General features: G+C 72.7%; 41 protein-coding genes. 17 read left to right on the top strand and 24 right to left on the bottom strand.

Going from position 1 to position 48,156, the window contains the following annotated elements:
- Window positions 1-159: 159 nt before the first annotated feature.
- From ACZ37P_RS18025 to ACZ37P_RS18015, 3 genes are all read right to left on the bottom strand, one after another.
- Window positions 160-3,006, bottom strand: a complete 2,847-nt coding sequence (locus tag ACZ37P_RS18025) for a glycoside hydrolase family 3 C-terminal domain-containing protein (RefSeq protein WP_467347287.1) — start codon at window positions 3,004-3,006, stop codon at window positions 160-162.
- Window positions 3,007-3,340: 334 nt separating this feature from the next.
- Window positions 3,341-4,030, bottom strand: a complete 690-nt coding sequence (locus tag ACZ37P_RS18020; protein ID WP_467347285.1) for an excalibur calcium-binding domain-containing protein — start codon at window positions 4,028-4,030, stop codon at window positions 3,341-3,343.
- A gap of 88 nt (window positions 4,031-4,118) precedes the next feature.
- On the bottom strand, window positions 4,119-4,457 hold the full coding sequence (locus tag ACZ37P_RS18015; RefSeq protein WP_401722540.1) for a hypothetical protein: 339 nt from the start codon (window positions 4,455-4,457) through the stop codon (window positions 4,119-4,121).
- 118 nt (window positions 4,458-4,575) lie between these two features.
- Between ACZ37P_RS18015 and ykgO the strand changes: the two genes are divergently transcribed.
- Both ykgO and ACZ37P_RS18005 read left to right on the top strand, forming a co-directional pair.
- Window positions 4,576-4,698, top strand: coding sequence for a type B 50S ribosomal protein L36 (ykgO, locus tag ACZ37P_RS18010; protein WP_188285404.1), 123 nt, complete (start codon window positions 4,576-4,578; stop codon window positions 4,696-4,698).
- A gap of 267 nt (window positions 4,699-4,965) precedes the next feature.
- Entirely contained in the window at window positions 4,966-5,625 is a 660-nt protein-coding gene (locus ACZ37P_RS18005; RefSeq protein ID WP_355345949.1) for a zinc ribbon domain-containing protein, read from the top strand.
- A gap of 81 nt (window positions 5,626-5,706) precedes the next feature.
- Here the strand turns inward: ACZ37P_RS18005 and ACZ37P_RS18000 are convergent, their stop codons facing one another.
- A complete protein-coding gene (locus ACZ37P_RS18000; RefSeq protein WP_391045581.1) occupies window positions 5,707-6,357 on the bottom strand; it encodes a TetR/AcrR family transcriptional regulator in 651 nt (216 codons plus the stop codon).
- 40 nt (window positions 6,358-6,397) lie between these two features.
- The gene (locus tag ACZ37P_RS17995) at window positions 6,398-7,870 is read right to left on the bottom strand and encodes an MFS transporter (protein ID WP_355345956.1); all 1,473 of its coding nucleotides are present in this window, start codon (window positions 7,868-7,870) and stop codon (window positions 6,398-6,400) included.
- A gap of 258 nt (window positions 7,871-8,128) precedes the next feature.
- Between ACZ37P_RS17995 and ACZ37P_RS17990 the strand changes: the two genes are divergently transcribed.
- Window positions 8,129-8,863: a class I SAM-dependent methyltransferase gene (locus ACZ37P_RS17990; protein WP_467347281.1), complete on the top strand. Its 735-nt coding sequence runs from the start codon at window positions 8,129-8,131 to the stop codon at window positions 8,861-8,863.
- Window positions 8,864-8,915: 52 nt separating this feature from the next.
- Here ACZ37P_RS17990 and ACZ37P_RS17985 read toward each other — a convergent pair whose 3' ends face one another.
- Window positions 8,916-10,421 carry an extracellular catalytic domain type 1 short-chain-length polyhydroxyalkanoate depolymerase gene (locus tag ACZ37P_RS17985; protein WP_467347279.1) on the bottom strand — a complete coding sequence of 502 codons (1,506 nt, stop codon included), beginning with the start codon at window positions 10,419-10,421 and terminating at the stop codon, window positions 8,916-8,918.
- 368 nt (window positions 10,422-10,789) lie between these two features.
- Between ACZ37P_RS17985 and ACZ37P_RS17980 the strand changes: the two genes are divergently transcribed.
- On the top strand, window positions 10,790-11,617 hold the full coding sequence (locus ACZ37P_RS17980; protein ID WP_467347277.1) for a 3-hydroxybutyrate dehydrogenase: 828 nt from the start codon (window positions 10,790-10,792) through the stop codon (window positions 11,615-11,617).
- Between the two features lie 406 nt (window positions 11,618-12,023).
- Window positions 12,024-13,937, top strand: coding sequence for a helix-turn-helix domain-containing protein (locus ACZ37P_RS17975; RefSeq protein WP_391045659.1), 1,914 nt, complete (start codon window positions 12,024-12,026; stop codon window positions 13,935-13,937).
- A 47-nt stretch (window positions 13,938-13,984) separates the two neighbouring features.
- On the opposite strand, the gene ACZ37P_RS17970 is transcribed toward ACZ37P_RS17975, so the two are convergent.
- The 5 genes from ACZ37P_RS17970 to ACZ37P_RS17950 are packed head-to-tail and all read right to left on the bottom strand — an operon-like array spanning window position 13,985 to window position 18,880.
- Window positions 13,985-15,082 (bottom strand): branched-chain amino acid ABC transporter permease, encoded by a 1,098-nt coding sequence (locus ACZ37P_RS17970; RefSeq protein WP_467347276.1) that lies wholly within the window; start codon window positions 15,080-15,082, stop codon window positions 13,985-13,987.
- Entirely contained in the window at window positions 15,079-15,966 is an 888-nt protein-coding gene (locus ACZ37P_RS17965; protein ID WP_355345971.1) for a branched-chain amino acid ABC transporter permease, read from the bottom strand. The genes ACZ37P_RS17970 and ACZ37P_RS17965 overlap by 4 nt, the downstream gene beginning before the upstream one ends.
- A complete protein-coding gene (locus tag ACZ37P_RS17960) occupies window positions 15,966-16,817 on the bottom strand; it encodes an ABC transporter ATP-binding protein (RefSeq protein WP_401854177.1) in 852 nt (283 codons plus the stop codon). Before ACZ37P_RS17960 ends, ACZ37P_RS17965 begins: the two co-directional genes overlap by 1 nt.
- On the bottom strand, window positions 16,814-17,566 hold the full coding sequence (locus tag ACZ37P_RS17955; RefSeq protein WP_391162146.1) for an ABC transporter ATP-binding protein: 753 nt from the start codon (window positions 17,564-17,566) through the stop codon (window positions 16,814-16,816). Before ACZ37P_RS17955 ends, ACZ37P_RS17960 begins: the two co-directional genes overlap by 4 nt.
- A 3-nt stretch (window positions 17,567-17,569) precedes the next feature.
- Window positions 17,570-18,880 (bottom strand): substrate-binding domain-containing protein, encoded by a 1,311-nt coding sequence (locus tag ACZ37P_RS17950; protein WP_467347273.1) that lies wholly within the window; start codon window positions 18,878-18,880, stop codon window positions 17,570-17,572.
- Between the two features lie 248 nt (window positions 18,881-19,128).
- On the opposite strand from ACZ37P_RS17950, the gene ACZ37P_RS17945 reads away from it, so the two are divergent.
- Window positions 19,129-19,902 carry a CoA transferase subunit A gene (locus ACZ37P_RS17945; protein ID WP_391045555.1) on the top strand — a complete coding sequence of 258 codons (774 nt, stop codon included), beginning with the start codon at window positions 19,129-19,131 and terminating at the stop codon, window positions 19,900-19,902.
- 2 nt (window positions 19,903-19,904) lie between these two features.
- The gene (locus ACZ37P_RS17940; RefSeq protein ID WP_355345986.1) at window positions 19,905-20,555 is read left to right on the top strand and encodes a 3-oxoacid CoA-transferase subunit B; all 651 of its coding nucleotides are present in this window, start codon (window positions 19,905-19,907) and stop codon (window positions 20,553-20,555) included.
- A gap of 38 nt (window positions 20,556-20,593) precedes the next feature.
- Here the strand turns inward: ACZ37P_RS17940 and ACZ37P_RS17935 are convergent, their stop codons facing one another.
- The 4 genes from ACZ37P_RS17935 to ACZ37P_RS17920 all read right to left on the bottom strand — a co-directional run bounded on the left by ACZ37P_RS17935 (window position 20,594) and on the right by ACZ37P_RS17920 (window position 24,312).
- Window positions 20,594-21,496, bottom strand: a complete 903-nt coding sequence (locus ACZ37P_RS17935) for an alpha/beta hydrolase (protein ID WP_467347270.1) — start codon at window positions 21,494-21,496, stop codon at window positions 20,594-20,596.
- A 98-nt stretch (window positions 21,497-21,594) separates the two neighbouring features.
- The gene (locus tag ACZ37P_RS17930) at window positions 21,595-22,320 is read right to left on the bottom strand and encodes an FAD:protein FMN transferase (protein WP_401722755.1); all 726 of its coding nucleotides are present in this window, start codon (window positions 22,318-22,320) and stop codon (window positions 21,595-21,597) included.
- 44 nt (window positions 22,321-22,364) lie between these two features.
- Window positions 22,365-22,877 (bottom strand): FMN-binding protein, encoded by a 513-nt coding sequence (locus tag ACZ37P_RS17925; protein WP_467347268.1) that lies wholly within the window; start codon window positions 22,875-22,877, stop codon window positions 22,365-22,367.
- 67 nt (window positions 22,878-22,944) lie between these two features.
- Window positions 22,945-24,312: a ferredoxin reductase family protein gene (locus ACZ37P_RS17920; protein WP_355345995.1), complete on the bottom strand. Its 1,368-nt coding sequence runs from the start codon at window positions 24,310-24,312 to the stop codon at window positions 22,945-22,947.
- Between the two features lie 271 nt (window positions 24,313-24,583).
- Between ACZ37P_RS17920 and ACZ37P_RS17915 the strand changes: the two genes are divergently transcribed.
- A complete protein-coding gene (locus tag ACZ37P_RS17915) occupies window positions 24,584-25,327 on the top strand; it encodes a response regulator transcription factor (protein ID WP_355345998.1) in 744 nt (247 codons plus the stop codon).
- A gap of 101 nt (window positions 25,328-25,428) precedes the next feature.
- Window positions 25,429-26,868: a sensor histidine kinase gene (locus ACZ37P_RS17910; protein ID WP_467347693.1), complete on the top strand. Its 1,440-nt coding sequence runs from the start codon at window positions 25,429-25,431 to the stop codon at window positions 26,866-26,868.
- A gap of 69 nt (window positions 26,869-26,937) precedes the next feature.
- Here ACZ37P_RS17910 and ACZ37P_RS17905 read toward each other — a convergent pair whose 3' ends face one another.
- Complete coding sequence (locus tag ACZ37P_RS17905; RefSeq protein ID WP_467347265.1) at window positions 26,938-28,671, bottom strand: glycoside hydrolase family 9 protein; 1,734 nt, start codon at window positions 28,669-28,671, stop codon at window positions 26,938-26,940.
- Window positions 28,672-28,789: 118 nt separating this feature from the next.
- Window positions 28,790-30,415, bottom strand: a complete 1,626-nt coding sequence (locus tag ACZ37P_RS17900) for a purple acid phosphatase family protein (RefSeq protein ID WP_467347264.1) — start codon at window positions 30,413-30,415, stop codon at window positions 28,790-28,792.
- A 294-nt stretch (window positions 30,416-30,709) separates the two neighbouring features.
- Between ACZ37P_RS17900 and ACZ37P_RS17895 the strand changes: the two genes are divergently transcribed.
- Window positions 30,710-32,767, top strand: a complete 2,058-nt coding sequence (locus ACZ37P_RS17895; protein WP_467347262.1) for a phosphocholine-specific phospholipase C — start codon at window positions 30,710-30,712, stop codon at window positions 32,765-32,767.
- Between the two features lie 63 nt (window positions 32,768-32,830).
- Window positions 32,831-33,061 carry a cupin domain-containing protein gene (locus ACZ37P_RS17890; protein ID WP_391045651.1) on the top strand — a complete coding sequence of 77 codons (231 nt, stop codon included), beginning with the start codon at window positions 32,831-32,833 and terminating at the stop codon, window positions 33,059-33,061.
- Window positions 33,062-33,077: 16 nt separating this feature from the next.
- Here the strand turns inward: ACZ37P_RS17890 and ACZ37P_RS17885 are convergent, their stop codons facing one another.
- Window positions 33,078-33,968: a LysR family transcriptional regulator gene (locus tag ACZ37P_RS17885; RefSeq protein ID WP_355346010.1), complete on the bottom strand. Its 891-nt coding sequence runs from the start codon at window positions 33,966-33,968 to the stop codon at window positions 33,078-33,080.
- Between the two features lie 96 nt (window positions 33,969-34,064).
- Here ACZ37P_RS17885 and ACZ37P_RS17880 point away from each other — a divergent pair, with 96 nt between their 5' ends.
- From ACZ37P_RS17880 to ACZ37P_RS17870, 3 genes are read left to right on the top strand one after another with little or no spacing between them, the layout of a single operon-like run.
- Window positions 34,065-34,769, top strand: a complete 705-nt coding sequence (locus ACZ37P_RS17880) for a succinate dehydrogenase cytochrome b subunit (RefSeq protein WP_355346013.1) — start codon at window positions 34,065-34,067, stop codon at window positions 34,767-34,769.
- Window positions 34,770-34,774: 5 nt separating this feature from the next.
- On the top strand, window positions 34,775-36,814 hold the full coding sequence (locus ACZ37P_RS17875; protein WP_467347261.1) for a fumarate reductase/succinate dehydrogenase flavoprotein subunit: 2,040 nt from the start codon (window positions 34,775-34,777) through the stop codon (window positions 36,812-36,814).
- Window positions 36,811-37,560 carry a succinate dehydrogenase/fumarate reductase iron-sulfur subunit gene (locus ACZ37P_RS17870; protein ID WP_355346019.1) on the top strand — a complete coding sequence of 250 codons (750 nt, stop codon included), beginning with the start codon at window positions 36,811-36,813 and terminating at the stop codon, window positions 37,558-37,560. Before ACZ37P_RS17875 ends, ACZ37P_RS17870 begins: the two co-directional genes overlap by 4 nt.
- Before the next feature lie 31 nt (window positions 37,561-37,591).
- Here the strand turns inward: ACZ37P_RS17870 and ACZ37P_RS17865 are convergent, their stop codons facing one another.
- The gene (locus ACZ37P_RS17865) at window positions 37,592-37,813 is read right to left on the bottom strand and encodes a hypothetical protein (RefSeq protein WP_188282053.1); all 222 of its coding nucleotides are present in this window, start codon (window positions 37,811-37,813) and stop codon (window positions 37,592-37,594) included.
- A gap of 192 nt (window positions 37,814-38,005) precedes the next feature.
- Between ACZ37P_RS17865 and ACZ37P_RS17860 the strand changes: the two genes are divergently transcribed.
- Window positions 38,006-38,374 (top strand): DUF427 domain-containing protein, encoded by a 369-nt coding sequence (locus tag ACZ37P_RS17860; RefSeq protein ID WP_355346023.1) that lies wholly within the window; start codon window positions 38,006-38,008, stop codon window positions 38,372-38,374.
- 90 nt (window positions 38,375-38,464) lie between these two features.
- On the opposite strand, the gene ACZ37P_RS17855 is transcribed toward ACZ37P_RS17860, so the two are convergent.
- On the bottom strand, window positions 38,465-39,316 hold the full coding sequence (locus ACZ37P_RS17855; protein ID WP_355346026.1) for a hypothetical protein: 852 nt from the start codon (window positions 39,314-39,316) through the stop codon (window positions 38,465-38,467).
- Complete coding sequence (locus ACZ37P_RS17850) at window positions 39,316-40,596, bottom strand: VWA domain-containing protein (protein ID WP_401310811.1); 1,281 nt, start codon at window positions 40,594-40,596, stop codon at window positions 39,316-39,318. Before ACZ37P_RS17850 ends, ACZ37P_RS17855 begins: the two co-directional genes overlap by 1 nt.
- 204 nt (window positions 40,597-40,800) lie before the next feature.
- On the opposite strand from ACZ37P_RS17850, the gene ACZ37P_RS17845 reads away from it, so the two are divergent.
- The gene (locus ACZ37P_RS17845) at window positions 40,801-41,661 is read left to right on the top strand and encodes an SCO6745 family protein (RefSeq protein ID WP_402712051.1); all 861 of its coding nucleotides are present in this window, start codon (window positions 40,801-40,803) and stop codon (window positions 41,659-41,661) included.
- 55 nt (window positions 41,662-41,716) lie between these two features.
- Here the strand turns inward: ACZ37P_RS17845 and ACZ37P_RS17840 are convergent, their stop codons facing one another.
- Entirely contained in the window at window positions 41,717-42,739 is a 1,023-nt protein-coding gene (locus ACZ37P_RS17840; RefSeq protein WP_355346035.1) for a LacI family DNA-binding transcriptional regulator, read from the bottom strand.
- 173 nt (window positions 42,740-42,912) lie between these two features.
- On the opposite strand from ACZ37P_RS17840, the gene ACZ37P_RS17835 reads away from it, so the two are divergent.
- Window positions 42,913-44,883: a discoidin domain-containing protein gene (locus ACZ37P_RS17835; protein WP_467347258.1), complete on the top strand. Its 1,971-nt coding sequence runs from the start codon at window positions 42,913-42,915 to the stop codon at window positions 44,881-44,883.
- A gap of 74 nt (window positions 44,884-44,957) precedes the next feature.
- On the opposite strand, the gene ACZ37P_RS17830 is transcribed toward ACZ37P_RS17835, so the two are convergent.
- Window positions 44,958-46,247, bottom strand: coding sequence for a benzoate/H(+) symporter BenE family transporter (locus ACZ37P_RS17830; protein ID WP_467347256.1), 1,290 nt, complete (start codon window positions 46,245-46,247; stop codon window positions 44,958-44,960).
- Window positions 46,247-47,851: an amino acid adenylation domain-containing protein gene (locus ACZ37P_RS17825; RefSeq protein WP_467347254.1), complete on the bottom strand. Its 1,605-nt coding sequence runs from the start codon at window positions 47,849-47,851 to the stop codon at window positions 46,247-46,249. Before ACZ37P_RS17825 ends, ACZ37P_RS17830 begins: the two co-directional genes overlap by 1 nt.
- Between the last annotated feature and the right edge of the window lie 305 nt (window positions 47,852-48,156).

Raw genomic sequence — 48,156 nt, 5'->3', positions numbered from 1 at the left:
CCCGTCGTGGGGGGGTGTGGGTGGGTGGGGTGGTGTCCGACAAAGACGCCGCCGTGTCCGGGCGCCTGGCACTCGCCCGCGCCCCGCGCGCCCTCCCCCCCCCCCCCCCCCCCCCCCCCACCGCCGGATGCCCACCGGCGAGTCACTCGTACGCGTCGGCTACCCGTACGCGTTGAACTCCGCGATCGACCACCAGGACGTGGAGCTGCCGGTCTGGGTCACCCGGATGTAGCGGGCGGCCTGCGCGGGGAACGCCGCCGTGACCAGCGCGGCGGAACCCGTGCCGGTGGCCACCGGGGCGCTCCAGGTGGTGCCGTTGGCCGAGAGCGCGACCTGATAGCCGCGGGCGTAGTCGCTCGCGCTGCCCGCCGAGTCCATCGTGATCTGGTCGACGGTGTGCGACGCGCCCATGTCGACGGTCACCGTCTGGCCGTTGGCCATCGGCGTGCCGGTGCTCCAGCGCGTCGACGAGTCCCCGTCCAGCATCCGCGCGGCCACGTCACCGCCGCCGGTCGCCGAGGCGGACGCCGTCCACCCCGTACGCGACAGCAGGGAGTGACCGCCGCCGCCGTTGCCCGCGGGGATGGTGGTCTGGCCGGTGAGGCGGATGTCGCGGGACGACGAACCGACGTAGACGGCGTTGGTGCCGGCCGCGTTGGTCCAGGCGTTCGTCCAGTACTGGAAGCTGCGCGCGTCCAGGGTGACCGAGACGTGCTGGCTCTGGCCGGGGTTGAGGCTGACCCGCTGGAAGCCCCGCAGACTCTTGGGCGGTTCACCCGTCGTGGCGGGCTGTCCGACGTAGACCTGCGCGACCTCGGCGCCCGCTCGCGTACCGGTGTTGGTGACGTCGAAGCCGACCGCCACATTGCCGTTCGCGTCAGGAGCGCCGACCGTCAGACCCGAGTAGCCGAAGGTCGTGTACGACAGGCCGAAGCCGAACGGGTACGCGGGCGTCTTGTTCTGCGAGTCGTACCAGCGGTAGCCGACGTTCACGCCCTCGCTGTACTGCACCGTGTTGTTCTGGCCGGGCCACTGCGCGGTGGTGTGCGCCGGGACGTCGGCGATCGAGGCGGGGAAGGTCACCGGCAGCTTGCCGGAGAAATTCGTGTCGCCGTACAGCAGCCGGGCGATGGCCGTGCCGTCCTCCTGGCCCGGATACCAGTTCTCGACGATGCCCCGCACCGCGTTGGCCCACGGCATCGTCACCGCCGAACCGCTGTTGACGACCACGACCGTGTTGGGGTTGGCCGCCGCGACATCGGTGACGAGCTGACTCTGCGCGGAGGACAGGTCGATGGACGACAGGTCGCCGCCCTCGGACTCGAAGTTGCTCACGAAGACCACCGCGAGGTCCGAGGAGCGCGCCGTCGCGACCGCCTGGTCGTGCAGCGACAGGCCCGGAATCTGCCAGCCGAGCGTGGCGTTGCTGCCGCCGCCCGCCTGGTAGTAGTCCACCTCGATGCTCACCGGCTGATTGGCCGTCAGACTGATCGTGCCCGTCCGGGTGGTCGGACCCTGGTCGAACCAGTTGTTGATGATCTGCTGGCCGTTGACGAACAGCCTGCTGCCGTCGTCGCTGTTGAGCGAGAAGGTGTACGTGCCGGTGGTCGGCGGGGTCAGCGTGCCGGTCCACTTCGCCGACCAGTTGGTGGTGTTGACCCCGGGGGCCGGGGACTGGCCGCCCCACACGTTGTCGACGGTCGAGTCCACCCGGCTCGCCACCACCGCGCCCGACAGGTCCTTGCTGTTGTGGTACTCGCCGTACAGGCCGCTGCCGGTGCCCTGCGACGGCTTGAGATACGTACTGCCGACCGGCGACAGCGAACCGTTCGCCGACGCGACGCCCTGCGCGTACGTCACCGTGGTGCCGCTGCCCGCACGGGACTTGAGGCCCTGGTACGGCGTGATCACATGCGGCGCGTTCACGCCCGCGCTGCCGCCGCCCTGCGTCATCGCGCCGGTGCCCGCGTCGTCACCGATCACGGCCATGGACTTGACCGACGAGGCGACCGGCAGCACCGAGGAGCCGTTCTTCAGCAGGACGCTGCCCTCCTCGGCGACCTGCTGCGAGATCGCCGCGTGCGCGGGGGAGGTCACGACCGCGTTCGTGGAGCCGTTGTTGGGGTTGTCGAACAGGCCCTGGCGGAACATCGACAGCAGGATGCGGCGCACATGGTCGTCGATCGTGGCCTGCGAGACCTGGCCGTTGTTCACCGCGTTGGTCAGCGCGGTGCCGTAGTAGTCCTTGCCCGGCATCTCCATGTCCAGGCCGTTGTTGGCCGAGGCGACCGTGGAGTGGGTGCCGCCCCAGTCGGAGGTGATGAAGCCGGTGAAGCCGAGGTCGCCCTTGAGCAGGCCGTTCTGCAACGGGCCGTTCTCGCAGGCGAAGGGGCCGTTGATCGCCGAGTAGGAGCACATCACCGAGTCGGCCTGGCCCTGCTTGACCGACGTCTCGAACGCCGGGGTGTAGATCTCGCGGATGGCGCGGTCGGAGACGATCGCGTTGTCCGAGGCGTTGTTGCGGTTGGTCTCCTGGTTGTAGACCACATAGTGCTTGACCTGGGCCATCGGGCCCTGGCTCTGGATGCCCTGGATGTCGGCGGCGCCCAACTGGCCCGCCAGATACGGGTCTTCGCCCATCGACTCGAAGGCGCGGCCCCAGCGCGGGTCGCGCACGATGTTGATCGTCGGCGCCAGCACCACATTGGTGCCCTTGCCCCACTGCTCCGAACCCAGCACCTTGCCGTAGTTCTGCATCAGCGCGGGGTCCCAGCTCGCCGCGCCCGCGACCGGGGCGGCCATCTGCGTCACGTCGTTGAAGCCGTCACCCGCACCGACCGGGCCGTCCTGAAGGTGCAGCGGCGGAATGCCCAGGCGCGTGTTCCCGTCCACGCACCCGACGTACCCGCACGACGCCCCGCCGTGCAGCATCGTCAGCTTCTCCGCCTGCGTCATCGCCGCCAGCAGCTCGTCGGCCCGCTGCGCGGGCGTCTGCGCCGTGTTCATCCACGGCTGCGTGGCGGCCTGCGCGGGACTTCGGCTCGCGGAGACAGCGCTTGCTCCGGTCACAAGTAAGAGCGCTGCCGCTATGGGCAGCGCCGTTCGTATCCAAGGACGTGTTCGACGCATGGGGGGACTCCTGTATGCGGCTCGACAGCGCGTGGGAGAGCGACGGAACGCACAGCCCGCACGACGCGTGGGGGCGCCGACAGCGGACTGCGCAAGCGACGATCGTCTCCCGCAGACCCCGTGTCAAGACTGACAGAGAGCGCTCTCCCGCCGCCGGCGGACGGTTGCGTGACGAGCCGTGCGGGAAAGCGCGCCCGGCGGCCTGGCGAGGTCAGGGAGCGGCGCCCTCGGACGGCTCGCAGGCCAGGCCGTCGTGATCGCGGTCGAGCTTCGGCCGATAGCGCGGATCGCCGCTCGGAATGTCGCTCGCGCCGTGGTCGTGCGCGTCCGTGCAGTCCTTGTACGTGGTCGCGGGCGGACCGGTCGTCTCTGCTCCCGAGCCCGGCACCGCGTGGACACTGGCCCCGGTGATCCGCCCGCCGTCGACGGAGTACGTGCCCTCGAAGGACTTGACGGTGCCGTCGGTCTGGGTGGCGTCCAAGTGGACGGTGACAGTGGTGGGGGTGCTGGCGAGGACGGTCACGACGTCTTCGGAGGTGGACGAGAAGCCGTTGACGAAGGCCGAGTAGGAGGAGCTGACGTTCTTGCCGCCGAGAGCCCACGCCCGGCCGAAGTCGCGGGCGTTGATCGCGGCGAAGTAGTCGCTGACGACCGTCGTCGGGTCCGTGGCGGTGGTGGTGGCCGTCGCTGTGGTGGTCGTCGTCGGAGCGGTCGGGGTGGGCGTGGGTGTCGCAGGCGGCGGATTCGGCGTCGTCACGGTGGTCGTCACCGTCGCTCCGGGCGCGCTCGGAGCGACGGTGACGCCCGCCGACGAGTTGCCGTCCGTGCTGCCGCAGGCCGCGGCCGTGGCCGCCGTGACGGCGACCAGCAGCGTGGCGGGCAGGAGTCGTACACGGGCCATGGGACTCACCTCGCGGGTGGCTGTCCCCTTGTCCCAGAGTGCGCCGCCCCGGCCGGTACCGCTCGCCGATCAAGGACGGACGCGCGCCTCAGCGGGTGCGGTCCTCGTCGGGGGCCGGTGGGGTGTCGGGGGTGTCCTCGGCCATGGAGCCGGGGCTGGAGAAGTCGGGGCTGGAGAAGCCGTGGGGGGAGATGCCGACCTCCTGGGGGACGAGGTCGTCGGCGGAGTCGGCCTCGTAGTCGGGGCCCTCGAAGGGCGGGACGACGTAGTCGGGCGGGGTGTAGTCGTGGATCTCGGGCGCGTCGGGGCCCGTGAAGTCGGGACTGGAGAAGTCCGGACTGGAGAAACCGGGGCTGGAGAAGTCCGGCGCGTCCGCGTCCTTACCGCCCGCGTCGCCGCTTCCGCCGCCGTGCTGTTCGTCGCTCATCTCGGTCCCCTCACGGCGGTCCGCACCGCCTGTCCGCGGAACGGAATGAACCCGGCCGCATCACCGTTGCCATGCACACAACGAACAGTACGAGACTGTACGAGCAGGAAGGTGTCCCATGAAGGTCCGTAATTCGCTGCGCTCGCTCAAGAGCCGTCCGGGCGCCCAGATCGTCCGCCGGCGCGGCAAGGTCTATGTGATCAACCGCAAGGACCCCCGCTTCAAGGCCCGTCAGGGCTGACCCCCGCGACCGGGGCGGAATGCCGGGATCCGCCCCAACTCCCCTGTATCGGGCATGAGCCGGTTGAGCGTGTCGTGCACCGAACAGGGTGTGCGACAGTATCCCTTGCCCGGGATCGGGCGGCAGTACAGGGCGCGCCGAACAGGCCCGGTGAGAACCGGACGGCGCGTTCGGAAACCGGCGTGGGGTGCGGGGCGTCCGTGCTGGTGGGGGTACCGGCGGGTCAGGGGGCCCGACCGGAGGTGCGCGCGCGGTGGAGGCGTGGGAATGAGTTCCGAGATCTACTTCAGCAACAACTACCGGGATCTGTGCCAGGAGCACGGCACGGGAGCGGGCTTCCAGTTCGAGTTCTCGTGCCGGCGCTGCCAGGACACCTGGCGCTCGGCCTTCGAGCCGTACACCAGCGGGCGGGTCGCGGGCTGGCTCGGCAAGGGCGTCAGCGCGGCCTACGGCGTGCTCGGCCGTGGCGGCTACGGCATGTCCAGCGCCGCCGACGGCCTGGCGGGCGCGGGCTTCGGCAGCGCGCGCGACAAGTCCTTCCAGCGGGCGATCACCAACGCCGAGGGCCACTTCAACCGCTGCCCGCGCTGCACCGACTACGTCTGCAACCGCTGCTGGAACGCCGCTCAGGGCATCTGCCTGACCTGCGCCCCGGACACCGCCGCCGAGGCCCTCGCCGCCCAGCAGCGCGGCCTCAACGACATGGTCTCTGAGCGCGCCTACACCGTGGGCCAGCAGAGCGGCCAGGCGTTCGACGTGACCGCCGCGCGCCAGCTCGTCTGCCCGCAGTGCGGCACGGAGACGCGGGGCGCCGCCTTCTGCTCCGGCTGCGGCCACCGGCTCGCCCAGCCCGACAACTGCGCCTCGTGCAGCGCCCCGATCCCCGAGGGCGCCGCCTTCTGCCCGGGGTGCGGCACCCGCCGCTGACGACGCGCGCCGCCACCCCCTCGCGTCGGCCGACGCGTGAGGGGGAGCGGCGCCATCAGGTGAGGGCCGCGCCAGGGGCGCTTACGCGTCCCGCGCGCAGCTCGCGCGCCCCGCACCACTGCTGATGAGCGTCAACTGCTCGCGCGTGGCCGGGGCGTGGATCGCGGGCGTGCCGTGGGCGCGCAGCCCCGCGAGGTGGATGTCCAGATGCCGCTGCCACGCCTCCGGCGCGACCGGGCCCGCGGTCTCCACGATGCCGCGCAGCGCCCAGGAGATGGCCATGATGTCGCCGAGCACGATGTCGGGACCGATCCGCCCGAACTCCTGCGCCTGGGCCAGGAGTTCGGTGATCAGGTCGCGCAACTGCTCGACGCAGGCCGCCTTGGAGTGGCCGACCGCCTTGACCGCGTAGCCCCGGTGGGTGCTCAGCGACTGGCCCATGGCCCGCAGATAGACCTCGAGCCCGGTGCCGTCGCCGAGCGCGAGCGCACGGCGCGCCTCGGCGACCAGCTCGCTGAGCATCTGCCCGACGATCTCCTCGACCAGCGCCTCCTTGTTGGGGAAGCGCCGGTAGACCGTACCGACGCCCACCCCCGCGCGCGAGGCGATCAGCTCCACGCTCGCCTCCGTGCCGAATTCGGAGACGACCTCACGCGCGGCCTCGATGACCAACTGCTGGTTGCGTACGGCGTCCCGCCGCATCGGCCGGTCCTGTGTGTCGCGCGCTGTCATCCGTCACTCCCGGTGGGTGCGGCCGTTCGTACGCCGGAGCTCACTCCGGCTTGTCACCCACGACCGTACCGCCGGGTACCACCGCCAACTCCGGATGCGCGGGCTCGTCCGCGAAATCCACCAGCCTGGTCTGCTGCCGGGTGACCGGGATCAGCATCGCGGCGAAGGCCGCGATCAGCAGCGCGACACCGAGCATCGCGAAGCCGTTGGTGTACCCCGACTCGCGCGGCAGGCCGTCGGCGGCCGGGTTCGAGGTGACGACGCTGGCCATCAGCGCAGCGCCGATCGAGCCGCCGATGGTGCGGATGTTGGCGTTCATGCCGCTGGCCACGCCGGTCTGCTCCGGCGGCACCGCGGCGACGATCAGGCTCGACATGGCCGAGAAGGCCAGGCCGAAACCGACGCCCATCACGCCGGTGGCGATGTACAGCTCCCAGGTCGCGCCGTGCGCGAAGGCGATCATCGCCAGCGAGACGGTGCCGATCAGCGAGCCGAGCAGGACGACGATCTTGCCGCCGATCCGCTGGGCGAGACGGCTCGCGCCCAGGCCGACGGCGAACATGGTCACCGACATCGGCAGCAGGATCAGGCCGGACTCGGTGATGCTCGATCCGAAGCCGTACCCGGTGGACTTCGGGGTCTGCACGAATTCGGTGAGGAAGGCGAAGGTCGCGTACATACCGACACCGAAGAGCAGCGCGACCAGGTTGTTGGTCCACACCGCGGGCAGCCGCATCATCTTCATGTCGATCAGCGGTACGGCGGAGCGCAGTTCGACCTGCACCCATGCGACGGCCAGGACGACGGCGGCGATCAGCAGGCCGATCACCTTGCCGGAGGCCCAGCCCCACACCGACGCCTGGCTCAGCGCGACCAGCAGGGCGACCAGCCAGCCGGAGAGCAGCACGGCGGGCAGCCAACTGATGCGTCCCGGTGTGCGGATCGGGGACTCGGGGACGAAGAAGTGCGCGGCCACGGCCGCGAGGATCGTCATGATCATCGGCAGCCAGAACAGCCAGTGGTAGTCCAGCACGCTGACGATGGGTCCCGCGAGGACGATGCCGAGGCCGGAGCCGACCGCGATCAGCGAGGCGATGGCGCCGACCGCGCCGTTCAGCTTCTCGCGCGGGAACTCGTCGCGGATGATGCCGAAGGCCAGCGGCAGCACACCGCCGCCGATGCCCTGGATCACGCGGGCGATGATCATCACCTGCACGTTGGACGCGAGCGCGGCCAGCAGCGAGCCGACCGCGAGGGCGGACATCGTCGCCACGAAGACGCGTTCCTTGCCGATCATGTCGCCGACGCGGCCCATGATCGGGGTGAATATCGACGCCGACAGAAGGTAGGCGGTCAGCACCCAGGTGACGGTGTTCTGGTTGGTGTGCAGGCTCTCCTGGATCGTCGGCAGGACGGGGGTGACCAGGGACTGCAACAGCGCGTAGGCGGCGACACCCGCCGCCAGGACCGCGAACGTGACCTGGTGGTGCGGTCGCCGGGTCTCGGACGCCATGGAACTCCTCAAGCTTGAACCGGAACGAACATTCCGTTAAGCCAGCAGAATATCGCATCAGGAATGACGCTTCCGTTTCGTGGAGGTCAGGTGTAATGCACACCTCACTTCGTCCCCGCCGGGAATAAACGGCGGAAACGCTGCCCCGAGGGCCCGTCCGCGTCGGCCTGCCGTCGCCTCCCCGATCCACCCGGGCGGCGGGCCGGGCGTTCGCCGCGACCCGGCGTCGCGCGGCTTCGCACGGCCTAAGGTGGCCGGATGTTCTCCGATCAGGGGCCGAGCTTCCGCGAGTTGGCGGTGCAGGCGCTCTCCTCCGTCGACCGCGGCTACGACCTGCTCGCGCCGAAGTTCGACCACACACCGTTCCGCACGCCCGATGTCTTCCTCGACGCGGTGGCGGGCGCTCTCGCGCCGCTCGGGCCCTTCGACGCGGGACTCGACGTCTGCTGCGGTACGGGCGCGGGCGTCGGGACGCTGCGGCCGCTGTGCGGGAAACGCGTCACCGGCGTGGACTTCAGCGCGGGGATGCTGGCCGCCGCGCGCGCCGCGTACACCGGCCGGGACACCGCCGAAGGACCGGAGCCGGAGTGGGTACGCGCCGACGTCCGCGCGCTGCCCTTCGACGCGGAGTTCGACCTCGCCGTCAGCTTCGGCGCCTTCGGGCACTTCCTGCCCGCCGAACGCCCCCGGCTGTTCGCCGAGGTGCGCCGCGCGCTGCGCCCCGGCGGGCTCTTCGCCTTCCCGGTCACCGCGCCGCCGCCCGTCGACTCGGCCCTGTACTGGGCACTGTGGGGTTTCGACGCCGGGATGCGGGTGCGCAATCTGGTCTGGCGCCCGCAATTCGTCATGTACTACCGGACGTTCCCGCTGCGCGGGGTGCTCGACGACCTCGCGGGGGCCGGATTCACCGTGACCCACACGGCACTTGAGGAGTTCGGCCGCCGCCCGGACGGCAACCCGCGCTGTCGGCTGGTGCTGGCCCGCAGCACCTGACCGGTACGGGGTCCGTACCCGGTCGGTGCCGCGGGCCGGGGCGCGGCCGGGGTCAGGCCGAGCAGCCGCTGTCGGCGATCACGTAGTAACCGGCCGCGGTCTCCTTCAAGGTGTGCGTGACGAAGACATTCCACAGCCCCATGTTCTGGTTGGAGCCGTTGGCGTACGCGTATCCGCCGCTCTGATGCGCGCGGCCCGCCGCCACCTGGGCGTAGTTGGTGGCGGTGAAGCACTGCCCGGAACCGCCGCCGCCCGACCCGGTGGTGGTCGCCGTGACCGCGCCGGACGCGGCGCCGACCGTCCCGGCAGAGTCGACCGCGGCGACGGTGTAGGCGTACGAAGTCCCCGCCGTCAGACCGCTGTCGGTGTACGCGGCCGAGGTGCTGGTGCCGACCTTGGTCCCGGCGCGGTAGACGGTGTACGAGGCGGCCCCGGTCACCGCCGCCCAACTCAGGCTCGCCGTCGTGTCGGTGGTGCCGGTGACCTTCAGCCCGGTGGGCGCGGGCAGCGCGCCCGTGCCGCCGCCGGAACCGGAGTCCAGGCCCCAGAAACGGGCGGTGTAGTAGCTGGAGCAGATCGTGTCGAGGTAGTACGCGCCGGTCGCGCCGCACTGCTCGGTGCCCGAGCCGGGGTCGACGGCCAGGCCGTGTCCCATGCCGGCGATCGAGTACATCTGCACGGCGGGCTTGCCGGAAGCGTCGTTGTACGTGGTCAGCGTGGTGTTGCCGGGCAGGCTCTGGGTGCTCGACGGGGTCTGGCCGATGCCCCACACATTGGTCCACTGGTCGCGCAGCTCGGTGGCGTTGACCGGGTAGACCGTGTAGTCGGAGGCGCCCTGCCAGATCGCCACCCGCGGCCACGGCCCGGTGTAACCGGGGTGGGAGGCGCGGACCTTGTCGCCCCACTGCGCCGGGGTGAGATTGAGGCTGCCGTACTGGCAACCGGAGGCCGCCGTCTGACTGGTGGCGCACTGCGCGGGCAGCCCCGAGTCCACCGAGCCGCCCGCGAAGACGTCCGGGTAGTCCGCCAGCAGGTCGGCGGTCATGCCGCCGCCCGCCGACAGGCCGGTGACGTACACGCGACGGCTGTCCGAGCCGTACTGCGTGACGGCGTGGCCGACCATCGACACGACGGACGCCGCCTCGCCCTTGCCGCGGGTGTCCTTCGCGGGGTCGAACCAACTGAAGCAGGACAGCGAGTTGTTGGCCGAGCTGGTCTGCGGCAGCACGAGCGCGAAGCCCCACAGGTCGGCGTACTTCTGCCAGCCGGAGTTGGCGAAGTAGTCGCTCGCGCTCTGCCCGCAGCCGTGCAGCGCGACCACGACGGGCGCGTTCGCGGGCAGACCGGCGGGTGCGTACTCGTACATCGCCAGATTGCCGGGGTTGGAGCCGAAGGACGAGACCTGGGTGAGACCGGCCGCGGCGGCCGGACCGGCGGTGACGACCGCGCCGAGGCAGGCGGTGAGCAGGGCGAGGACACCGAGGAGCGCGGTGGTCGCGGCGCGGGCGGTACGGGGGAGGGGCGAACGGGCGCTGCCGGGCGGCGGGTTGGGGGGCATGCGGACTCCTCGGGACGGGGGGCGGCTCACGGTCGGCGGACACCGTCACGTCGGACGACAGCGGTAGGGGGCGTTCCTGATGTGACGGGGACCACGTGTCGGCTGGACGGTAGAACCGCCGCGGCGGCCCCAGACACGTGAAGGACCGCCACCCCTGCGCGGCGGAAGTGGGGGCCGCCGCCATTGCGTCCGCCGCGCCGCGGTGCGCCCGGCGGCGCGGCCGGCCGGCCGCCGCCCGCGCCGCGCGGCCGTACCGGCATGGGCCCTGGAGGGCCCGCGCGACATGGCTGCGGACGCCACCTCGGGACGGGGAAGTATGGTCACCGGCCACGTGTGCGGGCCCCCGCATCGTTTCTAGCGTGGCGGCCATGGAGAGCACTCAGAGCCCCGGCGCCGAGGGGCCGCCCGCTGCGCCGCCCGCCGCAGTCACCCCCGACGACCCGCCCGGCGCGCGGTTCCTGGCCGGGCGGACCGCCCTGGTCACCGGAGCCGCCAGCGGTATCGGACGGGCCTGCGCGGTGGCCCTCGCCGAGGCGGGCGCCGCCGTCTACGTGGTGGACATCGCGGCGGACGCGGCCAAGGAAGTGGCGGCGGAGATCGGCGGCACCTGCTGCGTCACCGACCTCGCCGACCCCGCCGCCGTGGACGCGCTGCCCGACGACGCCGACATCGTCGTCAACAACGCGGGCCTTCAGCACATCGCGCCCGTCCACGAATTCCCCCCGGAGCGCTTCGCGTTGATCCAGCGGGTGATGGTCGAGGCGCCGTTCCGGATCCTGCGCCGCACCCTGCCGCACATGTACGCGGGCGGCTGGGGCCGGGTGGTCAACATCTCGTCGGTGCACGGCCTGCGCGCCAGCCCGTACAAGTCCGCGTACGTCGTCGCCAAGCACGGGCTCGAAGGGCTCAGCAAGACCGTCGCGCTCGAAGCCGCGCCGCACGGCGTGACCAGCAACTGCATCAACCCCGGCTATGTCCGCACCCCGCTCGTCGAGGACCAGATCGCCACCCAGGCCGTCGCGCACGGCATACCCGAGGCGGAGGTGGTGACCCGGGTGATGCTGGAGCGCACCGCGATCAAGCGGCTGATCGAGCCGGTGGAGGTCGCGGCGGCGGCCCTGTGGTTCTGCTCCCCGCACACCGGCTACATCACCGGGGCCTCGCTGCCGCTGGACGGCGGGTGGACCGCCCACTGACCGGCGCGCACCGAGCCGACCGTCGGGCCAGCCACGGGCCAATCACGGGCCGACCGCGAGCCGGCCACCGGGCGGTCCACTGATCCAGCCGTCGATCCGGCTACTGATCCGGCCACTGACCTCGCCTTTTACGGCGGCCGGTCGATAGGGTCGGCGTCTGCGGCGGCCGTCGTCCCGTCCCGGCGGGGCGGCGAGCCCCACCGCGCGTCCGTCGCACCAGCCGTGCGGCGCGACGGTCCCGACCGCCGCGCCGCACGGACCGTTCTTCGTCCCTCCGGCACGGTGACCCCTGATGTCCGCAGAATCCGCAGAACCCGCAGCCGTACCGGCGCCCGAGTCCGTAGCGGCACCGGCACCGGCACCCGCCCTCGGGCCCGCGGCCGAGCCCGCGCCCATCGCCCGCCATATGCGTCGGCTGCTCGAAATGGTCGCGGCCGACGCGCCCGCGGAGGACTTCGGGGCGGTCGCCGCGCAGGCGAGGATCAACGGGGCGGGCGCGTCCGACCTGTCGGAGCTGGAACAGGCCACCGGGATCGCGCTGCGGGTCCGCCGGGTGCTGCGGCAGCACCGCCGCCGCGAGACCGAACTCGCCGCGCTCTTCGACACCGCGAGCGACCTGGCCGCGCTCCGCGACCTCGACGCCGTCCTCCAGTCCATCGTGCGCAGGGCCAGGATGCTGCTCGGCACGGACACCGCGTATCTGACGCTGCGTGACGAGGAGGCGGGCGACACGTACATGCGGGTCACCGACGGCTCGGTCTCACCGCTCTTCCAGAACCTCCGGCTGTCGTACGGCGACGGTCTCGGCGGTCTGGTCGCGCTGACCGCCCGCCCGTACGCGACCCCCGACTACCGCACCGACGAGCGCTTCCGGCACACCGGCTCGATCGACGAGGGCGTGCTGGACGAGGGCCTGGTCGGCATCCTGGGGGTGCCGCTGCTGCTCGGATCGCGCGGCGCGGGCGGTCACGCGGGCGGCGCCGTCGGCAGCGACGTGATCGGGGTGCTCTTCGCCGCCGACCGCACCCCGCGCCCCTTCTCGCCCGACGAGGTCGCGCTGCTGTGCTCGCTGGCCGCGCACGCCGCCATCGCCATCGACACCGCCAAGGCCATCACCGACCTCGCCGAGGCGGGCGCCGTGATCCGCGAGCACGCCGCCGCGATGCAGCGCGCCGAGGAGGCGCACGACCGGCTCACCGACCTGGTGCTGCGCGGCGGCGACCTGTCGGAAGTGGCCGCCGCCGTCGCGGGACTGCTGGACGGCGCCCTCACCATCCACGACCCGGAGGGCCGACGGCTGGCCGCCGTCGGGCGCGGCGGCGGCGACTTCGACGGTCTGCCCCCGCAGCCGGCGGCCCTGGTCAGGCACGCCGCCGACTCGCACGCCGCGGCCCGCGCGGTGTTCCGCGACGGCCGCTGGACCTGCGCCGTGCTCGCGGGACAGGAACTCCTCGGCAGCCTCGTGCTGTACGGGCGCGAACGGCTCGACGACTCCGACCGGCGGCTGTTCGAGCGCGCCGGGGTCGTCACCGCGCTCCTGCTGCTGCTCAGCCGCTCCGTCGCGGAGACCGAGAACCGGGTGCGCGGCGAGCTGATCACCGACCTGCTGACCGCGGCGGGGCGCGACCCGGCCGGTCTCGTCGTGCGCGGCCGCAGGCTCGGTGTCGACCTCGACCGGCCGTGCCTGCTGCTCGTCGCCGAGACCGTCACCGCCTGCCACGACAAACTGCCGGGCGCCGCCGTCCAGTACCTCTTCGGCGGCGACGGCATCAGCGCCGAGCAGTCCGGCACCGTCGTCCTGCTCCTCCCGTACGACGGCGCACCGCCCGGCGAGGCCGCCAGGGCCGCCGTCGCCCAGCTCGGCCACCTGGTGGGCGCGCCCGTCACGGTCGCCGCGGGCGGACCGGCCGCGGGACCGCGGGCCCTGGCCGACGCCCACGCCGAGGCGCTGCGCTGCCTGCGCGCCCTCCAGTCGCTCGGCCGCGTCGGCGACGGCGCGAGCGCCGACGAACTCGGCTTCCTCGGCGTGCTGTTGGGCAACGAACGGGACGTCGACTCCTACGTCACCGCGACGCTCGGCCCGCTCCTCGACTACGACGCGCGACGCGGCACGGAACTGGTCCGTACCCTCGGCGCCTACTTCGCCTGCGGCGGCACCCTCACCCGTACCAAGGACGAACTCCACCTGCACGTCAACACCGTCGTCCAGCGCCTCGACCGCGTCCAGGCCCTCCTCGGCCCCGACTGGAACGCCCCCGACCGGGCGCTGGAGCTCCAACTCGCCCTCCGTCTGCACCTGTTGTCCACACCTCGCGGCTAGGGGCGGCGCCCGGCCGGGACCGCCTCCCGGCCGCGACCGCCTCCCGGTCAGCTCCTCTTCCGCGCCGCCGCGCGCAGCCGTTGCGGCAGACGGGCCACGCCGCCGGGCAGCACGTAGACGACCACGACGAACACCGTGCCGAGCAGGAACAGGGGCTGGGAGAGCGGGACCCGCAGGACCGAGGGCAGACCGGCGACCGAGCCGGAGCCCGCGAGGTCGCCGAGCCGGTGGTCGGCCCAGGTGTAGAGGACCCCGCCGATCAGCGGGCCCCAGCGCGAGCCGGAGCCGCCGAGGACGACCATCACCAGCAGCGACAAGGTGAAGTCGGAGGTGGTGGTCTGCGGGGTGGCGCCGCCGGTCAGCAGCAGATGGACGATGCCGCCGACCGCGGCCAGCGCGCCCGCCAGCACGAAGGCCGTCAGCTTGAAACCGTACGGCCGCAGGCCCAGCACCTCCACCCGGCGCTCGTTCTCCTTGATGCCCTCCCAGACCCGCCCGGTGGGGGAGCGGACCGCCCAGTGCACGACGGCGACAGTCACCACGAGGTAGGCGAGCGCGATCCAGTAGAGATTGACGGTGTGCTCGATGCCGACGAGTGACGCGGGCAGCCTGTCCGCGGGCACCGCCCGGCCCTCCTCGCCGCCGGTCACCCCGCCCGGGTCGCGCTCCACCAGGATCGAACCGGCCTGCGCGAAGGCGAGTGTGACCATCGAGAAGGCGATCCCGCTCACCCGCAGCGACACCGAGCCCAGCAGCGCGGCCAGCGCGATCCCGAAGAGCAGCCCCAGCACGGCGGCGGCGGCGAACGGCAGCCCGGCCTCGATCATGATGACGTCGGTGGCGTACGAGCCCGCGGCGAAGTACAGCGCGTGGCCGAACGAGAGCAGGCCCGTACGGCCGAGCAGCAGGTCGTATCCGGTCGCGAGCGCGCCGAACACCAGGCACAGCGCGAGGAGTTGAAGGCTGCCCGCGCTGCCGATCGGCCCGTCGAGCAGGCCCGGCAGCGGCAGCGAGCTGTACGGGGCCGCGAGCAGCGCGGCCAGGGCGGCGGCGGGCCACCAGCGGGTGACCCGGCGCAGTTGTCCGGCCGGCGCGGGCGCCGCCTGGACGCGCGGCTCCTCGCGGGTCGGGGTGGCGGTGGTCATGCGAGCCTCCCGGTGGCGCCGTGCGGCCGGAGCAGCAGCAGCGCCGCGAGCAGGACGACGACCGCGAGATCGCCGAGCCCCGACGCGGTGTAGTAGTTGGCGAACTGCTGGACGAGGCCCACGCCGACGGCCGCGAGCGCGGCGCCCGACACCGACCCCATGCCGCCCATGACGACCACGACGAAGGCGAAGATCAGCAGCGAGGTGCCCTGGCCCGGGTCGACCGAGCCGTAGTACAGGCCGCCCAGCGCGCCGCCGAGCGCCGCCGCGGCCCCGCCGATCGCGAAGACCAGGGTGAAGGCGCGCCGGACGTCGATGCCGAGCGCGGTGACCATCGCCCGGTCCTCGACCCCGGCCCTGACGACGAGGCCGTGCCGGGTGCGGCCGAGGAACAGCCGCAGCGCCAGCAGGACGAGCACCGCGGCGCCGATCAGCACCAGCCGGTTGACGGGGACGCGCGCGCCGAACAGTCCGAAGGTGCCGGACAGGGCCGCGGGTCCGGGGAAGGTGCGCGCGTCGGCGCCCCAGATCGCCGACAGCAGCGCGGGCACCGCGAGCCCCACCCCGACGGTGGCGAGGACCTGCTCGCGCGGCCGTTCGTACAACGGGCGGATCAGGGCGAGTTCGAGCACCATCGCGGCGACGGTGCCCACAGCGGTGCCGAAGGCGACGGCGAGGACGAAGCCGAATCCGCCGGAGCCCGCGCCCGGCAGATGCCCGGAGGCGGCCCACCAGGTGCCGTACGCGCCGATGGACAGCAGCGCGCCGTGCGCGAAGTTCAGCACGTCCATCAGGCCGAAGATCAGGGAGAGGCCGGAGGCCACCAGGAAGTACAGGGCGCCGAGGCCGAGACCGGTGGCCGTGAGCAGCACGACGGTCGACATCAGGCGCCCGCCTCCCGTGCCGCGGACGGCGGTGGGTACGACCCGGCCGCGGCCTGGACGTGCGTCCCGGCGGCGTCGGTGGCGGATTCCCTGGCGGGATCGGATGACACGGCCTCTGCCTCTCTCACGTGCGCGTCCGCGCCCTTGCGTCCGACGCCCAGCAGCCTGCGGGTCGCCTCGGGATCGGCGAGCAGGTCGGCGGCGGGGCCGCGGTGCGCGGTCCTGCCGTCCGCCAGCACCACGCAGTGCTCGGCGAGCCGCCGTACCATCGCCAGATTCTGCTCGACCAGCAGCACCGGCACCGCCTGCGCGGCCCGCTCCAGCACCCGCGCCACCTCGGTGACGACCTTCGGCGCCAGGCCCTTGGTGGGCTCGTCGGCGATGATCAGCCGGTTGCCGTTGAGCAGGGTGCGGCCGATCGCGACCATCTGCTGCTGCCCGCCGGACAGCGTTCCCGCGCGCTGCGCCGCCCGCTGCCGCAGCTCGGGGAACAGCTCGTGCACCAGCGCGTAGGCGGGCTCGCCCGCGCCGCGCCGCTCGGCCAGCCGCAGGTTCTCCGCGACGGTCAGTGCCGCGAAGACCCCGCGGTCCTCCGGCGCGTAGCCGATCCCTCGCCGAACCAGGGCGTGCGTGGCGAGCCGTACCGTCTCCTGACCGGCGAAGCGCACGCTGCCGGTGCGCGGCACCAGGCCCAGCACGCCGCGCACCGTCGTGGTCTTGCCCGCGCCGTTGCGGCCGAGCAGCGCGGTCACCCCGCTCGCGGCGACATCGAGGTCCACGCCGTGCAGGATGTGACGGCCGCCGATGACGACCTTCAAGTCCCTTACGGCCAAAAGGGGTTCGACGGTCACAGCGCCTCCCCGAGATAGGCCCGCTGCACGGTGGCGTCGGCCGTGACGGCCTGCGGGGTGTCGAGCGCGAGCAGGGTGCCGTGGTGCATCACCGCGAGCCGGTCGGCCAGGCCGAGCAGCACGTCCATGTGGTGCTCGACCATCAGGACCGTGCGGCCCTCGTCGCGGTGCAGCGAGCGGATCAGCGCGGTCAGGGCCGGCACCTCCTCGGCGCTGACCCCGGCCATCGGCTCGTCGAGCAGCATCACGCGCGGCTCGCCGACCAGCAGCACCGCCAGCTCCAGCTTCCGTTTCTCGCCGTGCGACAGCGCGCTCGACAGCGCCTCGGCGCGGTGCCCGAGCCCCGTGCGCTCCAGCACCTGCCCGACCTGCCGCGCGTATCCCGCGGCGCGCCGCCAGATCCGGTACGAGCCGCCGCCCGCCGCCTGGGCGGCCAGCCGCACATGGTCGGCGACCGTCATGCCGGGCCACAGACTGGACGTCTGGAACGTCCGCCCCAGCCCGCGCCGCGCCCTGGCCGGGACGCTCTCGGCGGTGATGTCCGCGCCGTCGAGCCCGATGGACCCGCGACTGGCCGGTACGAGACCGCTGATCAGGTTGAACAGGGACGTCTTTCCCGCGCCGTTGGGACCGATGAAGGCCAGGAACTCGCCCTCGCGCACCTCGAAGGACACCTCGTCCACGATGGTCGCGCCGCCGACCGACCAGCCCACGTCACGCAGCCGGAGTACCGGGGCCGTGCTCGTCACCGGTCAGCCCGCCATCTGCTTCGAGGGCGGGTTCACCGCGTCCTTGGGCAGCCTGCTGATCAGCTCCGGCTTCGCGGCGGCGCCCGTGCCGTTCAGCTTCGCCGTGAACATCGGCTGGAGCAGCGCGTGGTCCACCGCCCTGATCTGCTCGTCGCCCTTGGGGCCTTCGAACGACCAGCCCTCCAGCACCTTCGCCATCGCGGTCGGGCTGTCCGCGCCGCCCGCCTCCACCGCGTGCACGATCATCTGCGCGGCGGTGAAGCCGTCCGGGCTGAACAGGTCGGGCGTGCCGCCCGCCTTGGTGATGCCGTCGAGCATCGCCGTCTCCACCACGTTGTGCGCGGCGCCGGGGAAGTAGTGCGCGAGGAAGGAGATCTTGGACCCGGCCGCGCCGAACAGCGGGTACGAGGCGGTGCCCGCCAGGCCCGTCACGACCTTGGTCGAGGTCACCACGCCCTGCTGGTCGAGCGCCGTCCACAGCGCGGGCGCGCTGGCCCCGGCCCAGGCGACGAAGACCAGATCCGGCTTCTTCGACTTGACCTGCTGCGCGAACGGCGTCAGATCGCCCGCGCTCGGCGGCGCCAGCACCGAGTCCACGGTCGCGCCCTGCCCGCCCAGCACCTCCTTCACGGCGGTGACATTCGCCTGCCCGAAGGCGGAGTTCTGGGTCAGCACGGTGACCCTCTTGCCCTTGGAGTCGCCCAGCAGCGACCCGGCGGTGAGGATGTCCTGGTACGACTGCCTGCCGGAGCGGAAGGTGTACGCGTTCACGCCGGTCAACGCGTCGGTGGCGGCGGGTCCCGCGATGTACAGCACCTTGTTCTGGGCGGCCAGCGGGGCCAGTTGGAGCGCCACGCCCGAGTCGGTGGTGCCCGCGATGATGTGCGTGCCCTTGCCGATCAGGGTCTTGGCCGCGGCGACGGCCTTCGCGGGGTCGCCCGCGTCGTCCTGCTCGACCACCTCGATCCGGTGGCCGCCCGCCGTGCCCTTGCCGTGAGTGGCGTACGCCAGACCGGCGTTGAAGCCGTCCAGATACTGCTTGCCGTAGGCGGCCAGCGGCCCGCTGCGCGAGTAGACCAGGCCCACCTTGACCGCCGAGTCGCTCGTGCCGTCGGAGGACTTGGCGCTGCCCGCCGTCCCCGCGGCGCTGCATCCGGCGAGCAGCACACCCGCGGTCAGCACGGCCAGCGCCGGTACGGTCCGCGTACGGAAGGCGCCCGGCCCGTTCGTCGGGCGCGGCCGACGGGACGCGGCCGGTTCGCTCGAACGGCTCGCTCGGCTCGATCTGTTGGTGCTCGATGTGCTGCGACGCATGGCGACCGGCTCCCGGGGAGGTGGATTGTTGCGCAAACCGTAGAAGCGCCCCGCCGAACCGGACATGTGGGCGGCACACGCTCCTTCCCCGCGTGCCATGTCGACAGGGACCATGGCGGCGCCGCGGCGCCGTCGCAAAGGTGACAGGGCGGGCGCCAGGGGCCGGATCACGCCCGGCACGGCGGCCCGGCGCACCCTCAACTGACGCTCGACACACCCTCGATGACCCCTGCGGGGAAGGCGGACGCATGGACAAGGTGGTGGCCTCGGCCGCCCGCGCGGTGGCGGACATCCCGGACGGCGCGACACTCGCCGTCGGCGGATTCGGCCTGTGCGGCATCCCGTCGGCGCTGATCGCGGCGCTCGCCGCGGCGGGCCCGACGGATCTGCGGGTCGTCTCCAACAACTGCGGAGTGGACGACTGGGGACTCGGCCTGCTGCTCGGACTCGGCCGGATCTCGCGGGCGACCTCCTCGTACGTCGGCGAGAACAAGGAGTTCGCCCGGCGCTATCTGACGGGCGAGCTGGAGGTGGAACTCACCCCGCAGGGCACCCTCGCGGAACGGCTGCGCGCGGGCGGCTGCGGCATCCCGGCCTTCTACACCCCGGCGGGCGCCGGCACCCAGGTCGAGGAGGGCGGCCTGCCCTGGCGGTACGCGGCGGACGGCACGGTCGCGGTCGCCTCGCCGCCCAAGGAGGTACGGGACTTCGGCGGCGTACGCCATCTGCTGGAGGAGGCCATCACCGCCGACTTCGCGCTGGTCCGGGCGGCCGTCGCCGACCGGCACGGCAACTGCGCCTTCCACGCCGCCGCCCGCAACTTCAACCCGCTGTGCGCGATGGCCGGCCGGATCACCCTGGTGGAGGCCGAACGCATCGTGGAACCGGGCGAGTTGCCGCCGGACGCCGTCCATCTGCCCGGTGTGTACGTCGACCGCGTCGTGGCCGCCGATCCGACCGACAAACGCGTCGAGCGACGCACCGTCCGTACCGCCCACGCCACCTCCGACCGGGAGAACTGACCGTGCCACTCGACCGCGACCGACTCGCCGCCCGCGCCGCCCGCGAACTGCGTGACGGCCAGTACGTGAACCTCGGCATCGGCCTGCCCACGCTCGTCCCCGGCCACCTGCCCGCCGGGACCCAGGTGGTGCTGCACTCGGAGAACGGCGTCCTGGGCGTCGGCCCCTACCCGTACGACGGCGACGAGCACCCCGACCTGATCAACGCGGGCAAGGAGACGGTCACCGTGGCACCCGGCGCCGCGTACTTCGACTCCGCCGCCTCCTTCGGCATGGTGCGCTCCGGCCGGATCGACGTGTCGGTGCTCGGCGCCATGCAGGTCTCCGCCCGCGGCGACCTGGCGAACTGGATGATTCCCGGCAAGATGGTCAAGGGCATGGGCGGGGCCATGGACCTCGTGCACGGCGCCCGCCGGATCGTGGTGGTCATGGAACACACCGCCAAGGACGGCTCCCCGAAGATCGTCGGGGAACTGACCCTGCCCGCCACCGGCCGCCGCGTCGTGCACCGCGTGATCACCGACCTCGCGGTCCTCGACGTCACCCCCGAAGGACTGCGGCTGGCCGAACTGGCCCCCGGCGTCGGCGTGGAGGAGGTACGGGCGGCGACCGGGGCGGACCTGCTGGTGCCGGACGCGGTGGCGCGGGGCTGACTGACCGCCCTGCGCCGTACGGGCCGCGGCCCGGAGGATCAGCTCCGGGCCGCTGCCGCCGTGCGCCGTACCGCGTCCGTCAGGTGCCCGGCCACCAGGCGGGCGCCGGGCTCGCCGAGCAGCACCGAGTAGTGGTTGACGCCCGGGACGAAGTGCAGGGCGATCCCCTCCGCCACCAGGCCGCTCGCCGCGATCACCTCGGGCGTGTACAGCCCGGTCGGCTCGTCCGACAGCCCCCGCTCGGCCCACAACAGCCGGGTGGGGACGGTGATTTCGTGGATCGCGGCGAAGACGTCCGGGTTGCGCAACTCGTCCGCCGCGTCCTCGCGGATCGCGTCCGCCCGGCAGGCCGACCTCAAGTGCGGTGCCTCGCCGGTGAGATCGCGGTCGAGATACGCGGCGAGCAGCGGCCCGCCGAGCGTGCTGAACGCCGGGTGCTCCGCCCAGAAGGCGTGGTAAGCGGCCCGGTCGGCGAACTCTATCTCCAGCTTGCGCATCGCGGGTCCGACCACGGCGTGCAGCACCGCGTCGATGTCCACGCCCGCGGGTACGGGGAAGCCCAAGCCGCCGTCGACCAGCACGAGTTCGCAATAGCGCCCCGGATCGCGGCGCGCGGCGACGCACGCCGCGTAGCCGCCCATGGAGTGCCCGGCCAGGACCGCCCGTTCGACGCCGAAGCGGTCGAGCACGGCGAGCATGTCGTCGGCGTGCCGGGCCATCGAACAGGCGCCCGCCACCTCCCGGCTGAGCCCGCGCCCGCGCAGGTCGGGCGCCAGGATCTCGACCCCGTCGAGCGCTTCGGCGACCTGCGCCCAGGCCAGGCCGTTGCTGGCGATCCCGTGCAGCGCCAGCACCACAGGGCCGCCCGCAGTGCCCGGCCAGCGCCGTACCGCCAGCCGTCCGCCCGGCACCTCGACGCCGACATCCTCGAATTCCCGCATGCGCGCTCCCGCGATCCGCTCGCGCCGTCCCGTACGGCCCGAGCAGGATAGGGGCCGATCCGGCGGCCGGGCATGGGCGCGGCCCACACAGCGGGGGTTCAGGGTGTGTGGGCGGCGGTGGTCACGCCGTAACCGGCGGTCTGCCATGTGGCGCCGTCCGCCGCGACCGCGAAGCCCTCGGTGTCGGGGAGGGATTCGAGCCAGCGGCGGGCGCGGGCGGGACCCATCGCGTAGCCGGCGGTGGCGCGGGCGTCCGCGTCGGTCAGGCCGCGGCAGACCACGGTGAGGGAGGCGAGCGCGGGGGCGGGCGGCTGATGGGTGAAGGGGTCCAGGATGTGGCAGCCGCGCTCGGCGGGACCCGAGGTGGCGACGGCCAGTTCGCCGTCGGTGTGCACCACGCGGACCAGCGCGCCCGGCCGCAGCGGGTCGGCGACACCGATCCGCCAGGGGCCGCCGTACACCTGTACGTCGCCCCCGCCGTTGAGGCACACCGCGTCGGCGCCCGCGGAGGCCAGCATGGCGACGGCCCGCTCCACCGCCCACCCCTTCACCAGCCCGGTCGGGTCGAAGCCGCCCGCGTACCCCGTACTGAACCAGCCGTGACTGAGCCGTCCGGCCGTCTCGCACAGCGCCAGCACCTCCCGCACGTCGGGGGAGCAGGCCGACATCGTGAGTGTGCCGGCGGCGAGCCGGCTGATCTGGCTGTCGGGGCGGTAGGTGGAGAAGACCTCGTCGACGTGGTGCAGCCAGGCCGCCGCCGCGTGCAGCGCCGCCGCCACGCGGTCGCCGCCGCCCCGCACGTCGAAGGAGAAGACCGTGCCCATCGTGTGTTCCACCCGGCGCGGCCGGGCCCGCGTGTCGGACACGGTCAGACCCCCGCCTTGTCCAACGCGCTCTGGAGCGACCGCACATACCCCTCGCTGGTGTACGTCGCCCCGGACACGGTGTCGATCTTCGCGCTCTGCGCGGCCAGCGTCTCCTGGGTGAGCTGCGGGATCGCGAAGCCGGAGATCTCACCGTCCCTGGGGTTGTCGTTGGGCAACTGGACGGCCTTCACCGCGGTGATCCTGCCGCCGGTGAGGGTGAGCCGGAGCTGGACGGGACCGTAGCGGGTCTGCGCGGTGTCGCCGTCGACCGTCCTGGTGCCCGAAGTCCCCTTCGAGGACGAGCCGTTGGACGGGCCGTTGGAGGAACCGCTGGACGAGCCGGACGTCCCCGACGTCGCGGACGGCGCCGGTGCGGGGGCCGCGGAGCCAGCGGCCACGTCACCCGCGCTGGCCGTCGTGTGCGGCTTGAGGGTCAGCAGCAGCACCACACCGGCGAGGGTGGCCAGGGTGCTCAACAGGACGCGCCGCAAAGGGCGGGCGGGAAAGGCGCTCATGGACGGCTCTCACCTCGGTTCACCATCTGGCTCACGGCATGGTTCACGACATGGCTCACGGCATGGCTCACAGTTCGAAGGACTCGTGATGGATGTGGCGGGCCGGGACACCCGCCGCGCGCAGCGCCTCGTACGACGCCCGCGCCATTCCGGGCGGCCCGCACAGGAACACGTCGTGCCGCGCGATGTCCGGCAGCGTGGCGCGCAGGGTGTCCGCGCTGAGGACGGGCCGCCGGCCGTCGGGCGCGTTGACCGCGAAGTGCAGACGGGCGCCGCGCACGGCGGCGATCCGCTCCAGTTCGCCGCGCAGCGCCAGATCGGCCTCGGTGCGCGCCCGGTAGACCAGCGTCAGGTCGCCGGGCCCCGCGGGCAGCGACTCGAACAGCGCCCGCAGCGGGGTCACCCCGACCCCGCCCGCGAGCAGCAGCACCTTCTGCCGGGTCCTGCGCTCTGCGGTCAGCGCGCCGTACGGTCCCTCGGCCCAGATCCGGGTGCCGGGCCGCAGTCCGGCCAGCGCCGTACTGTGCTCGCCCACCGCCTTCACGGTGATCCGCAGCAGGTCGGGACGCGGCGCGGCGGACAGCGAGTACGGGCTGGCCGTCCACCACAGGCCCGGCGTCAGGAACCGCCAGCGCAGGAACTGCCCCGGCCGCGCCGCCAGTTCGGGCAGCCGCCGGCCGCGTATGAGCACCGACACCACCCCCGGCGCCTCCCGTACCACCGACGCCACCCGCAGCCGGTGCCGCAGATTCAGCCGCTGCGGCACCAGCACCCGGTACCAGAGCGCCGCCGCCGCGACACCGAGGTACAGCGCGTACCAGAGCCCGCGCGCGACCGTGCCGCCCGCGAAGTCCGCGCCGAGCGCGAGCTGGTGCCAGAAGGCCAGGAAGATCGCCAGATACGTCAGCAGGTGCAGGTAGTACCAGGTCTCGTAGCGGACCTTGCGGCGTACCGCGCGTACCGACACCGCGCCGACGACCAGCAGGAGCAGACCGCCGATCGTGCCCTTGAGCATGTCCGGATAGGTGAACACCACCGTCCATGTCTCGCCGAGGACCGAGGCGTGCGCCTGCGCCGCGTAACCCCAAAGGATCAGCGTGATGTGCGCGATCAGCAGGCAGACGGTGTAGCGCCCGGCCATCGCGTGCCAGCGCGCCACCCGGTCGCTGCCCACCCCCTGCTCAAGGGCGGGAATCCGGGCCATCAGGCCGACCAGCAGCGCGCAGCAGTAGCCGGTCAGCAGCCCGGCGATCCGGCCCGCGCCGATCAGCCAGCCCGCGGGGCCGACGACCGACGACGTGTCCTGCCACCACAGCGCGATCACCGCCGCCGCGCCCGCCCAGCCCAGGGCCAGCACCACGACGGCCGGTGACCGCCTGCCGGGATACGTCACCGCGTGCCGCGCGGTGGTGCGGGGGCTGTGGGTGCCGCTCATGTCGTGCCGCTCACGGTGGTTCCCTTCCTGGTCGTACGCTTGCCACTGTGCGGGCGGAATCTCTGAGCCAGCTCTGAATCGGCGCCCCGGCCGCGGACTCACAGGTGATCCAGAGGCTCACGGCGGCCCGCGAGACCCGTGGTGACGGCGCCGCGCGGGCGGCTCGCTCACCGATCGGCGACAGGACCCACACGACCCACACGACTCACAGAGAACGCAGAGGCGCCCGCCCTCGCCGCGCGACCGCCCGCCGGGCGATGCTGGAAGGACCATGGACATCACAGACAGCGCGGCACCGCACCCCCTCGCCCACCCGGACGGCTCCCCGGTCCGGGTCCTCGTCGTGGACGACGAACCCGACCTCGCCGAAGTGCTGTCCGGTGTCCTCGCCTACGAGGGCTGGCAGGTGCGCACCGCCGGTGACGTCGCCTCCGCGGTCGCCGAGGCGCGGGCCTTCCGTCCCGACGCGGTCGTGCTCGACGTGATGCTTCCCGACGGCGACGGCCTGTCCGTACTGCGCCGGCTCCGCGCGAGCCAGCCCGAGGTGTGCGTGCTGTTCCTCACCGCGCGCGACTCCGTCGAGGACCGCATCGCGGGCATCACGGCGGGCGGCGACGACTACGTCACCAAGCCGTTCAGCCTGGAGGAACTGCTGGCCAGGCTGCGCGGACTGCTGCGCCGGGCGGGCATGACCAGGGCGCGCGGCGACGCGGCCGTCCTCACCGTCGGCGATCTCGTCATGGACGAGGACGCGCGGGAGGTGACGCGCGGCGGGGCGGTCGTCGAGCTGTCCCCGACCGAGTTCGAGCTGCTGCGGTACCTGATGCGCAATCCGCGCCGGGTACTGAGCAAGGCGCAGATCCTCGACCGCGTGTGGTCGTACGACTTCGGCGGCCAGGCGCATGTGGTCGAGCTGTACATCAGCTACCTGCGCCGCAAGATCGACAGCGGGCGCGAGCCGATGATCCACACGGTGCGCGGCGCGGGCTACCTGCTGAAGGCGCCGCCGTGGTGAGGCGGCCGTCGCCGCGCACCGGCCGTCGCTCCACGCCGCTCGCTTTCGCGTCGCGGGTCCTCGTACCGCGCACGCTGCGCGCCCGGCTCACCTGCGGCCTCGTGGTGCTGCTCGCGCTGAGCTGCGCCGCCGTGGGCATCGCGGCGGTCGTCGCACTGCGGTCCTTCCTCGGCGAACGGCTCGACCAGCAGCTCTCGGAGGCCGGGGGCGCGTTCCCCGCCAGCCTGGAACACGAACACGGCGCGGGGGAGCCGGACGCGGACAACGTCCATGTGGACACCCGCCGCCAGGCGCGCGGCACTTTCGGGGCGCGGCTGCTCAAAGGCCGGGTCACGGCCGCCGCCGTGGTCCGCGCGGGCACGGACACCACCGTACGGCTGACCCCCGACGACCGGACCGCGCTCGCGGCGGTCCCCGTCGACGGCCACTGCCACCGGGTCGATCTGTCCTCGCTCGGCGACTACCAGGTCAAAGCGGTGGCGGGCGACGACGGGGACGTCCTGATCACCGGGCTGCCCCGGCAGGGCATCGAGGACGCCGAGACGCGGCTGATCGCGGTGGAGGCGGCCGTCTTCGGCGGCGCGCTGGTCGTGGCGGGGGCCGCGGGCGCCTTCTGGGTGCGCTGGTCGCTGCGACCGCTGCGCCGGGTGGCCGCGACCGCCGCCTCGGTGACCGCGCTGCCGCTGGACAGCGGAGAGGTGGCGCTGCCCGACCGGGTGCCCGACACCGACCCAGGGACCGAGGTCGGGCAGGTCGGCGCGGCCTTCAACCGCATGCTCGGACATGTCGAGGGCGCGCTGACCACCCGGCACGCCAGCGAGGAACGGCTGCGGCGCTTCGCCGCCGACGCCAGCCACGAACTGCGCACCCCGGTCGCCGCGATCCGCGGCCACGCGGAGCTGGCGCAGCGGCACCCCGGCCCGGTGCCGCCCGGTGTGACGCGGGCACTGGACCGGATCGCGGCGGAGTCCGCGCGGATGGGCGGCATGGTCGACGACCTGCTGCTGCTCGCCCGGCTCGACGCGGGCCGCCCGCTGGCCCGTGAGCCGGTCGACCTGACGCGCCTCGTCCTCGACGCGGTCGACGACGCCAGGGCCGCGGGCCCCGGCCACCGCTGGCTGCTGGACCTGCCCGCCGAACCGGTCACCGTCACCGGCGACGCCGCCCGGCTCCAGCAGATCACCGGGAATCTGCTGACCAACGCCCGTGTGCACACCCGCGAGGGGACCCGCGTCACGGTACGGCTGCGCCACGACGGCGCCGCGACCGTCCTCACCGTCGCGGACAACGGCGGCGGTGTCCCACCCGCCATCCAGCGCACCGTCTTCGAACGCTTCGCCCGCGCCGACCACCACCGCGCCGACGACCGGCGCGCCGACCCCGCCGCCGGCCACGGCGCCGGTCTGGGCCTGGCCATCGTCACGGCGGTCGCCGCGGCCCACGGCGGCACGGTCACCCTCACCAGCGAGCCGGGCGACACCTCTTTCACGGTGACGCTCCCGGACGCGCCGCCCGAGCGGCCGGGAGCGTCGGCGGTCTGACGCGGGCTTCCGCGAGGCTTCCCGCGAGGCCGCCGCGTCGGTCCGGACACCGCCGCCCCGGCCGTTTCCTCAGCGGGCCGACGCCACCGCCAGCAGGAACCAGCCGGTGTGCGGGATCCACTGCTCGGCCCAGCGCCAGACCTCGTCCTCGGGGGCGTCGGCGGGAAGGAAGGCGATGTCGTCCTCGTCGGTCCAGCCGGAGGTGATGCCGTTGACGATGCCGCCGGGGATGTTGGGGAAGTCCGACTCGTAGTCGACATTGTGACGGCCGCGGCCGTGCAGCATCGAGACGTCGAAGGGGTTGCGGCCGGTGATCCAGGCGAGCTGGTCGTCGGCGAAGCCGAGCAGCAGGTCGCGGTCGGCCTGCGCCGTGCCGGGCAGGTCGGCGCAGGTGTTCGCGGCGGCGGCCAGCGAGGCGATGGTGGCGTTCTCGCCCTGCCACCAGTAGCCGGTCTCGTTGTCGTGCGGGAAGAAGAAGGCGTCGCGCGGTGTGCCCCCCGCGGGCTGCACGCGCTGCCGGGGATAGCCGAAGGGATTCGGCACCGAACGGGTCCTGGCCACGGTGTCGAGCACGGCCTCCAGGGCGAGCGCGCTCGCGGCCCCGGCCTCGGGCGCGTCCGGCAGCACGGCGGCGAAGCGGGCGAGGGCGAGCGCGGGCAGCCCGGCCTCGGCGGCGTGGAAGAACGGCCGCCCCTCGGCGTCCGCTCCGAACCAGCCGGGGCCGTGCGCGGGCCGTACGTACCGCGCCAGCAGCGACCGTACGCGCAGCCGGGCCGCGTCCCGCGCCGCGGCCGGGACCGTACCGCCGCCCGCCGCGACCAGCTCGCAGGCGGCCAGCAGCGCCGTGTAGTCGTCGAGGACCGTCTCGGCCCCGCCGACGACGTATTCGGTGTTGTGCGCCTCGAGGTGCGTGAAGCCCTCGACGGCCGCCGCCAGGTACTCGGGTCCGGTGAAGTCGCCGTGGTCGTCCAGGGTCGAGGCGCGGGCGAGAGCCGCGATGGCCAGGCCGCCGCCGTGCCGGTACGCGGCCTGGTAGCGGTCGGTGCGCACGCACTCCGGGAGCGGCGCCGTCACGACGCGTTCTTCGAGCCGCTTGGTGAGCGCGTCGAAGATTCCGGTGTAGAAGTAACCCTCGGGGGAGCGGAAGCGGACCAGGAAGTCGGCGCCCCACAGCGCCTCGTCGCGCAGCCGCGCGCTCAACGAGCGGACCAGCAGCGGGTGTCGCTCGGCGACCGCGTCCCGCGCGGCCATCATGGCCCACGCGCACAGCGGGATCTGCTGCGGACTCATGGTGCGGGTGTACGTGAGGTGGCTGAGGAATTTGCTGGTGTCGCCGCTCGCGTCGAGCCAGCCGCCGCGCGCGTCGACCTCCCGGCCGCTGTCGTCGCCCCACAGCGCGGCGCGCCGGTCCTTGCGGTCGATCTCGCCGCTGGAGCGCATCGCCTTGAAGTACGCCAGCACGTCGGACATCGTCTGCCGCTGGAGCCGGTCGGCGGCCACCTCGAAGTCGTCCGAGACACAGGTACGGCCGCGGCCGTCGACCAGGCGGACCGCGTACCGGCCGGGCGCGAGGCCGGTGGGCAGCGGCACCTTGGCGAAGGGACCGCCGTGCCAGCCGGGCACGGACTCCAGCGGGCCGGGTTCCAGCTCGTGCAGCGAGCCGCCGTCGGCGCCGAGCAACTGCACGCGCCGCGGGGCCCTTCCGTCGGGCAGGACCGCCACGACCGCGGGTGCGCCGCCGAGTCCGTAACCGAGGTGCGCTACGCGTACCGCCGAGGTCTCCAAGCCGGTTTCGATGGGCACCTGCGGGCACCGTCCCTTCTCTCGTGCCCGCAAAGGTATGCAGTGGACTGCTATTGGTCAACAGTGATCGTCGGGGCGGCCGGGCACGCGCCCGGCCGCCCGGGAACAGCGCGCGACCTCAGTGCCGGCCGCCGTCCGACCGCTTGCGGTGCAGCGTGAACGTCTCGAAGACCGACAGTTCGCCGTTCGGCTTGTTCACGTTGTAGTACGTGACGTGCATCCGCGTGGTGTCGCCCGCGTGACGGCCCGGATCGACGGTGAACGCCGCGAAACCGTAGGGGTGGTCGACATCGCGCACGCCCGCCCAGACCGCCTGCTCCCGCACGTACGTGGCCGTCCGCTTGCCGTTGGAGCCGGGCGTCGAGGAGACCGCGGTGATGACCTTGCCGGTGCCGTCCTTGAAGAACGACTGGTTGGTCGTGCCCGAGACCCCGCCGCCGCCGAGCACCATGTGCACGGTGCCGAGACCGGTGTCGATGTCGTCGGTGGCGTGCGACACCGGGTTCGGCGTCAGCGTCTCGCTGCCGCCGACCACACCGCGGACGGCCAGCGACCGCTCGTAGTTGTGCTCGTGGCCGCAGACCACCAGGTCGACGCCGTAGCGGTCGAACAGCGGCCCGTACTTCTCGCGCAGGCCCAGGTCGGCGCCGTTGGCGTCCGTCGAGCTGACCATCACCTGGTGCATGGCGACGACCACCCAGTCGATGTCGCGGTCGGCCCGCGCCGTCCGCAACTCCTTCTCCAGGAAGGCGAGTTGACGGCCGCCGGAGTAGCCGTTGATGTAGACGTCGCCGCCGTCCTGGAGGCAGTTGTCGTCGTTCTGGAGCACGATCACCCGCACCGAACCGGCGGTGAACGCGTACCAGAGGTTGGCCAGTTCGCGGTCGCTCTCGGTCGACGGGAGCTGGAAGTACGTCTGGTACGCGCCGAGGCCGAGCGGGCCGTTCGCGGACTCGATCTCGTGGTTGCCCGCGGCGGGCATCCACGGCCGGAAGCGCGCCGAACGGCTGTTGTTGGTGAAGAAGTTGTTCCAGGTGCGGACCCGGTCGACGTCCAGATTCGCGTAGCACAGGTCGCCGTTGAGCAGGTGGAACAGCGGCGCGACCTGCTCGATGCCGGTGACGATGTCCTTGGTGGCGGGCGTGGAGTTGGCGTCGAGGCCCACCGCGCCGGTGCTGGTCCAGGTGACCTGCGGCGCCGACTGGTCGCCGAAGCTGGTGAAGGTCAGCGGCTGACGGCCGCGCGGCGCGGTCCTGAAGGTGCCGCTGTCCGGCGCGGCGCCGTCGTGCGACACCAGGTACAGGTACTCGGTGCCGGGCGAGAGCCGGTCGATCGCGGCGTGGTGCACGTACACGACCCGGCCGGACTTGCCGTCGCTGTAGGAGCGGGTCCGCGCCGAGGCGACCGACCCCAGACCGTGGCCGATCGTGCCGTACCGCACCCGCGGCCGCTTGACCGGGCCGTCGGTCAGCCAGGACACCACCATCTGGCTGCCGGGGTCCCTGCCGAAGGTGAGGTGCAGCCCCTGCACCGGGGACGCGCCGCTCGCGTCGGGCATGGGGTGGAAAGCGGGGGCGGCGTTCGCGGGTGTGCCGGACGGGGACGGCGCGGCGGCGGACGCGGGGCCCGCGGTCAGCAGCGGCGCCGCGACCGCGCCGACACCCGCGGTGCCGAGCAGACCGACGGCCGTACGGCGGCTGAGGCGGTCTCCTGACGGACCCGGTGTCTCCATCTGTGCGACCATCGTTGCTCCTTGGTGCGGTGCGGGGTCTCGCGACACGAACCTCCGAAGGCTCCCGCCCGTCGGCGACGGCCAGTTGAACGCCGCCTGTCGCACACGCGGCGGAATCCTGTGACCCGCCGGGCGCGGCGAGAACCCGCCCCCCCCCGTCGAGCGAACGGCCGTGTGCGCCGGGCCTGTTCGTGACGCGTACCGCCCGCTGTCACGCGCCGGACACCGGCAGGTCGCCTGTGGTCGCTGCTGTGGGAGGACCCTGCACTGCGCGCATCCCCCTACCGCGAAGAGGTCCTCGGATCCATGTCTGAACTCAACCGGCGGCGGTTCCTCCAGATAGCCGGTGCCACCGCGGGCTTCACCGCCCTGTCCAGCAGCATCGCCCGCGCCGCCGCGATCCCGGCCAGCCGCAGGACCGGCACCCTCAAGGACATCGACCACATCGTCGTCCTGATGCAGGAGAACCGGTCCTTCGACCACTACTTCGGCGCGATGAAGGGGGTCCGCGGCTTCGGCGACCCGCGCCCGGTGTCCCTGCCCAACGGCAAGTCGGTGTTCCACCAGCCGGACGGCGACAAGGAGGTGCTGCCCTTCCACCCGGACGTGGACGACCTCGGCCTCCAGTTCATCGAGGGCCTCAACCACGAGTGGATCGGCAGCCACGCGGCTGTCAACGACGGCAAGTACGACCAGTGGATCCCCGCCAAGGGCACCGGCACGATGGCGCACCTGACGCGCGGCGACATCCCGTTCCACTACGCGCTCGCCGACGCCTTCACCGTCTGCGACGCGTACCACTGCTCGTTCACCGGCGGCACCGACCCCAACCGCTACTACATGTGGTCGGGATACACGGGCAACGACGGCAGGGGCAACGGCCCGGTGCTCGACAACTCCGAGGCGGGGTACGACTGGACGACGTACCCGGAGCGGCTGGAGAAGGCGAAGATCTCCTGGAAGATCTACCAGGACATCGGCGACGGCCTGGACGGTGACCACTCCTGGGGCTGGATCCCGGACGCCTACCGCGGCAACTACGGGGACAACTCCCTGCTCTACTTCGACAATTACCGCAACGCCAAGCCCGGCGACGCGCTCTACGAGAAGGCCCGCACCGGAACCGACGCCAAGGCGGGCGACGGCTTCTTCGACGTGCTCAAGGCCGACGTCACGGCGGGCAGGCTGCCGCAGATCTCCTGGATCGCCGCGCCCGAGGCGTTCTCGGAGCACCCCAACTGGCCCGCGAACTACGGCGCCTGGTACATCTCGCAGGTCCTGGACGCGCTCACCTCCAACCCCGAGGTGTGGAGCAGGACCGCGCTGTTCATCACCTACGACGAGAACGACGGGTACTTCGACCACGTCGTCCCGCCCTTCGCCCCGCTCACCGCGGACGGCGGCGCCTCCACCGTCAGCACGCGGGGTGAGATCTTCCCGGGCAACGGCACCTACGCGGCCGGCGCGTACGGGCTCGGCCAGCGCGTCCCGATGCTGGTGGTCTCGCCCTGGAGCACCGGCGGCTACGTCTGCTCCGAGGTCTTCGACCACACCTCGATCATCCGCTTCATGGAGCGCCGCTTCGGCGTGCACGAGCCCAACATCTCGCCCTGGCGGCGTACCGTCTGCGGCGATCTGACCTCCGCCTTCGACTTCAAGCTCACGCGGGACCGGCCCCCGCACCTGCCCGGCACCGACGGCTACCGGCCGCCGGACGGCGACCGGCACGACAGCTACGTCCCGGTGCCGCCCGCCCGCCAGGCCGTGCCCACGCAGGAGCGCGGCGCCCGGCCGACCCGCCCGCTGCCGTACGCGCCGCTGGTCGACGCGGCCGTCACGCCGTCCACCGGCCTGGTCACCCTCACCTTCGGCGGCGGTGTCGCCGCGGGCGTCTGCTTCCACGTCACCGCCGCGGACCGCGCCGACGGCCCGTGGACGTACACCACCGAGGCGGGCAAGAAGCTCTCCGGCGCCTGGGATACGGCCGCGACCGGCGGCGGATACGACCTCACCGTGCACGGCCCCAACGGCTTCCTGCGCGCCTTCCGCGGCGCGGTCGCCACATCCGGCGCGGAGGTGACGGCCCGTCACGACGCCGCGAGCGAACGGGTGGAGCTGACCATGAGCAACTCCGGCCGCCGCGACGTCCGGCTCACGGTCACCAACTCCTACGACGGCCGCCACCACACGTACGTGGTCCGCGCCGGGTGCCGCGAGACGCACTCGGTCGACGTCCGCGCGGGCAAGCGCTGGTACGACCTCACGGTGGTCGCCGACCACGACGCCGCGTTCCTGCGGCGCTTCGCGGGACACGTCGAGACGGGCCGCCCCGGCGTGAGCGACCCGGCGATCAGGACGCACTGACGGCGACCCGGGCAGCGGACCTGGGCAGCGGTTCCGACGGCCGTCCCCGAGGACACCGACGAGCTGTTCCTGGTCGTCAGCGGCCGTCTCACCATCCAGCTCCGCGACGGCGACGTCGTCCTCGGCCCCGGTGAGCTGTACGTCGTCCCCGAGGGCGTCGAGCACTGCCCCCGCGCCGACGAGGAGACCGCCATCCTCCTGCTGGAGCCCGCGGGCATGCTGGAGCCCGCGGGCACCCTCAACACCGGCAGCGGGGGCGGCCCGCTGACCCTGGCGGCCGTCCCGCTGGACTGAGGTCTCCCGCGCGGCTTCAGGTCTCCCGGTGGGCCGCGGTCAGAAGGACTTCCTGGAGGACCCGGGCGGCCCGTGGCGGAGCCACGTCACTGCGGTGGGCCAGGGCGATGGTGCGGCGCAGCCCCGGCCGGGCCAGCGGTGTGACCCGCAGGTCGTGACCCGCGCGGGCGGCGACCATGCTGGGGACGACGCCCAGACCGAGCCCGGCCCGCACGAAGCCGAGCACGGCGTCCATCTCGCCGCCCTCGACGGTGAGGTAGGGCTCGAAGCCCGCGGAGCGGCAGGCGGCGAGGGTCAGGTCGCGCAGGTCGTAGCCGTGCCGGAACATCACCATCGGGCGGCCTTCGAGGTCGGCGATCCTGACCGGTGAGCGCGGCGGCTCGGCCGCGGCGGAGGAGATGACGACCAGATCCTCCTGGAAGAGCTCGACGGTGGTCAGGGCGGGCGACGGGTTCGGCAGCGGCAGCACCACCAGCGCCAGGTCGAGGCCGCCGCGCGCCAGCTCCCGTACGAGATCGTGCGACCCGCTCTCCTCGATCAGCAGCCGCACCCCGGGGTGCCGGTCGTGGAAGACGCGCAGCACGTCGGGGAGCAGGCCGGTGCACAGGCTCGGGGTGGCGCCGAGCCGGACCCGGCCGCGCCGCAGCTGAGCCAGCTCCAGCACCTCGTGGCGGGCGGTTTCTGCGTCGGCGAGGATCCGCCGGGCCAGCGGCAGCAGCGCCTCCCCGGCGTCGGTGAGCGCGATGTTGCCGCGCGCCCGGCTGAACAGGGGCGCGCCCAGCTCCGTCTCCAGCGCGCGGATCTGCTGCGACAGCGACGGCTGCGAGACATGCACCCGCTCGGCGGCGCGGGTGAAGTGCCGGGCGTCGGCGACGGCCACGAAGTACGCGAGCTGCTGGAACTGCATGGGTCCCACGATAACGCGGCGATAGGCCCAGGCTATGGACACGAGCCGGATCATGTCTTGGACCACTCGACTCCGGTGACCGTAACGTCTGTGGACATGGCACTGGCAACGCGGACGGACCGACGTCCGTCGATGGCGCGCACGGTCTGGGGCTCGACCGTCGGCAAGAAGACGATCATGGCGGTGAGCGGCCTGATCATGCTGCTGTACCTGGTCGTCCACATGTTCGGCAACCTCAAGATCTTCTTCGGGTCCGGCAGCTTCAACGAGTACGCGCACTGGCTGCGCACCATCGGCGAGCCGTTCCTGCACTACGAGTGGGCGCTGTGGATCATCCGCGTCGTGCTGGTCGCCGCCGTCGTGCTGCACGGCGTGTGCGCGTACCAGCTCAGCCGCCTCGACCGGCGCGCCCGGCCGGTCGCCTACGCCCATCCGCGACCGCGGGCCAGCTACGCCACCCGCACCATGCGCTGGGGCGGCGTGATCCTGCTGCTGTTCATCGTCTGGCACATCCTCGACCTGACCACCGGCACCGTGCAGCGCGGCTTCGTGCCCGGCCACCCGTACCAGAACGTCGTGGCCGCCTTCCACGACTGGTGGAACAACGTCATCTACATCGTGGCGATGCTCGCCCTCGGCCTGCACATCAGGCACGGCTTCTGGAGCGCCGCCCAGACCCTCGGCGCGGGCAGTGCCACCCGTGACCGGGTGCTCAAGGCCACCGCGAACGCACTCGCACTGGTGCTGACGGCCGGCTTCATCGCCGTACCCGTCGGCGTCATGACCGGAATCGTGAGCTGACTGACATGCCCGAGACGCCCGAGACCCCCGACAGCCCCGAGCTTTCCGCGACGACCGCCGCGACCGACGCCGCGCCCGCGCCGTCCGACTCCGCGCCGTCCGACTACGCGCGGTACGCGACCGGCGAGCCCCTCGCCGACACCAAGGCACCCGAAGGCCCGATCGAGGACCGCTGGGACACCCGCCGCTTCACCGCGAAGCTGGTCAACCCCGCCAACCGCCGCAAGCACACCGTGATCGTCGTCGGCACCGGGCTCGCGGGCGGCTCCGCGGGCGCCACGCTCGCCGAACAGGGCTACCACGTCGTGCAGTTCTGCTACCAGGACTCCCCGCGCCGCGCCCACTCGATCGCCGCGCAGGGCGGCATCAACGCCGCGAAGAACTACCGCAACGACGGCGACTCCGTCCACCGGCTCTTCTACGACACCGTCAAGGGCGGCGACTTCAGGGCCCGCGAGTCCAACGTCCGCCGCCTCGCCCAGATCTCGGTGGAGATCATCGACCAGTGCGTCGCGCAGGGCGTGCCCTTCGCCCGTGAGTACGGCGGCCTGCTCGACACCCGCTCCTTCGGCGGTGTCCAGGTCTCCCGCACCTTCTACGCCCGCGGCCAGACCGGCCAGCAACTGCTGCTCGGCGCCTACCAGGCGCTGTCCCGGCAGATCGCCGCGGGCAATGTCGAGATGCACCCGCGGACCGAAATGCTCGACCTGATCGTCATCGACGGCAGGGCCCGCGGCATCGTCGCCCGCGACCTGATCACCGGCGAGATCCGCAGCCACTTCGCGGACGCCGTGGTGCTGGCCTCCGGCGGCTACGGCAACGTCTTCTACCTGTCGACCAACGCCATGAACTCCAACGCGACCGCCGTCTGGCGGGCGCACCGGCGCGGCGCGTACTTCGCCAACCCCTGCTTCACCCAGATCCACCCCACCTGCATCCCGCGCACCGGCGACCACCAGTCCAAGCTCACGCTGATGAGCGAGTCGCTGCGCAACGACGGCCGGATCTGGGTGCCGCGCACCAAGGGCGACACCCGCCCGCCCGGCGAGATCCCCGAGGACGAGCGCGACTACTACCTGGAGCGGATCTACCCCTCCTTCGGCAACCTCGTACCGCGCGACATCGCCTCCCGCGCCGCGAAGAACGTCTGCGACGAGGGCCGCGGCGTCGGCCCCGGCGGCCAGGGCGTCTACCTGGACTTCGCCGACGCCATAGCGCGGATGGGCCGCAGGGCGGTCGAGGAGAAGTACGGCAACCTCTTCGAGATGTACGCGCGGATCACCGCCGAGGACCCGTACGAGGTCCCGATGCGGATCTACCCGGCCGTGCACTACACGATGGGCGGCCTGTGGGTGGACTACGACCTCCAGACCACCGTGCCCGGCCTCTTCGCGATCGGCGAGGCCAACTTCTCCGACCACGGCGCCAACCGGCTCGGCGCCTCCGCGCTGATGCAGGGCCTGGCCGACGGCTACTTCGTGCTGCCGGCCACCATCAACGACTACCTGGCCCGCCACCCGGGGCGCGAGGAGATCGGCGCCGAACACCCCGTCGTCCAGGAGGTCCTCGCGGAGACCGAGGACCGGCTCAATCTGCTCCTCGCCGTCGACGGCGACCGCACCGCCGACTCCTTCCACCGCGAGATCGGCGAGCTGATGTGGGAGTTCTGCGGGATGGCCAGGACGGAGGAGGGGCTGCGCAAGGCGCTGGACCGGATTCCGCAGATCCGGGACGAATTCTGGCGCCGGATCAAGGTGCCGGGCAGCGGCGCGGAGTTCAACCAGTCGCTGGAGCGCGCCAACCGCGTCGTGGACTACCTGGAGCTGGCCGAGCTGATGTGCCTCGACGCGCTGCACCGCGCCGAGTCCTGCGGCGGCCACTTCCGCGAGGAGTCCCAGACCCCGGACGGCGAGGCCGCCCGCCGGGACGAGGAGTTCTCCTACGCCGCCGCGTGGGAGTTCACCCGGACCGGCGACGCGCCCGTCCTGCACAAGGAAGACCTCGTCTTCGACTACGTACACCCCACCCAGCGGAGCTACGCATGAAGCTCACCCTGCGCGTCTGGCGCCAGAAGAACACCGAAGCGCCCGGCGCCATGGCCACCTACCAGGTCGACGACGTCTCACCCGACATGTCGTTCCTGGAAATGCTCGACACGCTCAACGAACGGCTCACCGTCGAGGGCGAGGACCCGGTCGCCTTCGACCACGACTGCCGTGAGGGCATCTGCGGCGCGTGCAGCCTGGTGATCAACGGCGACGCGCACGGCCCGGAGCGCACCACGAGCTGCCAGCTCCACATGCGGTCCTTCCGGGACGGCGACACCATCGACGTCGAGCCGTGGCGGGCCGCCGCCTTCCCCGTCGTCCGCGACCTGGTCGTGGACCGCTCGTCGTTCGACCGGATCATCCAGTCCGGCGGCTACGTCAGCGTGCCCACCGGCGCGGCGCCCGAAGCACACGCCACGCCCGTACCCAAGGCCGCCGCCGACTCCGCGTTCGAACACGCCGAGTGCATCGGCTGCGGCGCCTGCGTCGCCGCCTGCCCCAACGGCTCCGCGATGCTCTTCACCTCCGCGAAGGTCAACCACCTCAACGTGCTGCCGCAGGGCGCGCCGGAGCGCGAGACCCGTGTCCTCGACATGGTCGCGCGGATGGACGAGGAGGGATTCGGCGGCTGCACGCTCACGGGGGAGTGCGCCACCGCCTGCCCCAAGGGCATCCCGCTGACCTCGATCACCGCGATGAACAAGGAGTGGCTGCGGGCGGCCCGCAAGGTCCCACGCCGTTAGGAACCTTCGGGGTCCCCACGCCGTTGGAACCTCAGAGGTTGGTGAGCTTGGTGTACGGGCTCATGATGCGCTTCTGGAGCGAGCCGAAGTCGACGATCACCGCGACGCCTTCCTCGACTCCGGTGACCCGGCCGAGGCCGTACACATCGTGGGTGACCCGATTGCCCACGGCGAACTCCTTCGGTGGCGGCGCCACCGGGGCTTTGAAGGGACTGGTGGGCAAAAAGCGCTTCGCTGCATCAGGCTTTGTCATTGTCACCAGTATGCGCCAGTCGGCGGTCCGATTGTCCCGTCGGACGACGCATCTGCGACTACCCGCCAGCCGTCCTTGACCCGTATAGACCTGTCTGTCTACCCTCGGTGGGTATCGCCCAGGACAGGCGGACCGCGGCAGATCCCCCCAGGTCACCTCGGGTCCATCCAGGTTCTACTCATGGAGCCCCCCATGGCACGCACGGTCAAGACACCCGGTCCCGACCACCCCATCACGGTCGAGCCGAACCCGGAGCGCATCGTGGTCAGGGCCGCGGGCAAGGTCATCGCCGACACCACCCACGCCCTGACCCTGCGCGAGGCCGACTACCCGCCGGTGCAGTACATCCCGCTCGCCGACGTCGAGGCCGACGCCCTGCGCCCCACCGAGTCCCAGACGTACTGCCCCTACAAGGGCGACGCCTCCTACTACTCCCTCGTGACCGCGGACGGCGAGATCACCGACGCGGTGTGGACGTACGAGAAGCCGTACGACGCGGTCGGCACGATCGCCGGACACGTCGCCTTCTACCCGCAGCACGTCGAGGTCGCCGCGCGGTAGCGCTCGCGTGGCAGTGGCCGCGTGGCAGCCGTCGCACGCGAGAAAGGAGGGCCCGTCCGGTCGGACGGGCCCTCCTCGCGTGCCGCTGCCTCAGTCCCGGTATCCCACGGGCTCGCGGGGCCGCTCAGGGGTGCGCGGGTCCCGCCGAGACCGGATCGGACCCCGGGCGAGTCGGTGCGCGCCCAGACCGGCCAGAGCGGCCAGCAGACCGCCGCCGCCGGTCCACAGCCAGCGCGGCGACCACCAGGTGCCCGCCCAGCCGTCGCCCGGCGCCACATGCGGCGCGTACGCCGACACCACGGGCGTCACCGAGCCGTCGACCGCCTGCTGCCCCGCCGTGCCCTCCGAGGTGGCCTTCACGGCCGCCTTGACCGGCTGGCCGAGGTCGGCCGCGGGCAGGTCGAGCACGGTCAGCCGCAGGAAGTAGCCGCCGCGCAGCGGATCGTTGGACCAGGTGTCGGCCCACGAGCGGATCGCCCGCAGGTGGCAGACCAGCTCGACCGAGCCCGCGTCGGCCGCCACGGACCTGCTCTGCGCGCCGTATCTGCACGGCTGGCGGCGCCGCAGCCCGTCGTACACATCGAGCTGCCAGGTGGACGCGCCGTGCCGGGCCGCGGTCTCGGGGAAGGTGACGGTGGCCTTCACCGTCACGTTCTGCCCGCTGTCGGCGGGGAACGTCCAGTACAGGTAGTCGCCCGCCGACGCGTCCGCGGTCGCCTCCTGCCCCTGCCGGACGACGGCGGCGGTACGGAAACTCGTCCCCGCCTCCGTCGGCGCGGTGTCGCCGTCGCCGGGAGCGGCCGTACCCGTGCTCGCGCTCGGGTCGGCCGACGGGTCGTCGGCGACCGCGCCGCCCGCGCTCAGGGCCAGCGCCGCGGCGGCCAGCAGCCCCGCCGCGGTGACCGTCAGCAGCCGTACGGCCTTACGTGGTGACGTACGCATCAGACGGTCCTCCCCGTGTTCAGACGCCAGCGGGACACCCAGCCCGACAGCAGGCCGAGGACCGCGCCGGCCACGGCCAGCGTGCCCAGCAGCCACCAGCCGCGCCCGAGGCCGAAGAAGGCCACGTCGGAGGGCTGGTCGGGGGAGTCCACCAGGTCGATGGAGAGCTCCACCGGCAGACCGGGGGTGGTCTTGACCGACGGCGCGGCCGAGAAGGAGTTGCCGACCTGGAGGCAGACCGTCTCCGGCGGGGTGTCGGAGTCCGCGTGCGGCTTGGGGTAGCGGATACCGGCGGACACGACGTCGGTACGGCCGGTGCCACCCTCGTCGTCCCTGACGATCTCCCGGCCGTGCGTGGTCACGCCACGCAGCAGGACGCCGTAGTTCGCGTTCACCGCGCGGTCGGCGGAGACGCTCACCGAGGCGCGCAGCTCCTGCCCCGGCGGCACGTCCACCCGGTACCAGCGGTTCTCCGAGAACAGCTCGCGGTCGGTGTAGATCCCCGCCTTGAGCTGCGGCGCGTCCGCGCACTGCGCGGCGCCCCGGGTGGCCACCGGAGCCACCACGGCGTCGGTGCTGCGGCCCACCAACTGCTTCACCTTGGTGGTGAGCTGCTGCCGGTGCTGGACGGCGGTGTACGTGCCGCCGGTCGCCTCCGCGATGCACGTCAACTGGTTACGGGTCGAGGAGTCCGGGATCAGGCCCAGGGTGTCGATGACCAGATGGATGCCCTTGGCGGCGATGTCCCGCGCGACGTCGCACGGGTTGAGCGGCGCGCAGGTGTCCTCGCCGTCGGTGATCAGCACCAGGCGGCGGGTGCCGTCGCCGCCCTGGAGATCGTCGGCCGCCTTGAGCAGCGCGGGGCCGATCGGCGTCCAGCCGGTGGGCGCCAGCGTCGCCACCGCGGCCTTGGCCTCGGTGCGGTTCAGCGGGCCGACCGGGTAGAGCTGCCGGGTGTCCTTGCACCCGGTCTTGCGGTCGTTGCCCGGATAGTCGGCGCCGAGCGTCCTGATGCCCAGCTCCACGTTCTCCGGCACCGAGTCCAGCACGTCGTCGAACGCCTGCTTCGCGGCGGCCATCCGCGACTGCCCGTCGATGTCCTTCGCCCGCATGGAGCCGCTGACATCGAGCAGCAGTTCCACCTTCGGGGCGGCTTGCGCCGTCGGCGTCGCCGGTGTCGTGGGTTCGTCGGCGACCGCGCTCGCGGGCAGCAGACCGCAAGCCAGGACGACCAGCAGGCCGCAGCCAACTCCGGCCGTCAGTAACCTTCTTATGATCATCGCCGGATCGTAGTGAAGGTAGTGTCAAAACCTGAAGTCGGCCGGTCGGCGGCCGGTGCGGGACCGTGCCAAAGCGGACGGACGGGGACGGACCACGGGCGGGGACGACGAGCGCGCGCCGGGCCGGGGAGCCGCCGGGGCCGCGCGCCGGCAGGTGGTGCGCCGGGGGTGGACGTGCGCGGCGATCTCAGTAAAGTGGCGGATATGACGCTACTGGCCGGTAGGAAATGTTTCCGGGTGCTCGAACCGCTGCACTCGATGGTGTACTTCGCGCCCGAGACGCAGGCGGCGCTGGTCGCGGCCGGGCTGGAGAACAACCGCATGTGCTACTTCGCGGGCCGCGCCGCCGCCCTCGGCCCGGTCGGCCCTGCCGTCGTGACGAGCACCTTCTACAACTTCAGCCCGTCCCTGGTGGCCCGACACATCCCGCTCGCCTGGACCCTGGCCGCCCCCGAGGACATCACCGCGGCGCGGCTGCGCGCGGTCGACGCCGTACAGCGCCGTCTGCTCGGCGACGCCGTCGACTCCCCGGAGATGGCCGAGGCCGCCGAACTCGCCCAGCGGGCCGCCGAGGCGTGCACCGGCGGCGACCGTATCCTCTACGCCGCCCACGCGGCCCTGCCGTCGCCGAAGGAGCCGCACCTGGCCTTCTGGCACGCCACCACGCTGCTGCGCGAGTACCGCGGCGACGGACACCTCGCCGTCCTGCTCTGCGCCGAACTCGACGGCCTGGAAGCCCTCGTCACCCACACCGCGACCGGCAAGGGCTTCCTGCCGGGCTTCGCCAGGACCCACCGCGGCTGGAGCGAGCAGGAGTGGGACGCGGCCGTCGCCCGGCTGCGCGACCGCGGCCTTCTCGACGCCGAAGGCTCGCTCACCGACCAGGGTGTCGAACTGCGCCGCCACATCGAGTCCGAGACCGACCGTCTCGGCCGCGCCCCCTACGAGCACCTCGGCGAGGCCGGCACCGCCCGTCTGACCGAGATCGCCCAGGGCCTCACCATGCGCGCGCTGGCCGCGGGCGCCTTCCCCGAGGGCGTCTTCGCGACCGGCCCCAAGCGCTGACGCACCTGTCGCCGACTCCGAGCGGGCCACCGGCCCCGGACGCCCGCTCCCCGCGTCAGCGGGGAGGCGTCGGCGCCGGGCCCGTCGAGCCGCGGACCACCAGGTGGGTGGCCAGTTCGACGTGGAGGGTGTCGACCGTGTGGCGGTCCAGGAGCCGCATCAGCAGGGAGACCGCCATCCGGCCCATCTCTTCGAGCGGCTGGCGGACGGTGGTGAGGCGGGGCACAGTGCTGCGGCTGAGGTCGATGTCGTCGAAGCCGGTGATGGAGAGGTCCTCGGGGACGCGCAGGCCGCGTTCGTAGGCGGCGCGCAGCGCGCCGACGGCGGCCTTGTCGTTGAACGCGACCAGCGCGGTCGGGGGTTGGGGGAGGTCGAGGAGTTCGCAGGCGGCCCCGTAGCCCCAGTCGGCGGTCGGCTCGATGCTGCGCAGGAGTTCGGGGGAGGGCAGCACCCCTGCGTCGGCGAGGGCCGAAGTGTGGCCCGCGAGACGGGACTTGCTGGCGAGCCAGTCGCCCGGTCCGCCGATGACGCCGATCCGGCGGTGGCCGAACTCCACCAGGTGCGCGGTGACGCTGCGGGCCGCGGCGAGGTTGGCGGCCGAGACCGAGGCGATGTCGCGGGGGAGCGGGGTGCGCGGGTCGACGACCACGAAGGGGAAGTCCTGGGCCCGCAGGACCTCCAACTCCCTTTCCGGCTCGGGCGGGACGATGAGGATCGCGCCCGCGATGCCCGGGTCGCCCGGCAGCCCCGGCAGCACCTGGACCTCGCGCGCCGCGTCGCCCGCGCTGAGCACCACGCGCCTGCCGTGCAGGTCCAGTGTCTCGGCGATCGAGGAGACGATCACACCGAAGTAGTCGGTGAGGACATACGGGCAGCGCACGTAGATCGCGCCGTCCGCCGCGCCGCGCCGGACGGGGGCCGGGGCCCCCAGTCGTTCGACCGCCCGGCGGACCAGCGCCTGGGTGTCGGGGGCCACGTTGGCCTGTCCTGTCATGACCCGCGACACGGTGGCGATGGAGACGCCCGCCTCCGCCGCGATGGCGCGGACCGTCACGCGGGTGCCCGGTGACCTAGCCAACTGTTACACCCGTTCGTTTCATGTGCGCAGCTTAGCGCCCCGACCCATCAGGGTCACGGCAGGATCGGTACAAGGCATTGACAGCGCACGCCGCCGACCGCTTACCTGATTTTCGCCACGGTTCCAGAAAACGTTTCATTCCGTTTCAGAGTGAGTGCTGCCCGAGGAGAACGATGAGGAGACGCGCCGTAGGTGCCGCCGCTGCCACAGCCGCCGCACTCTGCCTGGCCTGCGTACCGGCCGCCCAGACGGCCGCCGTCACCCCGACCGCCGCCACCGCGGCCTCCCCCTCCCGCCCGGCGCCGCCACCCCGCGCCCAGGTGTGGCTGACCACGGCCGACGGCGAGCAGGAACTACGGCAGCAGCCGCCGGTCGACTTCGGCCGGGGACCGTCCGACCTCACCACCATCACCGTCGACCCGAACCAGAGCTACCAGAGCGTGGACGGCTTCGGCGGCGCGCTCACCGACTCCTCGGCCGCCGTCCTGAGCCGACTGCCGCGCACGACGCGGGACTCCGCGATGCGGCAGCTCTTCGACCCCGCCCGCGGCATCGGCGTCAGCTTCCTGCGCCAGCCCATCGGCTCCTCCGACTTCACGGCCTCCGCCGCCCACTACACCTACGACGACATGCCCGCGGGGCAGACCGACTTCGCGCTGCGCCACTTCAGCATCGCGCACGACCAGCGGCAGATCCTGCCGCTGCTGCGCCAGGCGAAGCGGCTCAACCCCCGGCTCACCGTCATGGCCACGCCCTGGAGCCCGCCCGCGTGGATGAAGGACGGCGACTCGCTGGTCGGCGGCCACCTCAAGGACGACCCCAAGGTCTACGACGCCTACGCCCGCTACCTGGTGAAATTCGTCCAGGCGTACGCGGCGGCGGGCGTGCCCGTCGACTACCTGACGGTGCAGAACGAGCCGCAGAACCGTAAGCCCTCCGCGTACCCCGGCACCGACCTGCCCGTGCAGGCGCAGGTCAAGGTGATCGAGGCGCTGGGACCGCTGCTGCACCGGGCCAGCCCGCGCACCAAGATCCTCGCGTACGACCACAACTGGACCACGCACCCCGACGACATCAAGACCGCCGAGCAGATGGGCGAGGACCCGCAGACCGACTACCCGTACGAGGTGCTGGACAGCCCGGCCGCCCGGTGGATCGCGGGCACCGCCTACCACTGCTACTCGGGCGACCCCAGCGCGCAGAGCGCGCTGCACGACGCGCACCCCGACAAGGGCATCTGGTTCACGGAGTGCTCCGGCTCGCACGGCGCGACCGACACGCCCGCGCAGATCTTCCGCGGCACGCTGACCTGGCACGCGCGCACGATCACCGTCGGCACCACGCGCAACTGGGCGAAGTCCGTCGCCGACTGGAACCTCGCGCTGGACGCCGACGGCGGCCCGCACAACGGCGGCTGCGACACCTGCACCGCCCTGCTGACCGTCCAGCCGGACGGCACGGTCACCCCCAGCGCCGAGTTCTTCACCATCGGCCACCTGTCGAAGTTCGTCCGGCCGGGCGCGGTACGGATCGGCAGCACCAACTACGGCACGACCGGCTGGAACGGCCAGCTCACCGACGTCGCCTTCCGCAACCCCGACGGCTCCACCGCGCTCGTCGTGCACAACGAGAACGACGACCCGCGCTCCTTCGCCGTCGCCGTCGGCGACCGGACCTTCGCATACTCCCTGCCCGGCGGTGCGCTGGCGACCTTCACATGGCCCCGGTCGGCTGATCTGACCAGCCGGTCGCACGCGGTGCCGCTGAACGGCGCGAGCGCCACCTCCCAGCCCGCCGGGCAGGGCGCCCCCGACCTCGCGATCGACGCCGACGGCTCGACCCGCTGGTCCAGCGGCGCGGCCCAGACCCCCGGCCAGTACGTGCAGATCGACCTCAAGAAGCGCACCGCGTTCTCCCGCGTCGCCGTCGACAGCGGCGACAACCTCGGCGACTACGCCCGCGGCTGGCAGATCTCGACCAGCGACGACGGCCTCACCTGGCGGACGGCCGCCGCCGGTACGGGAACCGGGCAGCTCACCGTCGCCGACCTGCCCCGTACGACCACGGCACGCTATGTGCGCGTCACATCGACGGGCACGGCGGCCAACTGGTGGAGCCTGGCCGATCTGCGGCTCTACCGCTGAGCCGAGGCGTTCAGACCCGACGCGTCACCCCGGGGCAGCCGCGACCTCCAGGAGGTCGCGGCTGCCGCCGCGTGTCACGCGTCCGCCTCCGGTACGGGACGCGCCGCCGCCTCCGGCCCGGCGTCCGCCGCTGCCGCCCGCTCCGTCCGGCGCGCCTGCCACTGCCGCGTCGCGTACAGCGCGCCGCCCGCGCCCAGGCCCCAGAAGGCGCCACTGACGCCGAAGAAGGTCACGCCCGAGACGGTGACGACGAGCGTGACGACCGCCGACTCGCGGTGGTCGGCGTCGGCCATCGCGCCGGTCAGGGAATTGCCGAGGGCGCCGAGCAGCGCGAGTCCCGCGACGGCCTCGATGACATTGGGCGGTGAGGCGTTGACGAAGGCGACCGCCGCCGCCGCGCCCAGGCCCAGCAGGATGTACGCGCCGCCGGCGACGACCGCGGCCCGGTACCGCTTGCGCGGGTCGGGCCCCGCCTCCTCGCCCGCGCACAGCGCGGCGGTGATCGCCGCCAGGTTGACCGCGTGCCCGCCGAAGGGCGCCGACAGCAGGCTGAAGACGCCGGTCCAGCCGAACAGCGGCCCCGGCTCCGGGTGGTAGCCGTTGACATTGAGCACCGCGATGCCGGGGATATTCTGCGACGCCATCGTCACCACGTACAGCGGCAGCGCGACGCCGATCACCGCGGAGGCGGTGAAGTGCGGGGTGACCAGCACCGGGTGCGGCCACAGCGGGCCGAGCGCGGCCGTGTCGATGTGCGTGGTGGCGGCGATCAGGACGACGGCCACGACCACCGCGGCGGGCACCGCGTACAGCTTCCGGACACTGCCGACGACCGCCCAGGCGAGGATCACACCGAGGCCCACCGCCGGGTCGGACTTGACCGCGTGCGCCGGAGCCAGGCACAGCGGCAGCAGGATGCCCGCGAGCATCGCGTTCGCCAGCGGCTTCGGGATCGCCGAGACCCACCGGCCGAGGGGCTTCCACAGCCCGGAGATCACGACGAGCACCCCCGTGAGCAGGAACGCGCCCACGGCCGCCGCGAATCCGCCGTGCGTACCCGCGGAGCCCGCCAGCAGCGCCGCGCCCGGCGTCGACCAGGCGATGCTGATCGGCAGCCGGGAGCGCAGGCTCAGGTAGATCGCGCACAGGCCCATCGCCACGCACAGCGCCATCAGTCCCGACGCGGCCTCGGCGTGCGACGCGCCGACCTTGGTGAGCCCTTCGAGCACCACCGCGAAGGAGCTGGAGAAGCCGACGAAGGCGGCGATCAGGCCCGCCGTCGAGGCCCGGAGGAGGCCGGAGCGCGCGGAGTCACCGCCGGGCTTGTCCCGGACGGGCTCCGGGGCGGTGGTGCGGACGGGCATCAGGTCTCCTCCGGGGCCGGCCGGCGCGCGTGGGCGGCGAGCAGGGCCGTGCGGTCGATCTTGCCGCTGGCGGTCAACGGCAGGGTGTCACAGAGCTGGATGCGGGCCGGGACCATGAAGCCGGGCAGCAGCGCGCGCAGATGGGCGCGGAGCGCCTGCGGGGTGCAGGCCGGGTCGTCGGTGACGACGAACGCCCACACCGGCTTCTCGCCGCGGGCGCTCGCGGTGACGAAGCTGCGCCGGACGGCCGGGTGCCGGTCCAGATGGTGGGCGATCTCGCCCAGTTCGATGCGGTAGCCGTTCACCTTCACCTGGTCGTCCCTGCGGCCGTGGAACACCGCCGCGCCGTCCGCCCGCAGATGCCCGTAGTCGCCCGTCCGGTACAGCCGTTCGCGTACGCCGTCGACCTCGCGCTCCACGAACAGCCGGGCGGTCAGCTCCGGCATCCCCAGATATCCGGGCGACAGACCGTCCCCCGCCAGCCAGATCTCGCCCGCGCGCCCCGGCTCGCACAGCTCACCGCCGTCGTCGCCGTCCGTGTCGATCACATACAGCCGGGTGTTCTGGATCGGCCGGCCGATCGGCAGTTCCGCCGCGTCGGCGGGGAGCGCGTCGACCCGGTGGTACGTGGCGAAGGTGGTCGACTCGGTCGGTCCGTAGACGTGCACCAGGCGGCCGGGGCCGTAGCGGCGTACGGCCTGCGCCAGCCGCGGCACCGAGGCGCGCTCGCCGCCGGTCAGCACGGTGGCCACCGTGTCGAGGGCTTCGGGCGCCTCGTCCAGCACGGAGTTGAACAGCGCCGTGGTCAGGAACAGCACATTGACCCGGCTCTCGCGCAGCACCCGCCCCAGCTTCGACAGGCTCAGCCGCGTGTCGGGGTAGAGCACGCAGGTGCCGCCGGTCAGCAGCGCGCCCCAGATCTCGAAGGTCGCCGCGTCGAAGGTCACCGGCGCCAGTTGCAGCAGCCTGCCGCCCTCGCCGAGCCGGGCGTAGCGGGCGCCGGACACCAGCCGGACCACACCGCGGTGCCGGACCGGCACCCCCTTGGGGCGGCCGGTCGAACCCGAGGTGAAGTTGACGTACGCGACGGCGTCGCCCGTGACCTCGACCTCCGGGCCGCGCTCGCTCTCCGCGACACCGTCCCGCGTCACCGGGACGGTCCGGCAGCCGTCGAGCCGGTCGGCCAGCTCCGCCGGCCGGTCGGTGAGCACCCACCGGCAGTCGGCGTCCGACAGCAGCGCGCGCAGCCGCTCGTCCGGCCAGGACGCGTCGAACGGCAGGTAGCAGCCGCCGCATTTGAGGACGGCGAGCAGCGCGACGACCAGTTCGGGAGAGCGGTCGAGGCACACGCCGACGGTCGCGCCCGGCGGGAGTCCGCGCGCCAGCAGGTCACGGGCGAGGCCGTTGGCGAGGCGGTCGAGCTGCCCGTAGCCGACCGTGCGCGCGCCCTGTTCGACCGCGGGCGCTTCGGGCCGCAGCCGCGCGCGCTCCTCGAACAGCGTGGGCACACCGCTGTCGCGCGGATAGCCGACCGCCGTGGCGTTGATCTGCCGGTGCGCGGCCAGGGCCGCCTCGGACGCGGTCACCCGGCGCAGCGCCGACACCTCCGGACGGATACGGCGTGCCGTCGGCGGTGTGCTCGACGAACCATCACGTCCCGCGCTTTCCCAGGCTCGGCGTTTGCTTGACCACCGGGCCCGCGCGCCGTGGCAGGTGACAACGGCGAAGGGGACGGCTCGGGCATCGTAATCCGCGGCCCCGAAGGAGCGCGCGCCAATTCCGATACCCGGACCGTCCCCGGCGCCGACCGGCGCGGGGGGGGGGGGGGGGAGCCGTTGCCGGGGGAGGGTTTTGTACTTTTGGTAGGAGGACGTGGTTTTTTTCTTTTCTTTCTCTGTTTTTCCCTTTT

Source organism: Streptomyces sp. NPDC024632, from assembly GCF_055559175.1.
The sequence above is the reverse complement of the archived record's forward strand: the minus strand, read 5'-3'. Positions and strand labels throughout refer to the sequence as shown.

Bases quoted from the DNA above. Each gene is read 5' to 3' on its own strand.
- ACZ37P_RS17965 (WP_355345971.1), bottom strand. From the start codon at position 15,966: ATGTCGACCGTCGTGCTGCTCACGGCCACCGGTCTCGGCCTCGGCGCC.
- ACZ37P_RS17900 (WP_467347264.1), bottom strand. From the start codon at position 30,415: ATGGTCGCACAGATGGAGACACCGGGTCCGTCAGGAGACCGCCTCAGC.
- ACZ37P_RS17990 (WP_467347281.1), top strand. From the start codon at position 8,129: ATGTTCTCCGATCAGGGGCCGAGCTTCCGCGAGTTGGCGGTGCAGGCG.
- ACZ37P_RS17945 (WP_391045555.1), top strand. From the start codon at position 19,129: ATGGACAAGGTGGTGGCCTCGGCCGCCCGCGCGGTGGCGGACATCCCG.
- ACZ37P_RS18020 (WP_467347285.1), bottom strand. From the start codon at position 4,030: ATGGCCCGTGTACGACTCCTGCCCGCCACGCTGCTGGTCGCCGTCACG.
- ACZ37P_RS17875 (WP_467347261.1), top strand. From the start codon at position 34,775: ATGCCCGAGACGCCCGAGACCCCCGACAGCCCCGAGCTTTCCGCGACG.
- ACZ37P_RS17845 (WP_402712051.1), top strand. From the start codon at position 40,801: ATGACGCTACTGGCCGGTAGGAAATGTTTCCGGGTGCTCGAACCGCTG.
- ACZ37P_RS17985 (WP_467347279.1), bottom strand. From the start codon at position 10,421: ATGCCCCCCAACCCGCCGCCCGGCAGCGCCCGTTCGCCCCTCCCCCGT.
- ACZ37P_RS17850 (WP_401310811.1), bottom strand. From the start codon at position 40,596: ATGATCATAAGAAGGTTACTGACGGCCGGAGTTGGCTGCGGCCTGCTG.
- ACZ37P_RS17980 (WP_467347277.1), top strand. From the start codon at position 10,790: ATGGAGAGCACTCAGAGCCCCGGCGCCGAGGGGCCGCCCGCTGCGCCG.
- ACZ37P_RS17835 (WP_467347258.1), top strand. From the start codon at position 42,913: ATGAGGAGACGCGCCGTAGGTGCCGCCGCTGCCACAGCCGCCGCACTC.
- ACZ37P_RS17930 (WP_401722755.1), bottom strand. From the start codon at position 22,320: ATGGGCACGGTCTTCTCCTTCGACGTGCGGGGCGGCGGCGACCGCGTG.
- ACZ37P_RS18015 (WP_401722540.1), bottom strand. From the start codon at position 4,457: ATGAGCGACGAACAGCACGGCGGCGGAAGCGGCGACGCGGGCGGTAAG.
- ACZ37P_RS17920 (WP_355345995.1), bottom strand. From the start codon at position 24,312: ATGAGCGGCACCCACAGCCCCCGCACCACCGCGCGGCACGCGGTGACG.
- ACZ37P_RS17860 (WP_355346023.1), top strand. From the start codon at position 38,006: ATGGCACGCACGGTCAAGACACCCGGTCCCGACCACCCCATCACGGTC.
- ACZ37P_RS17895 (WP_467347262.1), top strand. From the start codon at position 30,710: ATGTCTGAACTCAACCGGCGGCGGTTCCTCCAGATAGCCGGTGCCACC.
- ACZ37P_RS17935 (WP_467347270.1), bottom strand. From the start codon at position 21,496: ATGCGGGAATTCGAGGATGTCGGCGTCGAGGTGCCGGGCGGACGGCTG.
- ACZ37P_RS17995 (WP_355345956.1), bottom strand. From the start codon at position 7,870: ATGGCGTCCGAGACCCGGCGACCGCACCACCAGGTCACGTTCGCGGTC.
- ACZ37P_RS18025 (WP_467347287.1), bottom strand. From the start codon at position 3,006: ATGAACACGGCGCAGACGCCCGCGCAGCGGGCCGACGAGCTGCTGGCG.
- ACZ37P_RS17975 (WP_391045659.1), top strand. From the start codon at position 12,024: ATGCGTCGGCTGCTCGAAATGGTCGCGGCCGACGCGCCCGCGGAGGAC.
- ACZ37P_RS17970 (WP_467347276.1), bottom strand. From the start codon at position 15,082: ATGACCACCGCCACCCCGACCCGCGAGGAGCCGCGCGTCCAGGCGGCG.
- ACZ37P_RS17915 (WP_355345998.1), top strand. From the start codon at position 24,584: ATGGACATCACAGACAGCGCGGCACCGCACCCCCTCGCCCACCCGGAC.
- ykgO (WP_188285404.1), top strand. From the start codon at position 4,576: ATGAAGGTCCGTAATTCGCTGCGCTCGCTCAAGAGCCGTCCGGGCGCC.
- ACZ37P_RS17865 (WP_188282053.1), bottom strand. From the start codon at position 37,813: ATGACAAAGCCTGATGCAGCGAAGCGCTTTTTGCCCACCAGTCCCTTC.
- ACZ37P_RS18000 (WP_391045581.1), bottom strand. From the start codon at position 6,357: ATGACAGCGCGCGACACACAGGACCGGCCGATGCGGCGGGACGCCGTA.
- ACZ37P_RS17870 (WP_355346019.1), top strand. From the start codon at position 36,811: ATGAAGCTCACCCTGCGCGTCTGGCGCCAGAAGAACACCGAAGCGCCC.
- ACZ37P_RS17885 (WP_355346010.1), bottom strand. From the start codon at position 33,968: ATGCAGTTCCAGCAGCTCGCGTACTTCGTGGCCGTCGCCGACGCCCGG.
- ACZ37P_RS17880 (WP_355346013.1), top strand. From the start codon at position 34,065: ATGGCACTGGCAACGCGGACGGACCGACGTCCGTCGATGGCGCGCACG.
- ACZ37P_RS17950 (WP_467347273.1), bottom strand. From the start codon at position 18,880: ATGCGTCGCAGCACATCGAGCACCAACAGATCGAGCCGAGCGAGCCGT.
- ACZ37P_RS17830 (WP_467347256.1), bottom strand. From the start codon at position 46,247: ATGCCCGTCCGCACCACCGCCCCGGAGCCCGTCCGGGACAAGCCCGGC.
- ACZ37P_RS17855 (WP_355346026.1), bottom strand. From the start codon at position 39,316: ATGCGTACGTCACCACGTAAGGCCGTACGGCTGCTGACGGTCACCGCG.
- ACZ37P_RS17925 (WP_467347268.1), bottom strand. From the start codon at position 22,877: ATGAGCGCCTTTCCCGCCCGCCCTTTGCGGCGCGTCCTGTTGAGCACC.
- ACZ37P_RS18005 (WP_355345949.1), top strand. From the start codon at position 4,966: ATGAGTTCCGAGATCTACTTCAGCAACAACTACCGGGATCTGTGCCAG.